The organism is Actinomycetota bacterium, from assembly GCA_030682655.1.
GTDB lineage: Bacteria > Actinomycetota > Coriobacteriia > Anaerosomatales > JAUXNU01 > JAUXNU01.
The window spans coordinates 1-52,011 of sequence record JAUXNU010000011.1; the positions used below are offsets into that span (position 1 = coordinate 1).

General features: G+C 64.9%; 51 protein-coding genes, 1 tRNA gene and 1 riboswitch. Of the genes, 10 read left to right on the plus strand and 42 right to left on the minus strand.

The features are described from left to right. Positions 1–396: 396 nt before the first annotated feature. The 5 genes from Q8K99_00455 to Q8K99_00475 all read right to left on the minus strand — a co-directional run bounded on the left by Q8K99_00455 (position 397) and on the right by Q8K99_00475 (position 4,277). On the minus strand, positions 397–1,014 hold the full coding sequence (locus tag Q8K99_00455) for a phosphoribosyltransferase family protein (protein ID MDP2181026.1): 618 nt from the start codon (positions 1,012–1,014) through the stop codon (positions 397–399). Positions 1,015–1,091: 77 nt separating this feature from the next. After that, on the minus strand, positions 1,092–1,850 hold the full coding sequence (locus Q8K99_00460; GenBank protein MDP2181027.1) for an ABC transporter permease: 759 nt from the start codon (positions 1,848–1,850) through the stop codon (positions 1,092–1,094). Further along, on the minus strand, positions 1,847–2,644 hold the full coding sequence (locus tag Q8K99_00465) for an ABC transporter ATP-binding protein (GenBank protein ID MDP2181028.1): 798 nt from the start codon (positions 2,642–2,644) through the stop codon (positions 1,847–1,849). Before Q8K99_00465 ends, Q8K99_00460 begins: the two co-directional genes overlap by 4 nt. A 9-nt stretch (positions 2,645–2,653) precedes the next feature. After that, a complete protein-coding gene (locus Q8K99_00470; GenBank protein MDP2181029.1) occupies positions 2,654–3,643 on the minus strand; it encodes a MetQ/NlpA family ABC transporter substrate-binding protein in 990 nt (329 codons plus the stop codon). 31 nt (positions 3,644–3,674) lie between these two features. Next, complete coding sequence (locus tag Q8K99_00475; protein MDP2181030.1) at positions 3,675–4,277, minus strand: GNAT family N-acetyltransferase; 603 nt, start codon at positions 4,275–4,277, stop codon at positions 3,675–3,677. Positions 4,278–4,452: 175 nt separating this feature from the next. On the opposite strand from Q8K99_00475, the gene Q8K99_00480 reads away from it, so the two are divergent. The 4 genes from Q8K99_00480 to Q8K99_00495 all read left to right on the plus strand — a co-directional run bounded on the left by Q8K99_00480 (position 4,453) and on the right by Q8K99_00495 (position 9,609). After that, positions 4,453–5,334, plus strand: coding sequence for an HAD hydrolase family protein (locus tag Q8K99_00480; GenBank protein ID MDP2181031.1), 882 nt, complete (start codon positions 4,453–4,455; stop codon positions 5,332–5,334). A 142-nt stretch (positions 5,335–5,476) separates the two neighbouring features. Further along, positions 5,477–5,681, plus strand: a riboswitch (M-box (ykoK) riboswitch). 245 nt (positions 5,682–5,926) lie between these two features. Next, complete coding sequence (locus tag Q8K99_00485) at positions 5,927–7,783, plus strand: CBS domain-containing protein (protein MDP2181032.1); 1,857 nt, start codon at positions 5,927–5,929, stop codon at positions 7,781–7,783. A 12-nt stretch (positions 7,784–7,795) separates the two neighbouring features. Further along, positions 7,796–9,037, plus strand: a complete 1,242-nt coding sequence (locus Q8K99_00490) for an Nramp family divalent metal transporter (protein ID MDP2181033.1) — start codon at positions 7,796–7,798, stop codon at positions 9,035–9,037. Continuing rightward, complete coding sequence (locus tag Q8K99_00495; protein ID MDP2181034.1) at positions 9,034–9,609, plus strand: 5-formyltetrahydrofolate cyclo-ligase; 576 nt, start codon at positions 9,034–9,036, stop codon at positions 9,607–9,609. Before Q8K99_00490 ends, Q8K99_00495 begins: the two co-directional genes overlap by 4 nt. Here Q8K99_00495 and Q8K99_00500 read toward each other — a convergent pair. From Q8K99_00500 to Q8K99_00570, 15 genes are all read right to left on the minus strand, one after another. Continuing rightward, positions 9,606–10,736: a polysaccharide deacetylase family protein gene (locus Q8K99_00500; GenBank protein ID MDP2181035.1), complete on the minus strand. Its 1,131-nt coding sequence runs from the start codon at positions 10,734–10,736 to the stop codon at positions 9,606–9,608. The two genes, Q8K99_00495 and Q8K99_00500, sit on opposite strands and share 4 nt — an antisense overlap. 10 nt (positions 10,737–10,746) lie before the next feature. After that, positions 10,747–11,244: a YbaK/EbsC family protein gene (locus Q8K99_00505; GenBank protein MDP2181036.1), complete on the minus strand. Its 498-nt coding sequence runs from the start codon at positions 11,242–11,244 to the stop codon at positions 10,747–10,749. A gap of 18 nt (positions 11,245–11,262) precedes the next feature. Beyond that, on the minus strand, positions 11,263–11,895 hold the full coding sequence (locus tag Q8K99_00510; GenBank protein ID MDP2181037.1) for a GNAT family N-acetyltransferase: 633 nt from the start codon (positions 11,893–11,895) through the stop codon (positions 11,263–11,265). Positions 11,896–11,902: 7 nt separating this feature from the next. Continuing rightward, a complete protein-coding gene (locus tag Q8K99_00515; GenBank protein ID MDP2181038.1) occupies positions 11,903–12,607 on the minus strand; it encodes a PRC-barrel domain-containing protein in 705 nt (234 codons plus the stop codon). Positions 12,608–12,688: 81 nt separating this feature from the next. Next, positions 12,689–13,201, minus strand: coding sequence for a YtxH domain-containing protein (locus Q8K99_00520; GenBank protein MDP2181039.1), 513 nt, complete (start codon positions 13,199–13,201; stop codon positions 12,689–12,691). A 64-nt stretch (positions 13,202–13,265) separates the two neighbouring features. Continuing rightward, on the minus strand, positions 13,266–14,237 hold the full coding sequence (locus Q8K99_00525) for a D-alanine--D-alanine ligase (protein MDP2181040.1): 972 nt from the start codon (positions 14,235–14,237) through the stop codon (positions 13,266–13,268). After that, positions 14,234–15,505, minus strand: coding sequence for a PLP-dependent aminotransferase family protein (locus Q8K99_00530; GenBank protein ID MDP2181041.1), 1,272 nt, complete (start codon positions 15,503–15,505; stop codon positions 14,234–14,236). The genes Q8K99_00525 and Q8K99_00530 overlap by 4 nt, the downstream gene beginning before the upstream one ends. Before the next feature lie 398 nt (positions 15,506–15,903). Continuing rightward, entirely contained in the window at positions 15,904–16,353 is a 450-nt protein-coding gene (locus Q8K99_00535; GenBank protein MDP2181042.1) for a PIN domain-containing protein, read from the minus strand. A 343-nt stretch (positions 16,354–16,696) separates the two neighbouring features. Next, positions 16,697–17,131 carry a hypothetical protein gene (locus Q8K99_00540; GenBank protein ID MDP2181043.1) on the minus strand — a complete coding sequence of 145 codons (435 nt, stop codon included), beginning with the start codon at positions 17,129–17,131 and terminating at the stop codon, positions 16,697–16,699. Continuing rightward, positions 17,106–17,306: a hypothetical protein gene (locus tag Q8K99_00545; GenBank protein ID MDP2181044.1), complete on the minus strand. Its 201-nt coding sequence runs from the start codon at positions 17,304–17,306 to the stop codon at positions 17,106–17,108. The genes Q8K99_00540 and Q8K99_00545 overlap by 26 nt, the downstream gene beginning before the upstream one ends. Then, positions 17,303–17,644 carry a hypothetical protein gene (locus Q8K99_00550; GenBank protein ID MDP2181045.1) on the minus strand — a complete coding sequence of 114 codons (342 nt, stop codon included), beginning with the start codon at positions 17,642–17,644 and terminating at the stop codon, positions 17,303–17,305. Before Q8K99_00550 ends, Q8K99_00545 begins: the two co-directional genes overlap by 4 nt. 124 nt (positions 17,645–17,768) lie before the next feature. Next, positions 17,769–18,413, minus strand: coding sequence for a septal ring lytic transglycosylase RlpA family protein (locus tag Q8K99_00555; GenBank protein MDP2181046.1), 645 nt, complete (start codon positions 18,411–18,413; stop codon positions 17,769–17,771). A 443-nt stretch (positions 18,414–18,856) separates the two neighbouring features. Continuing rightward, positions 18,857–21,583 carry a UPF0182 family protein gene (locus Q8K99_00560; GenBank protein MDP2181047.1) on the minus strand — a complete coding sequence of 909 codons (2,727 nt, stop codon included), beginning with the start codon at positions 21,581–21,583 and terminating at the stop codon, positions 18,857–18,859. A gap of 58 nt (positions 21,584–21,641) precedes the next feature. Next, positions 21,642–23,174 carry an HD domain-containing protein gene (locus tag Q8K99_00565; protein ID MDP2181048.1) on the minus strand — a complete coding sequence of 511 codons (1,533 nt, stop codon included), beginning with the start codon at positions 23,172–23,174 and terminating at the stop codon, positions 21,642–21,644. Continuing rightward, positions 23,171–25,327, minus strand: a complete 2,157-nt coding sequence (locus Q8K99_00570; GenBank protein MDP2181049.1) for a HEAT repeat domain-containing protein — start codon at positions 25,325–25,327, stop codon at positions 23,171–23,173. Before Q8K99_00570 ends, Q8K99_00565 begins: the two co-directional genes overlap by 4 nt. A gap of 79 nt (positions 25,328–25,406) precedes the next feature. Here Q8K99_00570 and Q8K99_00575 point away from each other — a divergent pair, with 79 nt between their 5' ends. Next, the gene (locus Q8K99_00575) at positions 25,407–26,093 is read left to right on the plus strand and encodes a Maf family protein (GenBank protein ID MDP2181050.1); all 687 of its coding nucleotides are present in this window, start codon (positions 25,407–25,409) and stop codon (positions 26,091–26,093) included. A gap of 11 nt (positions 26,094–26,104) precedes the next feature. Here Q8K99_00575 and Q8K99_00580 read toward each other — a convergent pair whose 3' ends face one another. The 5 genes from Q8K99_00580 to Q8K99_00600 are packed head-to-tail and all read right to left on the minus strand — an operon-like array spanning position 26,105 to position 31,087. Continuing rightward, positions 26,105–26,899: a class I SAM-dependent methyltransferase gene (locus tag Q8K99_00580; GenBank protein ID MDP2181051.1), complete on the minus strand. Its 795-nt coding sequence runs from the start codon at positions 26,897–26,899 to the stop codon at positions 26,105–26,107. Between the two features lie 11 nt (positions 26,900–26,910). Beyond that, complete coding sequence (locus Q8K99_00585) at positions 26,911–27,828, minus strand: amidohydrolase family protein (protein MDP2181052.1); 918 nt, start codon at positions 27,826–27,828, stop codon at positions 26,911–26,913. 12 nt (positions 27,829–27,840) lie between these two features. Next, entirely contained in the window at positions 27,841–28,347 is a 507-nt protein-coding gene (locus tag Q8K99_00590) for a PspC domain-containing protein (GenBank protein ID MDP2181053.1), read from the minus strand. An 18-nt stretch (positions 28,348–28,365) separates the two neighbouring features. Further along, positions 28,366–29,772, minus strand: a complete 1,407-nt coding sequence (locus Q8K99_00595) for a PspC domain-containing protein (GenBank protein MDP2181054.1) — start codon at positions 29,770–29,772, stop codon at positions 28,366–28,368. Continuing rightward, positions 29,756–31,087, minus strand: coding sequence for a hemolysin family protein (locus Q8K99_00600; protein MDP2181055.1), 1,332 nt, complete (start codon positions 31,085–31,087; stop codon positions 29,756–29,758). The genes Q8K99_00595 and Q8K99_00600 overlap by 17 nt, the downstream gene beginning before the upstream one ends. A 172-nt stretch (positions 31,088–31,259) precedes the next feature. Here Q8K99_00600 and Q8K99_00605 point away from each other — a divergent pair, with 172 nt between their 5' ends. Both Q8K99_00605 and Q8K99_00610 read left to right on the plus strand, forming a co-directional pair. Further along, a complete protein-coding gene (locus Q8K99_00605) occupies positions 31,260–33,239 on the plus strand; it encodes a HEAT repeat domain-containing protein (GenBank protein MDP2181056.1) in 1,980 nt (659 codons plus the stop codon). Continuing rightward, positions 33,236–34,552 (plus strand): HD domain-containing protein, encoded by a 1,317-nt coding sequence (locus Q8K99_00610; protein ID MDP2181057.1) that lies wholly within the window; start codon positions 33,236–33,238, stop codon positions 34,550–34,552. Before Q8K99_00605 ends, Q8K99_00610 begins: the two co-directional genes overlap by 4 nt. 17 nt (positions 34,553–34,569) lie before the next feature. Here the strand turns inward: Q8K99_00610 and Q8K99_00615 are convergent, their stop codons facing one another. Then, a complete protein-coding gene (locus tag Q8K99_00615; protein MDP2181058.1) occupies positions 34,570–34,929 on the minus strand; it encodes a hypothetical protein in 360 nt (119 codons plus the stop codon). A 317-nt stretch (positions 34,930–35,246) separates the two neighbouring features. Here Q8K99_00615 and Q8K99_00620 point away from each other — a divergent pair, with 317 nt between their 5' ends. Further along, positions 35,247–35,675: a peptidylprolyl isomerase gene (locus Q8K99_00620; protein ID MDP2181059.1), complete on the plus strand. Its 429-nt coding sequence runs from the start codon at positions 35,247–35,249 to the stop codon at positions 35,673–35,675. A gap of 29 nt (positions 35,676–35,704) precedes the next feature. Here Q8K99_00620 and Q8K99_00625 read toward each other — a convergent pair whose 3' ends face one another. Next, positions 35,705–36,412 carry an FAD-dependent oxidoreductase gene (locus Q8K99_00625; protein ID MDP2181060.1) on the minus strand — a complete coding sequence of 236 codons (708 nt, stop codon included), beginning with the start codon at positions 36,410–36,412 and terminating at the stop codon, positions 35,705–35,707. Positions 36,413–36,482: 70 nt separating this feature from the next. Here Q8K99_00625 and Q8K99_00630 point away from each other — a divergent pair, with 70 nt between their 5' ends. Then, positions 36,483–37,085 (plus strand): molybdopterin-dependent oxidoreductase, encoded by a 603-nt coding sequence (locus tag Q8K99_00630; protein MDP2181061.1) that lies wholly within the window; start codon positions 36,483–36,485, stop codon positions 37,083–37,085. A 7-nt stretch (positions 37,086–37,092) separates the two neighbouring features. Here Q8K99_00630 and Q8K99_00635 read toward each other — a convergent pair whose 3' ends face one another. The 5 genes from Q8K99_00635 to Q8K99_00655 all read right to left on the minus strand — a co-directional run bounded on the left by Q8K99_00635 (position 37,093) and on the right by Q8K99_00655 (position 41,606). After that, positions 37,093–38,373: an ABC transporter permease gene (locus Q8K99_00635; protein MDP2181062.1), complete on the minus strand. Its 1,281-nt coding sequence runs from the start codon at positions 38,371–38,373 to the stop codon at positions 37,093–37,095. Then, the gene (locus Q8K99_00640; GenBank protein MDP2181063.1) at positions 38,370–39,095 is read right to left on the minus strand and encodes an ABC transporter ATP-binding protein; all 726 of its coding nucleotides are present in this window, start codon (positions 39,093–39,095) and stop codon (positions 38,370–38,372) included. Before Q8K99_00640 ends, Q8K99_00635 begins: the two co-directional genes overlap by 4 nt. A gap of 76 nt (positions 39,096–39,171) precedes the next feature. Continuing rightward, positions 39,172–40,590, minus strand: a complete 1,419-nt coding sequence (locus Q8K99_00645) for a cell wall-binding repeat-containing protein (protein ID MDP2181064.1) — start codon at positions 40,588–40,590, stop codon at positions 39,172–39,174. A 170-nt stretch (positions 40,591–40,760) separates the two neighbouring features. Then, entirely contained in the window at positions 40,761–40,928 is a 168-nt protein-coding gene (locus Q8K99_00650; protein ID MDP2181065.1) for a hypothetical protein, read from the minus strand. Positions 40,929–40,934: 6 nt separating this feature from the next. Beyond that, a complete protein-coding gene (locus Q8K99_00655) occupies positions 40,935–41,606 on the minus strand; it encodes a hemolysin III family protein (protein MDP2181066.1) in 672 nt (223 codons plus the stop codon). 142 nt (positions 41,607–41,748) lie between these two features. Here Q8K99_00655 and Q8K99_00660 point away from each other — a divergent pair, with 142 nt between their 5' ends. Further along, positions 41,749–42,024, plus strand: coding sequence for an acylphosphatase (locus Q8K99_00660; GenBank protein MDP2181067.1), 276 nt, complete (start codon positions 41,749–41,751; stop codon positions 42,022–42,024). A gap of 27 nt (positions 42,025–42,051) precedes the next feature. Here the strand turns inward: Q8K99_00660 and Q8K99_00665 are convergent, their stop codons facing one another. The 10 genes from Q8K99_00665 to Q8K99_00710 all read right to left on the minus strand — a co-directional run bounded on the left by Q8K99_00665 (position 42,052) and on the right by Q8K99_00710 (position 51,357). Then, a complete protein-coding gene (locus Q8K99_00665) occupies positions 42,052–42,942 on the minus strand; it encodes a DMT family transporter (GenBank protein MDP2181068.1) in 891 nt (296 codons plus the stop codon). Positions 42,943–43,074: 132 nt separating this feature from the next. After that, positions 43,075–44,331, minus strand: a complete 1,257-nt coding sequence (locus tag Q8K99_00670) for an ABC transporter permease (GenBank protein MDP2181069.1) — start codon at positions 44,329–44,331, stop codon at positions 43,075–43,077. Further along, the gene (locus tag Q8K99_00675) at positions 44,328–45,581 is read right to left on the minus strand and encodes an ABC-2 transporter permease (GenBank protein ID MDP2181070.1); all 1,254 of its coding nucleotides are present in this window, start codon (positions 45,579–45,581) and stop codon (positions 44,328–44,330) included. The genes Q8K99_00670 and Q8K99_00675 overlap by 4 nt, the downstream gene beginning before the upstream one ends. An 8-nt stretch (positions 45,582–45,589) precedes the next feature. Continuing rightward, positions 45,590–46,531, minus strand: a complete 942-nt coding sequence (locus Q8K99_00680; GenBank protein MDP2181071.1) for an ABC transporter ATP-binding protein — start codon at positions 46,529–46,531, stop codon at positions 45,590–45,592. An 84-nt stretch (positions 46,532–46,615) separates the two neighbouring features. Continuing rightward, positions 46,616–47,308 carry a type 1 glutamine amidotransferase gene (locus tag Q8K99_00685; GenBank protein ID MDP2181072.1) on the minus strand — a complete coding sequence of 231 codons (693 nt, stop codon included), beginning with the start codon at positions 47,306–47,308 and terminating at the stop codon, positions 46,616–46,618. Positions 47,309–47,426: 118 nt separating this feature from the next. Next, positions 47,427–48,095 carry a hypothetical protein gene (locus Q8K99_00690; protein ID MDP2181073.1) on the minus strand — a complete coding sequence of 223 codons (669 nt, stop codon included), beginning with the start codon at positions 48,093–48,095 and terminating at the stop codon, positions 47,427–47,429. 24 nt (positions 48,096–48,119) lie between these two features. Further along, complete coding sequence (locus Q8K99_00695; GenBank protein ID MDP2181074.1) at positions 48,120–49,160, minus strand: carboxypeptidase regulatory-like domain-containing protein; 1,041 nt, start codon at positions 49,158–49,160, stop codon at positions 48,120–48,122. Positions 49,161–49,198: 38 nt separating this feature from the next. Then, the gene (locus Q8K99_00700; GenBank protein MDP2181075.1) at positions 49,199–49,531 is read right to left on the minus strand and encodes a hypothetical protein; all 333 of its coding nucleotides are present in this window, start codon (positions 49,529–49,531) and stop codon (positions 49,199–49,201) included. Positions 49,532–49,744: 213 nt separating this feature from the next. After that, positions 49,745–51,112: a cell wall-binding repeat-containing protein gene (locus Q8K99_00705; protein ID MDP2181076.1), complete on the minus strand. Its 1,368-nt coding sequence runs from the start codon at positions 51,110–51,112 to the stop codon at positions 49,745–49,747. 169 nt (positions 51,113–51,281) lie between these two features. Then, positions 51,282–51,357, minus strand: a tRNA-Ala gene (locus tag Q8K99_00710). Positions 51,358–52,011: the final 654 nt, after the last annotated feature.

Here is a 52,011-nt window from a genome sequence, read left to right on the forward strand (position 1 = left end):
GGCCAGACACAACCGGAACGACCGCTCGTCCAGTCGTTGGGAAAGGGCCTCATACTTGGTCCGTAGTGCATCGGAATCCATGGTGCGCAGAGCATGGCAGATGCCTGTCAGATGTGCAAGTTATTCTGCATAGACTCCTAACCGACAGCCCGCTAAGTGAAATCCCATGCCTACTCCATCACCCGAACGACCACGCATGTGGGGTCTGGGGGAACGGACATAGCACCATCGGGGCTCACTCCAGACGGAGCGATACGGTTCCCCCAACGGGGGAGTTCCTAAACCTGGTGTCGCACGTTCGAATCGTGCCGGAGATTCGGGTGCGTCAAGGATGACCGTGGCGGAACCGAGGGGACGGCACGACGGGTAGTGCGATGCCATGCGTGGGTTCCGGGTCTACCGCCCCGCGAGCGCCGAGAGGACCTCGTCGTCGCTCGTCTGCTCGAACGAGCGATAGAACTGCCCCACCGCGTAGAAGATGTCCGGCTCCTCGACGGTGATGAGCTCGTCGACCATCTCTTCGAGGCGGTCGGCGGTGTCCGAAGCGATCACGGGCACTGCGAGCACGATCTCCTTGGCGCCATGCCGGTAGATGTACTCGACCGCAGCCATTGCGGTCAGTCCCGTCGCGATGCCGTCGTCGACGAGGATCACGGTCTTGCCCTCGAGATCGAGATCATCGCGACCGCTCCGGTACATCTGTACACGTCGCTCGATGGTCTCTCGCACCGAGCGGCCCAGATGCTCCAGCTCGGCCGTGGAATATCCCGCGTAGGGATTCGCGATCACGGCACCGTCCGGATCGACCGCTCCCACGGCGTACTCCGGGTTCCCGGGAGCACCGATCTTGCTCGTGACGATGATGTCGAGCGGAAGCTCGAGTCGCCTGGCGATCTCCTCGCCAACGACCACGCCGCCCCGCGGAATGCCAAGAACGACAACGTCCGACGCGCCCACGAAACGCGCGAGCTCCTCGGCCAGCTGGCGTCCTGCATCGTGCCTGTCTCGGAACATCCGTACCCCCCACGCCCGTCCTTGGCTGCGCCTGGTATATTCCCCCAAACCGCCAGTCGCGACACCGCGAAGGGCCGCTAGCGCCCGACGCGTGTCCACCGGCATAGCCGGGTCTCGAGCAGGTCGAGGACCTCGTAGAGCACTACGCCAAGGAGCGCCATCCCGATGATCCCTGCGAACATCGCGTCGTAGTCGATGCGGCCCCAAGCATCCACGATGTAGTAGCCCAGACCGCTGGTTCCCACGACGGACTCGGCGAGGAACAGCACCGCCACCGCCGTACCCGTCCCGATGCGCAGCGCGGTGAAGATCTCGGGGAGTGCCGCGGGAACCACGACTTGCCGGAACACCTGAACCCGGTTCGCTCCGAGGGATCGTACAGATAGCACCGATGCTGGCGGGATGGAGCGAGCGGCGTCGCGCGCTGTCACGAGTATCTGGAAGAACACGATGATCGTGATGAGTGTGATCTTGGAGAGGTCGCCGATGCCGAGGAGCACGAGAAGCACCGGAAGAAAGACGACCTTCGGAATCGGGTAGGTCAGGAACACGATTGGCGCGACGACCGCATCGGTCCGGGGCGAACGGCCGAGAAGCAGACCGAGCGGCACCGCGAACAGCGTGCCGAGCGTCATGGCCGCGAGGACTCGCCACGTGCTCGTGAGCAGGTGCGGGGCGAGATCGCTTCGAAACGTCCTCACGAGCTCCCCGATTGCGTCGACCGGGCCGGGCAAGGCGTTCGTCGCGAGCGCCCACGACGTCAGCTCCCACCCGAGAAGCAGCACGGCAATAGCGCCGATGTACCCAGCGACTTTGCGAAGCGGCGACGGGTTCATCGCGCCACACCCGGCACGCTGACTTCGGCCGAACCGCCGACCGCACCCTCCTCGGCCAGGATGCGTCGCACCTCGGCGCACCGCTCGTAGAACCCGACGCTCTCGCGGTGCCCGGATTCGCCCACGCCGGGGTTGTCCACGATTCGCGCGACACTCCCCGGACGCGGCGTGAGTACCACCACGCGCTGACCAAGGAACACCGCCTCCTCGATAGAGTGCGTTACCAGCACGGACGTGTGGCCGCGGTCCTGCCAGAGACACAGCAGCAGCCCCTGGAGGTCTTCGCGCGTGAGGGCGTCGAGCGCGGAGAGCGGTTCGTCCATGAGGAGCAGGTCGGCGTCGAGCGCAAGGGCACGGGCGACAGCGAGCCGCTGGCGCATGCCTCCGGAAAGTTCACCGGGGTAGGCGTTCTCGAATTCGGCCAGCCCCACGCTGTCCAGTGAGCTGTGAACACGCTTCGCGATCTCCGGGCGCGCTACCCCCCGGATCTCGAGCCCGAGAGCCGCATTGTGGCGAACGGTCTTCCAGGGCAGGAGGCCGAAGTCCTGGAGGATGAGCGCGGTAGTCCGCCGGGTACCCGAGACGGGCGATCCAGCGACACGCATTTCGCCGACTGTCGGAGCGAGCAGCCCCGACGCGAGCAGAAGCATCGAGGACTTGCCGCATCCCGACGGGCCGATGATGGCCACCGATTCGCCGTCAGCGACCGACAACTCAACGTCGTCAAGTGCGCGGACGGTGCTCCCGACGCCTACGTAGGTGAGCCCGGCGCTATCGAAGTCGAGTGTAGCCACGCGGCGTCGCTAGGGCATGACCAGGACGAGGTTCTCGTAGGTCACAGTCTCCTTGAGGAGCTGCTTGTCCCCCATCCAACCGAGAACGGCGTCGATCTGTTCCTTCGACGGAACGTCGTGTGTCGGGTACGTGCTGATCTTGTAGCTGTCTTTGATGGGCTCCGGGAGTCTCGCCTTGTCGACGAGCATGGTGCGCCATGAGTCCGGCTTGGCGTTCACCAGACGGGCACCATCGTCCCAGACCTCCAGCAGCGCCGTCATCGTCTCGATTCCTCCGGTGGCGGCGAGATACTCATCGGTGAACACAAGGACGGTCTGCGAGAGGTTCTCGCCCGCAGAGTCGTCGGCAAGGAGCTTCGCGCCCTGCGCCTCCGCCAGAGTGAGCAGCGGCTCCGGCAGAGCTGCCGCCTTGAGCTGGCCCTTCATCAGCAGTTCGAACCGCACGGGGACCTTCTTGACCTCCTCGACAACCACCTTGTCGTCGGACACGCCGGCCTGTCGCATGAGCCCGTCAAGCACGTACTCCTGGATCGTGCTGGACGATGTACCGACCGGAACGCCCGCCAAAGCGCTCAACTCGTTGAAGCCGCTCTCAGGAGCAGCGACTATGCCGAAGCGGCCTTCGGCAGGTGTGGCGCCAAGCATCACGGTCGCGATCGTCACCGGCGTCCCGCCCGCTTCAAGCTGAGCTGCGGCGATGATGTCGCCCATGAAGGCGTCGATCTCGCCCGCCAGGAGCGCGGCGTCGCGCTCCTGGGCGGACTGGAAAGTCACGATGCTGACCGAGAGGAGTCCCGCCTCGGTGAAAAGACCCTGGTCTTCGGCGACCCAGAGCGGCAAGGCGTCCTCTGTCGGCAGCGTGCCGATTCTGACCGGCTGGAACTCGACTTCGCCGCTACCGGCGCCACTGCTGTCTGCGGCCTTGTTCGTACACCCGGTCGCCATCCCGGCGAGCAGCATGGCAACCAGCACGGCAAGCAGTAGTCGTCGAATCCTCATCTGTAGGCCCTCCTTGGCGGTGGGGTGACTCTCAGTCGTCGCATATGGGTCGGCGCAGCCGGATCTCGTCGCGCGAGGGGATACCGGAGAAGCCCGCCACCGATGCCCCTGCAGTGTCGACGAGCAGGCCCACGGTGATGTCGTCGATCACGAACCCGTGACGTTGGTAGAAGTAGAGTAGGGGGATGTCGTCGTTGGAAACTGCTACGCGAATGAACGGCAGACCGTGGTCGCGGCAGTAGCCGTATGCAGCGCGCAAGAGAGCGCCGCCCACGCCTTTGCCCTGGTACTCGGGATAGACGGAGAGCAGGACGATCACCAGCTCACCGCGATCGACGGCGAGCGATAGGAGTCCCGATAGCTCATCGTGTGCCTCGGCGATCATGTTCACGCCCCGTGCCACGTCGAACGTGCGCCCGAACACGTCCACCTCGGTCTCACCGAGGGCACGATCGCATATCTCCTCGATCGCGTGCAGATCGACGCTCTTGGCCTCACGCACGACGAATGCCAGATCGTCCTCGGGCTGGTGCGAAGCGCACGTCACGGTCATGCGCGCCTCGTTCAGCGGAAGATCTCGCTCGCACGATGGGCATCGATACTGCGGGAACGGCAGCTCGACATCCTCAGCCATCTCGTCTCTCAGTCCTTCCGGTCGGTGGAATCTTGGACGCGTGCATGCATTCGCGCCTACTAGTTATACCTCGTACACCGCTCTCGCGCACGCCCGTGAGCGCGCGCGAGCGACGCTGCGTGGGGTAGAATGACGTGCGCACGGCCCTGTTCTCACACCCATTGCCGAGGAGACCATGCACGCTCAGATCCCCCTTCTGATTGATACGCCGTCCGCGCTCAAAGCCCTGTCTGGCACCCGCGCGCTGTACACCGATCTCGATGGCACGCTTCTGGGAATCGGCGGGTCGCTGCTCCTTGGCGCGGACGGAGCGGCTTCGGCCCATACCGCGGAAGCCATCGCTCAAGTGAATGCCGCCGGGCTCGAAGTGATCATCTGCTCCGGGCGCAACCGGATACAGACCTCCGAGATCGCGCGGCTCCTTGGCTGGCGCGGGTTCATCGCGGAACTCGGCTGCGTGATCGTGCCTGATCGCGGTGCGGAACCCACCTACTACCTCGGCGCGTGGGAAGAGACGATGCTTCGACCGGATGAGACGCCGTTCGAGGCCATTGAACGCGTCGGCGCGCTCGCGGCACTGCGGCGCGAGTTTCCGGGGCTCATCGAGAACCACGACCCATACCACCTCAACCGCGAAGCCACCCATGTGCTGCGCGGACACCTCGACCGGGAGCATGCGCAGCGCGTGCTTGACGGACTCGACCTCCCCGTCGAGATCCTCGACAACGGCATCATCCACCCGTCGCGCACGACTCTCTCCGGCGTTGACGAGGTGCACGCGTACCACCTCATCCCCGCAGGTGTGACCAAGCGCGATGCGGTCGCGGCCGACCGAGCCCGGCGCGGGCTCGCGCAAGCAGATGCCTGGTCGATCGGTGACTCGGCCAGCGACGTGCTCATGGCCAAGGAGACCGCGATCGGCGTCCTTGTCGCCAACGCGCTCGACGACGTACGCGTACTTGAGGCGGCACGGTCTCTCGACAACGTGTTTGCGACGCGGGGCCACCGTGGCGATGGTTGGGCCGAGGCCGCTGACGCCTGGCTCGCGGCGCGGTAGAAGGGCTGCCGGGCAGCCGCATTTGCCCACGTCGCAGGAGCGGAACCGCTCCTTGGCCAGCGTGATAGGACCTTGCGGAACCGAAATCGTGAGCCTACAATCAAGCGTGCTCGCCTCGCGAGCATTGACAACCCGGAACCGTGACTCCGTCCGTTAAGGTGCGGCTCCTGTTCGAACACAGGCCACTGCCCGGAAATGTCGAGAGACGCCAATGGGTATAACAGCCTTCCCCGGCTTAAGGGGACGGCTAAGGTGGCTGGGCAGCTCGGGTCTTCGGCGTGAAACGAATGCGCGAGAAGATGGCCCTACGTCGGACAGTGCCAAATCCTCAGACGAGGGAGGGAGTGCAGTCAGTGGGCGACGCGCAATGGCGCGGCGCTTTCCGATGCACGGGCGCATGCGCCTCCCGCCCCTCGTCCACACGGACGCAGGGGCGTTTTCGTGTCGTCTGACTTGCCGCCGACCTAAGAGGGACTACGTGACACCTTCAAGTCCGTAGGCTCCGACTCCCGTCTCCGGGGGCCCGGGGCCCTTTGGAAGACCCGCCGAGGACGGACCGCTCGCGGCCCGTGCAACGGAGGGAGGGAGTACCATGATCTACCTTTCCCAGATGTTGGGCAAGCCGGTCGTTGATTCGACGGGCGCCGACATCGGTTCGATCAGCGACGTTGCGATCGCAACGGGCGAGATCTTCCCCCGCGTCACCTCGCTTGCGTTCCAGGGTCCGGACAAGACGCCGTTCATGCTCTCGTGGCGCAAGTTCGTCGCAGACTTCGACGGCGAGTCCATCACACTCAACGTCGCACGTCCGGACATGCGCTTCTCCTATCTCCAGCCCGATGAGGTCCTGCTCCATCGCGATCTCCTGAACCAGCAGATCGTCGACACCCAGGGAATGAAGGTCGTGCGCGTCAACGACCTGAAGCTCTCCGAGTCCCGCAACCAGCTCCGACTGCTCGGCGCCGAGGTCGGCATGCGCGGCATCCTCCGCGGGATCCACCCTCTCCTGGAGCGTGCCGTCGCCGGAGTCCTCAGGCTGGTCGGCGGGGAGCTCCAGGAGAACCTCATCGCGTGGAACTACATGGATCTCCTCGACCGCGACCTCTCACACGTGCAGCTCTCGGTCACGCACAAACGCCTGCACGAGCTGCACCCGGCCGACGTCGCCGACATCCTCGAGAAGCTCTCCGCGACCCAGCGCGCACGGGTCTTCGAGCACCTCGACAACCCGCAGGCGGCCGAAGCGATCTCCGAGCTCGAAGACGACCTGCAGGCCGACGTCATCGACGACCTCGGCAACCAGCGTGCGTCAGCCATCCTTGGCATGATGGATCCGGATGACGCCGCCGACGTCATCGGCGACCTGCCCTACGACAAGGCCGAGACCCTGCTGCGGCTGATGGGAGTGCGGGAGGCCCGGGCAATCCGCTCGCTCCTTGGATACAAGGAGAAGACCGCCGGCGGCATCATGACGCCCGAGGTCACGACGGTGGCCGAGGAGATGACCGTTCAACAGGTCATCGAGTTCCTTCGCGGCGAGGCCGCGGAGCACGAGTCCATCTACTACATCTACGTCGTCGAAGGCGACCGCCACCTCGCCGGCGTCATCTCGCTGCGCGACCTCATCATGTCCTCGCCTGAGACTCGGGTCGAAGACATCCTGAGCCGCGACGTCATCACCGTCGACGCCGACGACGACCAGGAGCTGGTCGCCGAGACGATGAGCAAGTACGACCTGCTCGCACTGCCCGTCCTCGACGAGACCGGCAAGCTCCTCGGCATCGTGACCGTCGACGACGCCCTCGAAGTCCTCGAGGAGGAGTCTGCCGAGGACCTCGAGCTCGCCACAGGTCGCCGCCGCAGCGTGACCGAGCACGGCGCATGGCAGTGGGTCTCACGGAACGGATGGCTCGTCGCGTGGTCGGCACTCTTCGTCATCATCGCGGTCGCGATCGGCACGCAAGGTGCCGAGGATCTGGCCGTCTTCCTTGTCGCGGCTGCCATTCCTGCAGTCGTCATGATGCGTCTTGCCGAGGACATCGCATCGCACACGATGTCCCGTGTGATCGAGCCCGAGGACGAAGACGACCGCACGCCACTCGCGCGTCGCGTCGTGACAGATGGCCTGTCCGGACTCGCGGTCGGCCTCGTGCTGGGGCTCGTCGCCGCGACCGTCGTAGCCCTCGTGCTGCGAAACTCCGGCGGGGAACTCGCCGTCACGCTCGAGATCGCAGGGCTGTTCGGAGGCCTGTTCGGGCTCGCCACGCTCGTGCTCGCGCTCGCCGGGACGCTCGTAGGTGAGATGGCCGAGCGGCGCTACCATGCGGGCAAGCGGGTGTCGAACACCGCCGTTTCCATGGCACTGATGGCGATCGGAGCAGCTGCGTTCATCGGAGTCTTCCTGGCTCTGTTCCCGATCTTTGGCCAGCTCATCGGCCAGGCAGGCTAGGCGAGTCTCCTCATGACCGCGCCCAAGACCCGCACAAGGATACTCTTGCTCCTGTCCGTGGTCGGGCCGGGACTCATCGCCGCATCCGCAGGCAACGATTCAGGCGGAATCTCGACGTACTCGGTCGCAGGCGCCCAGTTCGGCTACGCCACGCTGTGGATGATCTTCGTGATGACGTTCTCGCTCGCAGTGGTCCAGGAGACGGCCGCGCGGATGGGAGCGGTGACCGGCAAGGGGTTCGCAGCACTCATCCGCGAGCGCTTCGGAGTGCGCCTGACGCTCTTCGCGATGGCCTGCCTGCTCGCGTCGAACGCAGCCACGAGCGTTGCCGAGTTTGCCGGCATCGCGGCCTCGATGGAGCTCTTCGGCGTGACCAAGTACATCTCGGTGCCGATCGGCGCGGTCGTGGTCTGGCTGCTGGTGGTGCGGGGATCGTACCGCAACGTCGAGAAGGTCTTCCTCGCGATGTCAGCGGTCTTTGTCGCCTACGTGTTCGCCGCGTTCATGGCCAAGCCCGACTGGGGCGAAGTCCTGCAAGCCACCTTCATCCCGCGCTTCATAGGAACGCGCGCGTTCGTCATGCTCGTCATCGCGACAGTAGGCACCACGATCGCTCCGTGGATGCAGTTCTTCGTGCAGTCCAACATGGTCGACAAGGGCGTGAGCGCCAAGGAGCTCACCTACCAGCGCATCGACGTGGTGACCGGCGCGGTGTTGGCCAACGTCATCGCGTGGTTCATCATCGTCACGACCGGAACCGTGCTTCACCCGGCGGGTATCCAGATCGAGGACGCGGCCTCGGCAGCGGCCGCACTCGCCCCGGTAGCCGGCGCATACGCGCAGGGGCTCTTCGCGATAGGCCTGCTATCGGCGTCACTGCTGGCTGCCTGCGTACTCCCTCTCACGGCGTCCTACGCCATCTGCGAGGCGTTCGGCTGGGAAGCCGGCCTCGACCGGTCCTGGTCCGAGGCTCCGATGTTCAACGGCATCTACACGTTCGTCATCGCGTTCGGCGCGGCGGTGATCCTGCTGCCCGACCTCCCGCTTATCTCCATCATGGTGTTCTCCCAGGCGGTGAACGGTGTGTTGCTGCCGTTCCTCCTCCTCTTCATGATCCGCATCGTCAACGACCGCCGGGTTATGGGACGATACGTCAACGGGCCTATCTACAACATCCTCACATGGACGACGGTGCTTGTGGTGCTAGGCCTTACGGGGGCGCTCGTCGTCATGACGGTCATGGGGTGGACGTGACAACGAAGTCCGAGATTCGCGAGCTGGCATGCGCTGCGCGCCGGTCGATACCTGCCGAGGAGCGTGCTCTGCGCGCTGCCGCGGCGTGCGGGCGGCTCGTTGGCCTGCCCGAAGTCCACGACGCACGCGTCGTCCTTGGCTACCTGGCCACGACCGACGAGATCGACCCCGCGCGCTGTCTGAAGTCGCTGGGCGATCGCGGCGTTCTTGTGAGCTACCCCCGCATCGCCGGGGCTGGCGCGCTCACGATCCATGTCCCGTTGGCCTCTGATGACCTCGAATCCGGACCCCACGGCATCCGGCAACCCTACATCGATGCCCCGAAGGTCGATCCCGACAACGTCGACATCATCATCGTGCCGGGCGTCGCATTCGATGTGACCGGAGAGCGCGTGGGTTACGGCGGCGGCTACTACGACCGGCTCCTCCCGCACACCTCGCGTGCGCTCAGGATAGCGCTCGCGTTCGACGAGCAGATCGTCGCCGAGATCCCTCACGAACCTCACGACGAGCACGTCGACATCGTCGTGACCCCCACCAGGGTGATCAGGGCCGATGGGTCGCAGGGCTAGTCGTACAGCTCGTCGAGGGTCACGAACGTGTAGCCCTGCTTCTTGAGATTGTGGATGATCCAAGGCAGCGCCCGAATCGTGTCCTCCCGGTCGCCTCCGCCATCATGCAGAAGGATAACGGCACCGGGCTTGACGGTCTTGCGCACCGATCGCGCGATCGGCCCCGGCTTGGATGCCCGCCAGTCCTGCGGGTCCACCGACCACGTGATGACCCTGAGCTTCACCTTGCGCGCCTCCGACGCCACGTACGGTCCGACGCTACCCGCGGGGGGTCGGAACCACTTCGGCGTGACGTCCACGACCTCCCGGATCGTCCTTTGTGCCCTGCGGATCTCGTTGCGCACCATCTGCTCGCTCGCACGTCCGAGCAGCTTGTGGGTATCGGAATGATTGCCGATCTCGTGACCCTCTTTGGCTACGCGACGCGCGATCGAAGGATACTTGCGAACGCGCGACCCTAGCATGAAGAACGTCGCCTTCACTTCCTCGGCCTTCAGGATGTCGAGGATCTTCCCGGTCTGGCCCTTCCAAGGACCGTCGTCGAAGGTGAGTGCGACGACTTTGCGGCCGTTCGATGGACTGCTGCGCTGGATGATGAGCGGCAGCGGCTCCTGCTCGACCGTGCTCGTGACGACGTTCCCCGATATCTCGCCGACAACCAGGCGCCGAATACCCACCGCGCCAGGCTGCTTGACCTCACAAAGCGCACCCGTCCCGGTGAACTCGACCGGGATGGGAATCGGCGAGCTCGTGGTGACGACGGTCTCGGTCGTGTTGGCTCCGTCGACGCTGCCGATGCGATCGCCGGCGAAGACGGGAGCGTCGGGATCGAGCCAAGCGCCGTCGCGCACAAGCGCGACCAGCTCGCCCTGGCCAGCACGCAGAAGGGCCCCGTTGACGCTCACAAGGTCCCCAGGACTCGCTTCGCAGAGAGCGTCTGTGGCGATCGCCGCAGCCGTGATGCCCGCAGGTACCTGCCGAACCCGACCGTCAACGACGATTCCGATGGAACCGAACGCAGGGAGTGCAACCGCTGCTGCAGAGGCGAGCACGAGCGCGCCAAGGAGCACGACCGGCCACGACAGAACCGGCAGTATGCGAGATGCCTTGTCGGAAGAGTTGCTCATCACGTTCCGCTCAGTGCGAGATGCGTGCCATTCGGCCACCCGTCATCCGGGCAAGGTCATCGCGAGGAATGCGGACCATGGAAGACGGCGTGCCGGCTGCGGGATAGACGACATCGAACCGCTTGAGAGAATCGTCGATAAGCACCGTGAGATCCGTGGGAAGATCGAAGGGCGACACGCCACCGATAGCGTAGCCGGTGGCTTCGCGCACGGTGTCGGCGTCCGCGAAGCCAGCCTTCTCGCCCCCGGTCTCGGACGCGATCGCACCGCTGTCGCCGCGCCGGTCTCCCGCCACGAGCGCGAGCACGGGCGTCGCATCCACCACAAACACAAGGGACTTCACGATCTGCCCCAGTTCGCAGCTCATGGCATCGGCCGCCATCTGCGCAGTCTTCGTGGACTGCTCAAAGTGCACGATCTCCTCGGCGAGTCCGTGTGATGCCAGGAAGTCACGCACACGATCGGCAGAGCCTCGCTTCTTTGGCTCCGATAAAGGATTGTCGGTCACGGGTTCCTCCTACCAGGGTCAGGCTTGATCGACGGGCGACGGCACGCGACGCGGGTGGCCGAGCGGGATCCTGAGCGTCTGCAGGACCGCCTCGAGATTCTCCGTCCACGTCGCCAAGGAGCGCAAGTCTAGCTGGAGCAACGGGTACTCGGGATGCGGCCGGGCGACGGTGAACCCGTGTCTCAGCAGGAACTCCATACCCATGACCGGAGAGCGGATCATGTCGTCGCGACGCGTGGTCGCGTACGCCTGCACCGACTTCTCGCCCCGGAGCGAGAGATCGCGAAGCGCAGCTTGCAGCAGCACCCGTCCAAGACCATGCTGACGGGCGTCATCGCGGATGTGGATGCACGCAAGCAGAGGCACATCCGGCGCCGCGGGCCCCGCCGGCATCCGGGTGGCCTGTGGAAACGCGCACGCCGGTGCATACTTGATGAAGCCAAGGACCTGGTCGTCTTCGCAAGCGATTCGGCCGACCTCGCCCCACTCCATGGTCGTGTCCAAGTACCACTGACGCAGCATGTCCACGTCACACGCCGCTCCGCAGCGAATCTCGAGTCGCCGGGGCGTCTCCCAGAAGACGCAGCCCGTACACTCGCAGGGCAGATCGCCGATATGCTCGAGCCCCAGCGGCCTCAGTCTGCGCGCCATCGCCGCATCAGTCCTCTTCGTCTGCGGACATGGCGTCTCTTGCCGCCCGCCCGAACGCCTTCAGCCTGCCGACCGCTCGCTTCCCGAGCTTGCTGCTGCTCGCGACTTTGACAGCCGCTCTGCCGGCGGCGACGGTCTTCTTCGCAACCTCCTCGGCGGTCACCTTGGCAACGGCCGCCGAAGTCCCCGCTCGGCGGGCCATGCCGCCACTGTACTCGGCCTTGTGCACCGCATCATCGACCACAACGTGCTCGCCGTCGAACCGCTGTACCTGGTCGCCACCGATCTCCTGACGCCCGATCGCCACATCCGCGCCCATGCCCCCGGTGAGGGCCAGGCGCTTCACGCGGCCGTCCATCTTGGAGAAGCGCACATCACGCACGCAGCCGGCCGCCTCACCCGACTCGCTGCGAACGGGCATACCTGCCCAGATGACGGTATTCTCCCAGTTCGCTCCGATCTTCTTGGCCGCCGCCGCATTGGACGCCGGACGCGCCGAGAACAGACGCAGCGACTTCTTGGCGACCTCGACATCCGCGAGAGCGACGAAGCACGGACGACGGGGGATGACATAGAGGTACGGCTCGGGCTGGATCTCGAACCCGACGACCCGCGGCTCCGACGGATGAAAGAGCACATGCGTCACGGAGCCGAATCTCTTGCCTTTGGGGTTGCGAACGGGCTCGCCGGTCACGCTCTGCACGTCGGGCACTGGATCACCTCCTTCACGTAGCATAGACGACGGGCCGACCCCCGGTGGGATCGACCCGTCAGTCGATGCTCGTACTTATGGCTAGGCTTCGGGCGCTACGTCGGCAACGTCGGGCTTGCCACCGGCCTTGTCGCCCACGAAGTTGAGGGCCTCTTGCGCCTTCTTCTCCGCCGCATCGATGCCGGTCCTCGCGACTTCAGCGGCCTTGCCTGCGGCCTCCTTGACAGCCGGAACGGTCTCGCTGACCTTGGTCTTTGCCGTCTCGGACGCGCTGTCGACCTGCTCCTTCAACCGGTCGCGCGCGTGATCGATCTTCTCGCGCAGCTCCTCGGTCTTCTCGGTCGCCACATCGCGACCGGTCTCGTAGAGGTCCTTGCTCTTGGTCACGCCGGTCTCGTACAGGTCCTTGCTCTTGGTCACGCCGGTGTCGTAGAGCTCCTTGCCCTCGGACCAGTACTTGTTCGCGGCCTCGGCAAGCATCTCGCGATTCTCTTTGCCGGAACGCGGCGCGAACAGCAGTCCCAGAGCAGCTCCGATGACTCCGCCAAGCAGGAATGCGCCAAGCACGCCCCCGCCACGCCTGTAGTCGTGCATAGTCGTGCACCTCCATCTCGAGGCCATCAGTTCATCACATGTTGCGTAAGAGATATGTACCCAATCACGCGCTCTCACTGGAACGTTCGAGCGCGGCGCGTATCAACCGTTCTACCACATCTTGGAATGACATGCCCGCCGCTTCGGCCGCCATCGGCAGAAGCGAGGTCTCGGTCATGCCCGGCGAAGTGTTGCACTCAAGGACGTACGGGACTCCGTCTCCGCCCACGACCATGTCCACACGCGAGACGTCACGACATCCAAGCAGCGCGTGTACCCGTCGGGCAATGCGCTCGACCTCCTCGGCCACACCGGGCTCCAGCCGCGCGGGAACGAAATAGTCGGTCTCGCCGGCCGTATACATCGCCGAGAAGTCAAAGAGTCCCGACTTCGCTTCGATCTCGACGGGCGGCAGAACGACATGCCCGTCGGTGCCCTCGGGCCCGTCCAGAACCGACACGGCCAGCACGCAACCGTCGACCCACTTCTCCACGAGCGCCGCGTCGCCGTACGAGAGTGCGGAGAGCAGCGCTTCGGGCAGTGCTTCGGCGTCGTCGACCTTCGCGAGCCCAAGCGCCGAGCCTTGCTTCGACGGCTTCACCGCCAGCGGGAACCCCCCGACCTCGCCGGGCACGAGATCGAGCGCTGTCGCCGCCCCCATCTCCTTGAAGGCGTCGGTCGTGAGCGTCACCCACGCCGGCGTCGGGATGTTGTCCTGCACGAACAGGCGTTTCGCCACCGACTTGTCCCACGCGAGCGCAGACGACGTCACTCCCGGCCCCGTGTACGGTATGCCAAGGAATTCCAGCAGTTCCTGGATCGTGCCGTCTTCGCCGTTCTTGCCGTGCAGCGCGATGTAGCACGCGTCGGGCCGCTCGGCGCGGAGCGTGTCGGTGAGTTCGGGGGTCACATCGAGGGGAAGCACCTTGTAGCCGAGGGCGGTCAGCGCATCACACACTCGCTGTCCGCTCTTCAGCGACACTTCGCGCTCCAGCGAGCGCCCTCCCATCAGCACCGCGATCTTCTCGCGACTCATGCCGCTCCCTCCTCGGCAGGCTGGATCGCACCTGCTGCGATGAACGCACGATAGAGTTCGAGCCGGTCCTCCAACACCTCGGCCAACCTGCGGATTCCCTCCCAGATGGCCTCCGGTTCAGCGTAGCAGAAGGCCAGCCGCATCGAGTTGCGTCCGCGCCCGTCGGGGTAGAACGCCTCGCCGGGCACGAAGGTGACCCCATGCTCGACAGCCTCGGCCAGCATCGCCTTCGTGTCCAGGAACTCCGGCAGCGTGACCCAGACGAAGAACCCGCCCTCGGGGCGCGTCCAGTGCGCCTCGGCTGGGAAGTACTCGTCGAGGGCGCCGAGCATCGCGTCGCGTCTCTCGGCGTAGGCGCGCGTGAGGCCCTGCAGGACCTTGCGCCACCGCGTACCCGCGAAGTAGCGCTCTGCGGTGACCTGGGCGAACGCCGAGCCACAGAGATCGGCGGCCTGTTTCACGAGCAGCACCTTCGCCAGTATCGGCCGAGGAGCCGCCATCCAGCCGAGCCGCAACCCCGGCGCAAAGATCTTGGAGAACGTGCCCAGGTAGATGACCTCATCGTCGAGCGCACGCAGCGGCATGTTGTGGCCGCCCTCGAATCGCAAGCGGCCGTAGGGATCGTCCTCCACGACCGGGATGTCGTACTCCTGCGCGAGTTCGAGCAGCCGACGGCGACGCTCAGCGGTGAGCGTGACGCCGCCGGGATTCTGGAAGTTCGGGATCGTGTAGATGAACTTCGCGCCGCGCGGTCCGAGCAGCCGCAGTTCGGCCTCAAGCAGATCCATGCGCATGCCGTGTTCGTCCATCTCGATGCAACGCACGTCGGGCTGGTAGGCCGAGAACGCCTGGAGCGCGCCAACGTACGTCGGACCCTCGGCGATGATGACGTCGCCTGGATCGATGAAAGTCTTCGCGAGCAGGTCGAGCCCCTGCTGAGCACCGGCCGTGACGATAAGGTCGTCGACCTGAAGCCGCACGCCGATCTCGGCCATGAGCTCGACGATAGTCTGGCGCAACTCCACGCGGCCCTCGCTGCTACCGTACTGCAGCGCCTGGGCGCCGGCATGGATGACCGCACCGTGGGCGGCGTCGGCCGCCGCGTGCGCGGGCACGCGGCCCACGTCCGGCATGCCGCCGGAGAAGCTGATCATGTCAGGACGGCTCGCTGCTGCGAACAGATCGCGCACTGCGCTGCTGCGCACGGCGCCTATCCGCTCCGCGTAGCGGCCCTCCCACCGGTCGAACACGACTCTTGCGGTACCCATCGACCTCACCCCTGCCTGCCAAGGACCGCCACTTGCGGCCCTCTCGCCTGCCACCGTGGGCGGCAGGCTCCCGGAGAAACAAAACGACCCCTTCGCTGATAGGGCGAGGGGCCGGTCGCGGTACCACCTATCTTCGTCCGCCTGCGCCCTTGCAGCGCTTGGCGAACCTCAATTGCCGGGATACCGGTCCGGCTCCGACCCGCTTCCGGTGGCACTACTGCGTGCCGCCCTGGCGAGGGACCTCTGGAGGGGTGGCCGGGCTGATGGTGCCCTCTTCCCTCACGTCCGTGGTGTTGCCTATTCGCCTTCGCGTGCTGCGAAGGTTAGGCGTGAGAATAGCACCGGGGCCGCAAGCAGGTCAAACGTGGCGTTCGCGACGCAAGCGCGTCACGGTCATGTCACGGTCGCAGCGCTTCCATGTCGAAGGTGTCAAAGAACGGGTTGAGTACGACGACGCCCTCCGCATCGAAGCCGTCCTGCAGGTCCTCGGTCAGGATGATCGGTATGTGATTCAGGCGCGCGGTCGCCCAGATCTGCGCGTCGAAGTAGTGCAGCTGGTAGCGACGGGCACCGCGCATCGCTTCGAGTACCGTATCCGTATCCACCGGCACGGCGCTCCACGCCTGTGCGACACCTTCGACCTGCGCGACTGCATCGTCGGGCTCAAGCGGCGCGACGATTCGTTGCAGCGCGACGTAGAGCTCCGCGAGGACCTGGGTCGACACGACCCCCGCACCGGAGCGTGACAGGTGCTCGAAGACCTCGATCGCCCGCCGTTGCTTCTCCGGCTCGCTCCTGTCGTAGCCATAGACGAGGACGTTCGTGTCAACGAGAAACATCGTGCTCATGCAAGCTCTCTCGTGTCCAGGCTCGCCCCCCCGCGAGAGGGCCTGCATCGGCGCGCTCCCTCATTGCATCCAACACCCTGAGCTGCGAGCTAGTCGCAACCGACGCATCGGCATGCACAAGCCTGTCGAGAGCCTCGCGGACTATCCGGCTCTGAGAGACGCCCTGGGATCTCGCGAGACGTTCTAGGTCCTTGTCCAGCCGCTCGTCGATGCATATCTGCTTGCGTACCATGCGGGCCATGATGCCGCACCTCTCTCAACAGACTCTATCCAGTACCTCTCCTCGGACAGAAGTATTACACATCATATTACACACTCTCGACCTGAGGCGGTGCCTCTCCGCTCACCGACCTGCGCTGAGCAGCTCGTTCACGAGTTCCGCAGCGCGATCAAACGCATCGCGCACCCGATGCTCGTCGTCGTACTCCAGCGTCACGCGAAAGACACCTCGTCCGTCGGCCCGGAAGTCCCAGCGTGTCTCGCCCCGAAGCGTCCTTGGCGAGCCGCCGAGCGCCATGAGTTCAAGCGCGACGTGCTCGAGCAGGTGGGCCGTCTCGGTGTCGGCGAGTTCCGCAGCGATCCCGTGCGCGGAGCCGCATTCGCACCGGTGCCGCAGGATTCCCGGAAGCAACTCGAGAGAGCGCTCAGCGATCCCCGGAAATGCGGTCGTACGGAGGTAGCGCGAATCGGTGACGCGAACGACGGCCTCGATGCGAGAGCCCGCGACCGTCGCATCCTCGATGACGACCGGACTAGGCGTCGTAGGGTCCGCAAACACAGGCGCGGCGTCCCATGTAGTAGGCGAGCGACATGAGTCCCACGACGACCACTACACCTACGATGGCAGCCTGAGTCGCCTTCGTGTCGGTGATCTTGCGGACCTCCGCCTGCGCGAGGTCGCGTACCTCCTCGGCATGGTGTCGAACGTCATCGACGGTGAGGCGCGGTGTCATTTCTGCATCATCCTCGACTTGAAGTAGGTGAAGATCGCGGCTCCCAGCACGAGCATGCCGCCGATGAGGAACAGCGCGCCGGGCCAGGTCAGCCACCGGGCCGTCAGGATCAAGCCGCCCACGGAGATGTACGCCAACCCCAGTGCGAGTAGGAGCGCCGCTGCGATGCCGGACGCAAGTGTCAGGCCGAGTCGCTGCAGGGGAAGGACGATCTTCTCCTTCACAAGCGCCTTCGCCTCCTGGCGCAGCCAGTCAACGATCGTCTGAAGCAGGTCGGCGACCGCGTCGATCACGGTGCGCTCGTCCGGACGCGGCGTCCCTTCGCCCGGCTCGGCCATGCTCCCACCTCCAAAGTCGCGACCCTGATGTGCGAAAACGCTTCCACACGAAGATACCCCAAAACACGGACCCCGGTCCCTGGTGGGGCCGACGTCCGGGGTAGTCCATGTGCGTCCGCGCGCTCTACCTGCCGAGGACGCGATACCTGACGGTCCCGACACCCGAGAAGCCGAGTGCCCGGGCGGTACCAGGTCCCAGATCGAAGGTGCGGCCACCAACGTACGGGCCGCGATCCATGACGACTGCCGTGCAAGAGCGGCCGTTGTACTCGAACTGGATGCGCGTGCCGAAGGCCATCGAACGATGGGCGACAACCATGCTGTCGCGCCTCAGGGCACCTCCGCCGGCCATGGTGTTGCCGTAGAAACCGGGGCCGTACCACGAGACCCTCGCGCTATTCCACCCGCTCGATGTGCCGCGACTGGACTTCGCCGAGAACCTGCGCGATGCGCTTGACCGTGTGCCTGGTGACGTCGAGCGCTTCTTGGCCACAGGTGCTGCCTTGAGCTTCGCGGGCTTCGCGAGAGCGGCGACCGTGACGGTTCCTGCAGGCACATCCAACTTCTCTTCAGCGGCCATAAGACCAATGACCGGTGGCGCGGTGCGCTCTCCGACGCCGATCGTGCCGGCCGGCGCCAGCCGGGGCGCCGCATTGGCGACAGGAAGCGAACCGAGGCCGAGTCCGAGCATCACGGAAGAGACCGCTGCCAGCGCGCCGATGGCGCCTAGCCCGAGCAGAGCGGCGTTGAGCCTATTGCGTATGGACACACGTACCTCCACGTCCGGGAACATGACAGACGACGACCGACGAGGCGCAGGGGTATCCCTGAATCGGGTTGACGCGTGAAGATGAGTAGCTGCCTCGTACCGGGCGAGACCGGCAACATGCCGTCGTCTCGAGCCTTGAATCGCACGAGTATGCTTTTGGCTCCGGACCTTGCTCTTGATTGCGTGCTCTCGGTCGTTCGCGCCCCCGTAGGAACGTCCTGGCCGATCCGATCGAACTCTCTTCACACCAGCGGTGCCGGTCCGCGCGGCTGCTCCGATCGTCTTGCAGCCACAGCTCCACTGGTGCCTTTCAGACACCGAGGGGGGAGTATAGCAGAGGTCAGGCGGGTATGGAAGTGCAGGACCGAACGCACGTTCGTATGACCGAACAACCGGGAACTCCCCCGCGGCAGCCCGGCACCCGGTAGCGAGTGGCCCGCCCTCTAGGGCTGGACGGTCGGTGTGACAACCCCGGACGGCTTCGCTAGCCGCTCGAGAACTGCACCGAGTTGCTCGATGAGCCGCCCGTACTCCGCCCAGTCACCGCTCTTCTGCGCTTCGATCGCCTGCTCGTAGAGATTTCGCGCGGTGGCCGCGTCCACGGTCTCCTCGGCTCCCCCGCCGGTGTCCTGGGGGGCCTCCTTGCCGAAGACCTGAAGCAGTGCCTGCTTGAGGTCGGGGGCCATCTCGATCTTGTCCGCATACACGACGAGCACGCGCGTCAGCTCGGGGATCGCGGTCTGCTCGGCCTGCAGGTACAGGGGCTGGATGTAGACAATCGAGTCATTGAGCGGAATCACGAGCATGTTGCCGAAGATGACCTGACTCCCCCGCTGGCTCCACAGCGTGAGCTGCGGGGAGATCGTCTCGTCCTGGTTGATTCGCGCACTTATCTGCTCGGGCCCGAGGATGACGCGCTGCTTGGGGAACTGGTAGACGATGCGTTTGCCATATTCGGCCGGGTCGGACTTGGCGGCCATCCACCCGATCATGTTGTCGCGGTTTCGCGGGGTGAACGGCATGATCATCTGGAAGTCCTCGGTCTTCTCGCCCGGAAGGCGCATCAGGACGTAGAACGGCTGCATGGCGCCACCCTCGGCCTTCACGCCAGGCAGCTCCCAGGAGTCCTCTTTGTTGTAGAAGACCTGCGGGTTGGTCATGTGGTAGTTCTTGTAGACCTCCGCCTGGACGCTGAAGAGGCCCTCCGGGTAGCGGAAGTGTTCGCGAATCTCCTCGGGGATCTTGTCTCCATCCACCAGCAGGTCGGGGAACACCTTGCGCCAGGCCTGCAGGACTGGATCCGTGTCGTCGAACGCGTACAGGGTCGTCGTGCCGTCGTACGCATCGATCGTCACCTTCACCGAGTTGCGCATGTAGTTCAGACCCGAGATCGGCTGCGAGTACGGGTATCTGTTCGACCACGTGTACCCGTCGAGCACCCACACGATGCGCCCGTTGGCGAGCACCGGATAGGGATCGTCATCGAGCCACAGCCACGGCGCAAGCTTGGCTATGCGCGTCGTGATGTCCCGGTCGAAGAGCACCCGGCTCTCAGGCGTGATATAGCGGCTGAACAGTATCTGCGAGGCGCCGAAACGCAGGGCGAAAGCAACTCGCCTTGGCAGGGAGCCGACCTTGACGCCTGCGGCACCCTCGTAGGTGGCTTCCGCGTTCTCGTCGCCAACCGGGTAGTCGAACTCCTTGATGTCGGTGTTGACCACGACGTAGTCGGTCGTGTGCTCGCCGAAGTAGATCGAGGGCTGAGAGACGTCGAGCCCACCATCGCTGACGGGCGGGATGTCGCGGACGATGAACTTGGGAAGCCCGCGGGTGTCCGCCTCGTTCACGCGACTCATGACCAGGCCGTAGCCGTGCGTATAGACAAGGTGTTGGTTGACCCAGGTCCGCGCCTGATCGGCAAGCTGATTGACGTCCATTTCCCGGGCGGAAACAAGCACTTGTTGCTGCTTGCCATCGATCATGTATCGGTCGATGTCGACGTCCTTGAAGTCGTAGTACGGCCGTATGACCTGCAGTTGACGATAGGACTGCGTCACGATACTGGGGTCCCACAGGCGCACGTTGTCGAGCGTGTCGGCATTGCTGACGACGTCCTCGGCGGTAAGGTCCTCACTCGCCGGGAACGCGCGCGTCTCGATCTCGTCGAGACCGAAGGCCTTGCGCGTGAACTGGATGTTGCGCTCGATGTAGGGCGCTTCGGCGGCGACTTCGTTCGGAGCTACGCGGAACTGCTGGATGAGTGCAGGGTAGATGGAGCCCACGATGACCGAAGCGCCGATCCACAGCCCGAGCGCCGCCAGGGGAAGGCGCCACCCCTTGAAACGAACGTTGATCATCAACGCGAGCGCGGAGGCCCCGGCGATCACCATAAGGATGCGCAGCGCGGGGAGTTGCGCGTGCACATCCGTGTATGACGCTCCAGCGACCTGCCCGCGCGGCGAGAAGTTGAGCTCGTAGATCTTGAGGTAGTAGTCGAAAGCCTTGCTCGCCACGATCAGACCAAGGAGTACTGATAGGTGCACCTTCACGTGCGGCGCGAAACCCTTCAGGCGCGCCCAGGGCTGGATGGAGCCGTCGAGCACGTGCACGACGGCCGTCGCGAGCGTGGTAACTACGAGCATGGCCGGGAGCCAGTCGGCGACGATACGCAGTGCCGGAAGCGAGAACACGTAGTACCCGACGTCCTTGCCGTACTGGGGATCTGTCAAGCCGAAGGTGGTCGAGGCCAGGGCCAGACGCATCGTGTCCCAGTAGCCCGCCATGGCCAGTCCGACCAGGAATGCCGCGCCGGCCGAGCCCCAGAGGATGATCCTGTCGGCGAACGGACCGGCCTTTGCGCGCATGTTGATGATTGCTTCCTCGAACTGCGGGGGCAGATCGCCAACCGAGGTAAGCACCGCTCGCGGAGCCATTGCCCGCGCAACGCGGAGATTCACGAAAAGTAGCGCGAAGGCGACGATGCCGAACGCGACACCCGTGGCGATCTCGCTGACCAGCATGGTGACGAACACTCCGCGCTGGCCCAGGTCCACGAACCAAAGATAGTCGGTCGCGAAACTCGCGAGCCACGTGACGAACGGCAGCGCAACGAAAGCCAGAATCACAATCACGATCGTAGATGTTCGAACCGCTCGATTCTGCTCAGGCATGGTGGCGCGCCCCTTCGTCGGTCATGTCCTCTGATGTGTGATTGTTCCCGATATGGGTCTAGAGATAGTCGTCGATGTCGATATTGACGTCGGCGGCCGACAGCGTGTGCATGACTCCCAGGCCATCCTCGGCAGACAGATCGACGTCAGCCACATCGACTATCGCGCCCGTCGGGTCGGCGATGAGACGCACCACCGGACGAAGCATGTCGAGGCCACTCGGCCGCAGCACGATCCCAACCGATCCATCGGTAAGACGCACGACAGACCGAGGAGGATATACCCCCATCAGGCTCACGAACATGCGAACCAGGTCGGGGTCGTGCGACGTTCCCGATCCCCTGAACAGCACCTCCATGGCCTCGTCCTGCACGCGCGCTGCACTGTAGGCGCGCCGGGAGGTCATCGCGTCGTATGCGTCAGCTACCGCGACGATCCTGGACGCCAGGTGTTGGCGGCGAGGGCGCACCCTCCCCGGGTAGCCGCTCCCGTCGTGCCGCATGTGATGCTCGAGGATGACCACGATCGCCGACTTGTCGAGAGCCGGAATAAGGGCGGCTTGCTGCGCCCCGCGCACGGGGTGTTGCCTGACCAGAGCCCACTCCCCCGGGGACAGCGCGCCCGGCTTGTTGAGGATATCGGGGTCCACGGTCATCTTGCCTATGTCGTGCAGCAATGCACCCGTCGCGAGGGAAGACAGGAACCGGTAGTCATTGGTGATAGCCGATCCCAAAGCCAGGGACAGAAGCGCGACATTGGCGCTGTGGTAGAAGGTGTATTCGTCATGGTTGCGCAGCCCCGTCAACTCCACCATCGCATAGCGATTGGCCAAGACATTGTCCACGAGTGAGCGCACCACGCCCGTGATCTTCGCGGCGCTCACAACCTGGTTGCGCCGGATCAATGTGTCTATCTCCCGCACCAGCTCGAGCGCTCCGGAATAGGCTTCCTTGGCCTCCTTGTCACCGATCGACTGAGGGCCGCTCTTGTCGAAAGCCTTCAGCGCGCCGAACTCGACGTGGACTAGTCCGGCCTCGTTGGCCGCGCGCTGGATTCCTCCGACAGCCTCGACCTCCGACGGCTCCATGGCCAAGATGGCCGCAGCACGCCGCAGTTCAGCGATGCTCAGCCCGCGACGGAAGACAAGCGTTCCTACACCGAGCGCAGTCAACTCGCGGATGAGCTGGTCGAACATGATGCTGTCCTCGGTCAGTAGCTGTTCGCCGAAGACGAGCTCGCCCTCGAAGAACGCCAGCGCCACGTCGACGCCCTCCTTGTGATACCGCTCGATCGCCTCGGCGAGCGAGCGAACGCCATCAACGATTGCGGGATGGTCTATCGGGTAGAAGCGCGCTGCTCTGCGCACAGCGTACAGGCGGGTAAGGAGGTCCCGGACGCGTCGGGTCTGGTTGGCCGAGTAGGTTGTCGACGTCGCATCCGCACGACCGGCCGTCGCGTCCGACGGCCCGGGTTCTGCGATGCCCATCTCCGAGGCGGGCGACTGCGCGGCCTGCGGCGAGCGCACGTCCTTGTCAGCGTTGCCGCTGTCGACGGCGGGATCGGTGCCCGGACGAATGTCGTCGTCGTTCACTGCGCACCTCCCCCGGACATCGCTCGCAGCGCGGCTTCCGCGGCCACCCTGAGCTCACGCGTTCGCGACGAGCCAAGGAACGACCGCTTGCCGGCCAGAGCCTCCAGTGTGGCGACAGCGACCGGGCCTCCAAGCTTGCCGAGGCTCTCGATCGCCTCCGTTCGCGCGGAGATCTCGCGGCTGCCGCATCCCTCGCCCAGAGCGACCTGCGCGATCGCCTGCGCGGAACCACGGGCGCCGATCGATCCGAGAAACCGGGCCGCCAGCTGCACGTTTTGGGCATCGCCGTCGTCCAACGCAGCGATCAGCATCTCCTCGGCGAGGCGGTCCTTCACTCCGGAGAGCGCACGGATCGTCTCCCTCCGAACGCGCGCATCGCTGTGCCTCAGAGTGCGACCGAGCGCCGATAGGATCTCCGGCCGACGAGTCTTGCCAAGGATCGCCACGACGTTCCTCACCACGTACCACCGCTCGTCGGAGACACGTCGGCTGAGGTCGTCGATGAAGTCAGCGGCGATGTCGGAGATCAGATCAACGAGCGCCTTGCGCGCTGCCATGTCCGGTTCATCGGCCAGAACTTCGAGGAGCGGGTCGATAGCCTCGCTGCCGAGAACCGTGAGGAGAGAGCGACATGCGTCGTACTCGGGCGTTCCGCGCTCGTACATGCGCATCGCCTTCGTAACGTTCCGCATGTCCTTGGGTTGCGCGAACCGCACTATCGCCGAATGAACCCGCTCGACGCGCGCTGGGTCGAGACCCTCGACTGTGGCACCCAGACGTAGCTCAGCAGCAACATCTGCGGCAACGTCGTACTCTCCGCGCCGCACCAACAGATCTATGGAGTCCTCGATGAGCGCCATCATCGAGGAGAACTGCGGTCCGTGAGGATCCGCCGTGACGAGAGTGACCATTGCGCGCACGATGTCTCCGTCGACGAGTCCCGCACGCGCCTCGTCCGCCAAACGCGCAAAGTCCGGCGAGTCCTCGAAGCGCTCGCCGGTGGCCCGTGGGGCCATTTCCACGATCTTCAAGACGGAGTCGAGCGCCCTCCGTTCCGCGCTCTGGTCCCCGCGATCTCGTACCGTGAGCTGGCTCGGCATGACGTTGTCAATGACGGCGTTCACCGTCTCCTCGGCAAGACCCGCCCCGCGCATCGCCGCTCCCGCTGCGTTGAAGACTTCGTCCCGTTGTGCCATGGATACCTGCGCGAGATACCTCACGGCCCGGGCCAGGCCCTCGGCCGAAGCGTCATCGTCCGCGAGTCCCGCCACAAGGAGCTCGCAAACCTCGTCGATGTCCATCTGGCGGACGATCGCGGCGAGCGCCTCGTTCGAGCGAGCGTCGGGCAAGAGGTGCTCCGTCAACAGTTGCCGCCGGTCGCCGGGATCGAGTCCTGCGACCGCGTCGGCGAGCGCACTCGCCAGAGCCGCCCGCACCTCGGCCGGTTGCCGGGCGACCATCGCCGCGAGCTCCTTGAAGCGAGTCGCTGCCGTCACGCCACCGGGCGCCCCACCCCGAGCACTGAGTGTCTCCCTGAGATACGAGGTGACAACCTCTGGAGACTCGATGATGCGAACAAGCACCCGCTCGTCACGAGGACGACCGCCAAGGGCAGCCGCGAGAATCTCGTCGATCCGCATCGAGTCAGGAGGCCATGGCTCGTCGTCTCCCGTCTTCGCAACGGGCTTCTGCGATTCGTCGAGGATCTTGACCGAGGCTTCCTTCACGGTGATCGAGTCGACGCCCGCATCCCACAGACGAGACTCGAATCCGCCAGCCGCCTCGATCTCCTCGGCACTGCTCTTGAGTACGCCAAGGAACCCGGCTACGTCCTTCTCGCGCACGCCGACGTGGAAGCGGACCTCGGCCAGGCCGCGGTTGTAGAACTCCTGGGTGAAGGCCTCGTAGGCGGGTTGCCCCTCGAAGACGGGGACGCCCTCGAAGACCAGGCCTTCTTTGCTCACCCCGAGTCTCAGATCAGAAGCGTCGCGCAAGATGCTGTGCAGCAGCTCGATCACAACCAAGGCGTTCTCGTGGGGGATGCTGCTCGAGAAGGGATACAGCTGCACGGCCTTGTGCGTGACAACCAGTTGCTTCACGAACCGCTCGATTGCGGTCGGCACGGCAGGTCCTTCCGTCGAACGCAGCGCCACTGTGCCTCCTCGGATCACCGCCGTACGATCGCTCAACGTTCCCATTATACGTTCACAACTCAACCTCGGTGCTATCATCATGCGCATGAACCCGGACGGACCAGCCGCGCTCCTTCTCGCCTCCGCGTCCCCGCGGCGACGTCGGCTGCTCGCGTGGTTGGGGCTGCCCTTCGACGTCGCGGCATTCGAAACGCCGGAGCGGCTGGACTCCCCCCTCGCGTCCAATCCCCCCGCACTCGCCGAGCACCTGGCCAAGGAGAAAGTGTTCGCCGCACGAGACGCGCTCCCGGGCGACCCCCGGCTCGTCTTGTGCTTCGACACGATCGTCGTGCTGGACGGGGCGGTCCTTGGCAAGCCGGACGACCTGGAGGACGCTTGGCGTATGCTGCAGGCCCTCTCGGGACGCACGCATCAGGTCGTGACCGGAGTAGCACTGGACTGCCCTGGAGAGGACGCCGCCGCCTTCTCCGTCGTGACCGACGTCCGCATGAAGGAGCTTCGGGACGAGAGTATCGAGCGCTGGATGGCGCGCGGCGAGTTCATGGGTTGCGCGGGGGCCTACAACATCGAGGGACAGGTCGCCGAGGTCGACGCGACCGGATGCTACCAGAACGTGGCCGGCCTGCCGCTGTGCCACCTGTACGCTGCGCTCAAGGCAATGAGGCCTCCTTGCTCCGCAGGTTCCCCGACCTCTCCGATCGCGACGTGCGACGCCGCGCTCGGACGCACATGCGCGCTGGGACCACAAGCGGCCGTGGGCACCTGAGCCGCGTGGCGCTACGCTCGGCGGCGGGCCGTCACGATCATGCTCTCATCGGCAAGCGGGTCGAGCGGACGGCGCGAGTGATCGCCGAAGGTCTCCACGTCCGTGAAGCCAGCGGTACCCAGCGCGTCGGTCAGCACATCGCGAGGCAACGCTGTGTGCTGGGACCTCCGGCTCGTAAGGCTCCAGTCGCCGTCCGCATCGCGCAGGAGCGTCACGAAATCGAAGTCCAAGTACTCCTCGCCCTCTGGATAGTCGATCAGACGCAGGAACACCTTGGTTCCCTGGGCGGTCTCGCGCACCTTGGGCGCGATCGCCCGGATGCGCGCCGCGAGAAGACGCTGGTGGTTGAGCAGGTGCAGTACCAGCAAGCCACCCGGCTTCAAGACCGCGGCGAAGTCCAGAAGGGTCGCCGCCAACGCGGCACGACCCCCCACGTGGGGCAGCGCGTTGCCGGTGCATGTGAGGGCGTCCGCAGCGTCGAGTCCGAGCGGCTGCAGCTCCCCGAACCCGCCCCTCGTGACCGTGACCGACCCGCCTCCGGCGCGCACGTCAGGGGCGAACCGTTCGACGTTCTCGCGAGCCTGCTCGAGCATCGAGTCATCCGGATCGACAGCGATCACGTCGATGCCCCATGTCGCAAACATGATCGCGTGTCGGGCGCTACCCGCGCCCACATCGATCACGTACGAGACGCCCGCGGGTCGGAATAGCGCCTCGAAGAACGACCGCTCCCGGTCGAACCGCGCATCCCAGTCGACGAACTCGTCGTAGCTGCCGCCAGCGATGGCCGGAAGGTCCTTGGCCATGTACGTGCCTCCTAGTCGTCGAGGCGGAAGATGCGCACGGCATTCCCGCGCAGCACGAGATCGCGGTCTGCGTCGGAGAGGCCGAGTTCTTCCAGAACGCGGGCCTGTTGATAGCGGATCCATGCGCGATATGGCGCGGTCGTGCCGGAATCGGTCCCGAACAGCACCCGCTCAGGACCAAGCGCGGTCAGTGCGCGCTCGAAGACGTCCGACAGTGTCATCCTTGGCACGTGGTTGTCCATCCAGTTGTTCGTGCCGCTCGTATCCACGCAGACGTTGGAGCACTGATACCCAAGGCGCAGGACGCTCTCGAGCCACCCGGCGCCGAAGTGCGCGATCACGAACGTGATCTCGGGGAAGTCGCGCGCGACCGGCGACAGGTCGATGGGGTCGGCGTAGCGCAGGTCGCCGCTGGGATCCACAGTCACCCCGTAATGGATGATCATGTGCGCGCCAAGTTCAGCGGCCTTCTCGAACATCGGCCGACATGCCGGATCCGACAGCCGGTAGCAGCGGTTCACCGGGAGAAGCTTCACGCCCTTGAAACCGGCAGCCATCTCCCGCTCGAGCAGACCCGGCGTGCCCGGGTCGAAGGGATCGACGTTGCACAGCGCGTGCACATGGCCTTGAGCTGCAACGATGAATTCTCGCGTGTATTGGTTGTCTGGCATCACCGAGACGACCAGGGCCTTCGTGACGTCCGCGGCGTGCAAGCGTCCCACGTAGAACTCGGCAGCCTCCTGCGGCGTCAGGTCGGGCAGCTGGTCGCCACGTCTACCGAACTTGCGCTCCGCCACGGCCTTGCGAAAACGCTGCATGGCTTCTGGTGGCTGCTTCGACAACACCTCTTCGAGCAGCCCGACTGTGAACAGGTGGGCATGTGCGTCGATCACATCACCGGGACGCGTCGGTTGTGCGTGTTCAAGCACCGTCGCGTCCCCTTATGGCGCCGGAGGCGCGGGTGGGGCCGGAGGCGCGGGTGGGGCGGGCGACTCCTCGGCCCGTCCTTTGGGCTCCTCCGGCACGACGACCGCCGCGATCACGTACACCACCACGAACGACCACACGCCGAAGATGAATGCCAGCGTGACGTAGGCAAGCCGAACGAGCGTCGGATCCATCCCGAAGTAGTCGGACAGACCGCCGAGTACCCCGGCAACCATCTTCTTCGTGCGCGATCGGTGCAGACGGCGCTCCTTGGTAGGCATCGAGGCGCTCACCCGGCCGTTGTACACGATGAAGAGCACGCCAGCCACGACCAGGGCGATGCCGGTGCCCCACTGGCGAATCCCGCTGGCTAACATTCTGAGCGGCCCGAAGATCGCCCCGAACTGCTCCCATGCTGCGCCTCCGAGGAACCACAGTCCTCCCAGGACGAGCACCGCCCCCATGATGATCGCAGCGGTCTTGCCCTCCGGCGATGCGTTCGGATTCCCCTGATCGCTCACGGTCCGCACCTTTCGTCCCTAGTACCGGTCGACATTGACCGAACCGATTCCCATTTCAACTTCGATCACGTACCGCCGGGTAGCATTGTCGAAACCAGCGGTCTTGTAGAGACGCTGCCCCGCACCTTCCGCCCGCTCGATCCCCCGGTCCACGTCGACCGCGGCGAGCCCGGTCTTGGCCAGGACCGAGACCTCGGCGCTCTCCGGTATCCGGATGTCCACCGAGGAGATCCCGCTCTTCACAGTCACGAGCACGTCGCCGCTCCCCATCGGCACGTCCCCGAGCTTCAGATCTGCCGAGGACACGCCCGAGTTCAAGATCAACCCCGTCACGTCCACATCCGAAAGGTCAGCCCTCAACTGTGCCACCGCAATATCGATCGTGAGATCCCAGGCCACTCCCCGCGCCAGAGCGATCTCAGCGTGATTGCTCCGCGTGTTCGGGGCTATTGCGACACCCCTGTGCCCCAGGTCGAACATGATCTCAGCGGAAGTGCTCGTGACCTCGGAACGGTAGTCGGGGGTGCCGAAACTGGTGTCTCCCTCGGCCGAGAACAGCGACGATCCGCCCTCGATACTCATCTCGCCGACTCCGCCCTTCAGGTCGAGTGAGCCCTCCTTCACTCCCATGTCGGCGGGCTCGCTCACCGTGAAAGCGTCTCCGGCCATAGTGCCGTACCACATCACGGGCGAGCCGCTTACCGAAACAGCGGCGGCCCACGCGATCGCCCCGATCACCGCGAGCGAACCGATCGCGCGCATCCACTGCTGCTCCAGCCCGCGGGCCAGCACCGAGAATCCGATCGCGATCAGCAGCACCGGCCACATCGTCACGATTCGCCACCATACGCTCCAACTCAGGAAACCCGTCGTATTGCCAAGGAGAACGAGACCGAAGGCGACGCCGGTAAGCCCGTCGAAGAGCCGACCGATGCCCCAGCCCTCCTTCCCGGGTGTCACCGCCTGGATGAGTCCCGCGATCACGATCACCAGTGGCCACATCGCCCACCAGGCGAATCCCTCCATGAACCGGCCGGAGATCAGAAGCGCGCCAACAATGACCAGGACTACCCCGAACCAGACTCCTCCGCCTCCTCGCCGACGGCGCCAACCATCACCGGCTGGGGAGTACCCGGGCTGGGTGGGGGGCGGTGGGGGTGGCGGCGCGACCACGGTTGCCACGCCAGAGGAACCACCGGCGGACGCCGGGTATCCGGTAGCGCGCGGGGGCTCCGGCGCGTCGGGAACGACGACCCACATGATGATGTACGCAAGGACCGGCATCCCGCTTCCTACGACCGCCAGCAGCACAGCGAGCATGCGGACTACCGTCGGGTCGAGTCCGAAGTAATCGGCCAGCCCGGCACACACGCCCCCGAGCATCTGGTCATCGCGGCTGCGATACAGCCTACGTCCCGTTTCCATGTGTCTCCTCGGCCAGGTCGGCGGTGCTGTGACGCGCGTCGACAAGCAGTCTCACGATACGGCGCCGACGAACCGCCTGGACCGTGAATGTCGCCCCGTCGTGCACCACCGACTCGCCTGATACAGGTATGTGCCCCAACCTGGCAAGCATCCAGCCGGCCATCGTGTCGTACTCGTCGGACTCCTCGACCGGAAGGCCCATCTCCCCCGCTTCTTCGGGAGACAGACGGCCGTCGATGACCCACTCTCCCGGGCGTAGCAGTGTCGCGAAGCGGTGATCACGGTCGAATTCGTCTACAACCTCGCCGATGATCTCCTCGACGATATCCTCGATCGTGACAAGTCCCGCTGTTCCCCCGTACTCATCGACGATTATCGCCATGTGATTGCGCATCATCTGCATGTCGGAAAGCAGGGGAAGAATGTGCTTGGTCTCGGGCACGAACACCGGCGGTCTGACGTAGCCGGCGATATTGTCCATGACGCGTCCCGCCGCCGCCGGACCGACCAGATCCTTCAGCAGGAGGACCCCGACGATAGTGTCGGGGTCCTCGGAATACACCGGGAGGCGCGAGAACCCGGAGGACTGGGAGAGGCGCAGGGCCTCGTCCACCGTTGCCGTGTTCTCGACGAGCACCAGGTCGACACGCGGCACCATGATCTCCCGGACAACCGTGTCCCCGAGTTCGAATATCTCGTGGATCATGCGCTTCTCTTCGTCGAGCAGGCTACCCTGCTCGGTCACGAGCAGCTTGATCTCCTCTTCCGAGACGCCCGGTCTGCCTTGGCCAGGCTTCAAGCCAAGGAGCCGCGCGACGACGTCGGTCGAGCGCGCAAGCAGCCACACGAGCGGGGAAACGGCCGTCGCGAGGACGGAGATCGGGCGGGCGACCGCTCGGGCCACTCCCTCGGCGCGCACAAGCCCGAGCCGCTTCGGCGCCAGTTCGCCCACCACAAGCGTCACGTAGGAGACCACTATCGTCACCAGGAAGATCGAGAGCCCGCCGGCGATCCCCGCGAGCCAAGAGCTCCCGAAGGACTTCAGCCACTCAGCGAGGGGTTGCGCGAGACTGACAGCCGCAGCGGCAGAGGCCATGAAGCTGACGAGCGTGATACCGATTTGGATCGTGGCCAGCAGCCGCGATGGGTCCTCGGTCAAGCGCAAAGCAGCACGCGCGCCAGCGGAACCCTCCTCGGCAGATTTCTTGAGGGCTGCACGACGCACGCTGATGAGCGCGATCTCGGCTGCGGCGAAATAGCCGTTCAGGAGTATGAGCGCGAGGATGACCAGCAGCTCGATGGCGTACCCTTTCATGAAAATCAGGTTACCAGGAACTGCAGTTCGTCACAGACATTCCGATAACGTTGTTGCAGGGTCGGTTCATTGGACGGCACCTCTCCGATGTTGGAGAATACTGCCAACGCGCGCTACATCGCGGCAAATGCGGATATCAGAGTGCAAGCGCCAACCCCTGAGGAGCGGGGACGTGACCGATACCGGCACGACACGCAAGCTCGAGGCGGTCGTTCGCGGCCTGACAAGCGCCGCGAAGGCTCTGCGCCTCTATCCGTCCTCAAGTCCGATTCCCCGGGAGTCCGCCGAGGCTGCTGCCACAGCTCTGGAGGCATACCTGACCGAGTACCCCGTGCTTTCGCTGTCGATAGCACGCGAGGGATTCGAGTGGATGGGCACATCTGTCGCCGCCGGCGCTGCAGGAGTCGCAGACCTCGCCAATGAGCTACGCGAACGCGGTGTCGCCGAGATCGACTTCACCTCCGGCTGCTCGGTTGGCGACATCATCACCTTCCTGTCGATCGCGGGCAGCGATCCGGCGTCGATCGGTGCACAGGGAGGCATGGGCGCTGCGCTCGCGGGCAGTGGAGTCGAGTGCGTTCGTGTGGCGGACGTCCATCTGACCGTCATCGAGGAGATAGCCCCCGAGGCGGAAGGCGACATCGACGAGTTCCTGCGCCAGCTGGCCGCGGATCCGGACAAGCTGTCGATGTGGATGGCCGCGTCATCAGCAGGCGACCCTGCGGCTTTCGCCGAGGGCCTCGAAGGACTTGTGGGCGCTGCGGGAGCCGGAGGAATGGCGCGGCTGCTCGAGTCGCTCGCTCAGGCATTCACGCAGCAAGGCGCCGACGGCAAGGATGCGCTTCTCGGACTGGCGCTGGAACAGGGAGCCGTTCGTGACCTCGCCGGAGGGATGTTCGGATTCCTTGATTCCAAGGACCTCGCGTCCTCGCTGTGCGACGGCCTCTTCGGCAAGAACATGCTCTCACTGTCGAACGTGATGACTCACCTGCCATTGCAGGAGCGCATGAACCAGGTCTACGCCGAGGTTCAGCGCGAGCTCGCCGCTGGGGGGCACGCCGACAAGGAGTTGGACTTCCTGCGCCACATGATGGACGTGCGCGCCAAGACCGAGGCCGAGGAACCGCTCGTGGATGCGGACCCGACCTACCATCAGGTCGCACAAGCCCTCACGCTCAGCGAGGCCGACATAGAGCACGTCCGTGAGACCACGCGCACGCAGTCCGCGCGCGCAGGTTTCTCCGGAGTCTCAACCATGCTCGCACTCCTGGATCAGCAGCGCGATTTCGACCTCTACTGCCAGGGCCTCGACAACCTCGCCTCGATGGTGCCTCGCCTACTCGACTCGGGAGACTTCGATCTGGCCGTCCGCATCTTCCGCGAATTGGCCGGGCGCGAATCTCGATCGAATCAGCCGTGGCCGGAGCTGTCAGCGCGTCTCCGCCAGGCAATCTCCACCGCCCTTGGGCACCGCTCGATCGCCTCGCTCATGAAGGCCCTCATCGAAGACCCCGCCCGTCTTGCCGACGCGCGCGAGATCGTGCTCGTCGCCGGCGACGCGGCCACGGCCCCTCTCGTTCAGGAGGCCATTGCCCAGAAAGCCCCCGGAATCAGGCTCGCCGAGGAGATCTTGGGAAGACGCCTCATCGACGTGCTGGTCGCAGCGGCGCCGCAAGCGCAATGGTTCCAGCTCGGGCCCATCGTCGAGCGACTCGCCCATGAGGGCGACGCTCGCTCGCTCCAGGCCATCAGATCGCTCCTCGCTCGCCAGGATGAGCAGTCCCGCAGAGAGGTCGCGCAGGGGCTTGCAGGCACGGGAAGCCCTGCGGCACTTCAGATGATGGAGACTCTCATCCGTGACACGTCGCCCGAGGTCGCGATCATCGCAGTGCGCGCCATCGCGAGACACCAGATGCCCGGGGGGGCCGGCTTGCTCGTAGCGCGTATCGGAGAGCTCGACATCGACGGCAAGGACTTCGCCGTCGGCCGCGAGATCATAGGCGCGCTCGCGCGGTTGCGTGACCCGGAGTCGGCGTCAGCACTTCGCTCCTTGGCCGCCCGCAGAGCACTTATCAAGCGCGGCCACTTCCTGGAGATCCAGGACCTTGTCCGCCAGGCCCTGCTCCTCCAGCAGGAAGGAGGGGCGTCGTGAGCGCAACCGCCGTAGCAACGACGCTGGCAGCCGGCCGCAAGGCCGCACAGCTGTACCCGCAACAGCATCCCGCGTTCGTTGAGGCCATCGACGGCCTCGTTGGCGCAGCTTCCGAGACCACCGGCGCCGGCCCGCTCCAACTCAACCTCCACCAGGGTCACCTCTATCACCAAAGCGCCGTCCTTCCCGACGACGCGCCGGGAGTCGTCGCCATCGCCGAAGCTTTCGAGGTGCGCAAGATCGAGAGCATGACATTCCACCCGGGATTCTCCCGCGAAGAGGCGATCGGCCTCGTCGAGGTTCTTGGCCTGCGCCCGTCTGCAACTCTCGACATCGAGGCCGAGCTCAGCGCCCGAGGCGTCACAAGCGTCTCCCTCGCCTTCCTCGCCGAGGAAGACGCCGAGGAGAAGAAGGAACGCGACCGCATCCGTGAGCAGGACAGGGCGCTGTACAACCGGCTTGTGTCCGTCTTGAGAACGCTTTCCACACAGGTGGCCCAGGGTGGCGCGAACGACCTTGGAACAGCAGGCACCGTGGTCGGCAACGTCATGCGTCGGCTGCTTGAGGATCAGTCTGCGGTACTTGGCCTGGCTACCATACGGGGCCAGACCGAGTCGAATCTCTTCCACTCGATAAACGTCATGATCTACTCGCTCGCGCTGGGCCATACCCTCGGATTGCCCGAGCAGGGCCTCGCTTCGCTCGGCTTGTCGGCGTTGATGCATGACATCGGCAAGGCGGCCTTCAAGGCCGATGATCCCACCCAGGCCGAACCGATGGCCCGCATGCACCCGTCCATCGGCGCCGACATACTCTCGCGTCTACCCGACGAAGACCGCGCTCCCATGCTCGTCGCGTACGAACACCACATGTACGTCGATGGTTCGGGGGTGCCTGAGCGCCCGAATGACTACGTCCCACACCCCTACAGCCGCATGGTGTCCATCGCCAACCGGTATGCGAACCTGACGAACCCCGGCTCGCCGGATATCCCCGCCCTTACTCCGGACAAGGCGATCGTGACGCTGCTGCGCGAGGCACGCACCCGATTCGATCCGATGTTCGTCCGGCTCTTCGCCAAAGCGATGGGCGTCTTTCCCATAGGATGCATCGTGCGCCTCTCCGACCAGTCTGTCGGAGTAGTGTGCCGGGCGGGCACCAAGGAACTCGCACCCGTTGTGCGCGTGGTCTACGATGCTGGAGGCCTTGGGCTGGACGAGCCGATCGAGCTCGATCTTGACGGCTCTGAACTTGCGATAGTGGAAGTCGTGGGCGCCGAGAGCCTCAACGTCGAGGTGTCAGATCACCTCTAGGCCGGGCGTCGGCTATCCTACGAAGAGCTCGGCTGAGGATTGATCTTGTGCAAGACAAGCGCGATGAGCGCAAGGCGCCTGCCCCGATCCTGGCAGGCCTCCACGAACTCAGTGATCGTGTCGCGCATCTCCGGAGATGGCTTGTAGCGAACCAGTCCTCCCGCGCACTGGAGTATCCGGCCGTCGCAGAGGGACTCTATCTCGGGCTCCAGCTCCTCGACTCGGCGACCCAACCGCGCTGCAAGACCACTGGAGTCGAGCACCGCATCAGGGTTTCTGTGGTAGAACACGAGGATATCCCAGGTCAGAAGGGACCTGACATGGCGCTCCACGAACCGCATGACCGAGGGCCCCAAGACCCCCTCGAGATCGTACACTCCTACCGTCCCCTGTCGGCGCGGACACGGCATCTTGCGTCGGCGGATCTACTGAAACGCCGGCTCGACGTTGTCGACTTCGTCGGCACATGCACCGACCAAAGTCTAGCGCATTGGCCTGGCTGTTCGTTAACCGCGCAGCTCAACGGCGGATGATTGTGTCTAAACGGTTCCTGCATCTGACAAGCGGCCCGATGAACGGCACTCCTTTCCTTGGCGTGGGCGTGACGTGTGCGAACCCGTCCGCCCTGCGGTAGGGTGTATTGGCGCGTCCTTCGCGGTTCGCGCACGCCAGGGACTTTCGAAAGGACTGTGCGATGAGCATTCCTGAGGGCATGACTGTGCGCGTACACTACCGTGGCACGCTCGACGACGGAACCGAGTTCGACTCCAGCATCGGCAGGGACCCGCTTGAGTTCACGGTCGGAGCGGGACAGGTCATCGCCGGATTCGAGGCGGCCATTGTCGACCTGCAGGTCGGAGACAGCACAACCGTCACCATTCCCGCACAAGACGCCTACGGCGAGCTCGTTCCCGAAGCCATCCAGACCGTCCCGATGGAGGCATTCGCCGAGGAGCCCCCGGTCGGCGCCATGGTCGAGCTGGCGGCGCCCGACGGACGTCGTCTCGCCGCATCGGTAGCCGAGGTGTCGGAGGAAGCGGTAACGCTCGACTTCAACCACCCCTTGGCGGGGCAGGCGCTGACGTTCGAGCTCGAACTCGTGGGCACTTCTCAGGCAGACTGAGGCGCCCCTGCCCTGTGGGACCGTCCGCGTCATGCGGATCTGCCCGGAGGACCGAACCGTTCGATCACCCGCGCGTTCTCGGGCACCCCGAGCTCGTCCAGCACATCCTGCATCGCTGCGACCATCAAGGGTGGACCTGTAGCGAAGAACATCTGCCCCTCCGGGTCCAGGTAGCGCCGAACTGTCTCGGCCGTGATGAGGCCCCTCTCGCCCGTCCATTGGTCCGAAGGCTCCTCAAGGACGTGCACCACGCGTACTCCGAGTGAGTCCATCCGGTCGAGCTCGTCGCGGTATGGGACACACCGCTCGTCGCGGTTGCCGAAGAACACCGTTGCCCCCACACCAAGGTCACGCCTGAGCGCATCGCGCAACATGCTGCGAACGGGCGTTATCCCGACCCCGCCCGCAAGAAACACGAGTTTCCGGGGGTCCTCGGGAAGCGCGAGGCTGCCGAGTGGACCCATCATCGTGACTGTCGAGCCCCGGGAGAGCATGGCCAGCGCTCGCTTGAACGTCGAATCGCTGAGCCGCGTCGTGATCTCGACGTACGGATCGTGCGGTGCGGACGATATCGTGAACGGCTTGGTCTCCTCGCCGGCCCGGGAGATCAGGCGCAGGGAAATGTACTGTCCCGCGTGGAAGCCGAAGCTCGATGGCCGTTCGAACCGCATGATCGCGATATCGGGGCCGCACATCCCACGTGCCACGTGCGCGATCTCGTAGCGCTCTATGGCCACACGCACCTCCTCGGCATCGTCGATGGGAAGATACCCCTCATAGCATCCAAACCTCTGCGCGCACCCAAAGGTGTGTGCGAAGAAGACAGGATCCGCCCTTCAGCGCATCGAAGTGCGCGAGTACGAGGGCAAGGACCTCTCATCGGTGGAGGACTTCCGTGAGAACTCGATCAAGGGACCGCAGCAGGTGGACCGCGACGCATACCGGCTCAGGGTGCACGGTCTCGTGAAGACACCGCTCGAGCTCACCTATGGCGACGTCATTGGCGGCAACCAGCTCTACAAGAAGGTCGTCACCCTGAACTGCGTGGAGGGCTGGAGCGTCGACGTCCTGTGGGAAGGCGTGCTCGTCGCTGACCTTCTCGACGAGGCGGACGTCGACAGCAGGGCCACGACGGTGATCGTCCGCTCGTACGACGGCTACTCCACCTCGCTGCCGCTCGACTTCGTTCGCGACCGAAGCGTTCTTCTCGCCTACAAGATGAACGCGGTCGAACTGCCTCCGGAGCGTGGCTTCCCCTTCCAGGTCGTCGCCGAGGAGAAGTGGGGCTACAAGTGGGCCAAGTGGGTGACCGAGATCGAGCTGTCCTCGGACAGTGATTTCGAAGGGTACTGGGAGAGCCGCGGCTACTCTACCGACGGTTCGCTCGACAGGCCTTCGCACGGTCGCTAGACGCGCGTCACCTGGTGCGTTTCCTCCGCAGGTCGAGCTTCATCGTCAGGATTCGGTCCGACGCGAAGATGCGTCCCGCCACGAGAATCAGCCCGACGCACCACACGATCTCATACGCAATGCCAAGGCCGACCTTCCCGTATTCGCCAAGGAACAGGCTCGGAGCCGCCTGGAACGCCGCCGTGAACGGAATCGCGTTCACCAACCACCTGACCAAGGGGGTTGCCCGGTCCAGATCGATGAGCAGGCTTGTCAAGTACGGGATCATCAGAAAGATCATGAGTGGCGTGAGCAGCGACTGCGCCGCCTTCACGTTCTCCGCGAACGCGCCGAGGATGACCGCCGCCGCAAGCGCGATCATGATCGCGAAGAAGAGCGTCACGCCGAGCAGGACGTAGTCGACGGGCGTCAGGGAAAGGCCCAGCGCTGCTGCTGCACCGGATCCCGCCGATCCTCCGCCGGTAGGCGCCAGGCTGTTCATGTAGTAGCGCATGCCGAGCATGTACACTGCCGCGGACACAAGCGCGATTAGCCCGGCGGCGGTGATCTTCGCCCCGATGAGTGCGGTCCGGTCGATCGGCGACGACAAGAGCGTCTCAAGCGTCTTGTTCTCCTTCTCAGACGCGATGGTCGTCGCAATCATCTGAGCCGCGAACATGATCACCAGGAACAGCACGATCGGGATGAGGGTCGTCTGCCCGATGATGAAGCCGAAGACTTCGGACATCGACGCCTTGGCACTGCGGTCGCCAACGATGACGGTCTCGACGCGCTCGATGGGATGCTTGATCTCCTCGGGATTCGAACCCGGCATGCCGGCCGCGATCAGCTGGTCGCTCACTCCGTTCTCGAGCGCCTCCAAGACCGCGTCCACAACCTCCGGACCCTGCGCCGAGGCATACGAGAACCCCGATATCTGGGCGTAAGTCTCGACTTTCTGTCTCATGCCGCTCGCAAGGCCGGTCTCGAACCCTTGCGGCACGACGATGCCGACCCCGATCTCACGATCCCGAAGCTCCTGCGCCATGGAGTCGCCAGCGCTTGGATCGAGCTCCACCGGGTCGTAGCCCGCTGCCTTGAGGGCTTCCGAGATCTGTGTCGATGTGGAGCTGGCGTCCAGGTCGACGATCGCTACCGGCTCCGGCCTTTCCGCGTCAGCCTCACGCTGTTGCCCGATCACATTGCCCAGCAACACGAACATCAGGATCGTCAACACGAAGGGCAATAGCACCTGGGCCGTGGCGAGTTCGCGGATCTCCTTCTTGAGCAGCACGATGAACTTCCTCATCGGGCTACCTCCGCGAAGACCTCTTCGAGGTTGTCTGCGCTGTAGCGCTCCTTGAGCTCCGCGGGTGTTCCGAGTGCCTGGATCACGCCTCCGTGCAGAAGTCCGACTCGGTCCGAGAGATACTCGATCTCAAGCATGTTGTGACTCGATAGAAGTACCGCCGCCCCGCCGTCTCGCGCGTAGCTCTTGACGGTATCGCGGACCTCGAGCGCGTTGAGCACATCAAGTCCGGAGGTGGGTTCGTCCAGTATCGCCAGTCGGGGCTGTGTCATGAGCGTCCTGCCAAGAAGAAGCTTGCGCGTCATGCCCTTCGAGTAGGAGCCGAGCTTGTCGGCAAGCCGGTCGCCCAAACCGGTGATCTCGCGAGCGCGAGCAATGGCCGCCTTCTGCCCGCCTGGGTCTGCGAAGAACAGCTCGGCGACGAAGCGCAGGTAGCCCTCGCCGGTCATGTTCTTGTACGCGCCGGCCTCTTCGGGCAGGTAAGAGATGATTTCCCGGATTCGGCCAGGGTCCTTCGTCACATCGATGCCCGCAACGCTGACATGTCCCGCCGAAGGCCGCAGAATCGTCGCCGCGATGCGCAAGGTCGTGGTCTTCCCGGCTCCGTTGGGGCCGATCAGCGCGAATACCTCGCCGGCTTGGACCTGGAAGCTGATGCCTCCAACGGCTTCCAGCGCCCCGTACGACTTCTTCAGGTCCCTGACTTCGAGAACAGCCCCCACGCTCGTCCTCCTCGCCGCTCGCACGCCGGGTCAACCACCCGCAATCCTAGCATGCGAGAGCGGTGTCAAAGGCGTCTCACCTGAGGATATTGCCGATCTTGTCGTAGACGGGCTGCGTCACTGAGGCCGGCCCTCCGTATATCTGCGCGTAGTGCACGCTGCTCACGATTCCCTCGAGCGCCCGCTGTGTCGCTAGCGGCAGCTCATCGGGTTTCGTGAGGAGGATGATGCCGCCAAGGCGGCCCTGCGCCACGCCGCCGCAAAGCGCGTCTGGATGCTTCACGCCCGTCGCAATCCCGATCGACGCGTACGAGCACAGACCGCTTGAGACTCCCTTGGCAGCGACCGCAACCGCGGTCTCGTAGCGAGTTGGGCCCGCGAGTCGCACGGTCGTCCCGCACACTGCGTCGATCTGCCGGAATACCGTGGGAGTCACAGACATGTTCCCGCCAGCGACCGTAGCCCTCGAGAATCTGTGTCTGGCCATGACCGCCAGCGTCTCCGCGGGAAGCACCCCGGGCCGCGTAAGAAGCAAGGGGGCTTTGGCGCGGTACGCGAGCGGGCTGAGAGCTAGCGCGTCGGGATAGAGATCCCCGCGTGCGACGAACACACGCCCGCCGTGCTTCCCAAACTTGAGGACTTCCTCGGCGATGAGGGCGGCGGTGACGTAGCGATCGCGACCGCCGAGGCGCTTCACCGAGAGACCCAGGTATACGAGTTGCCATTCGACGCTGTTGTTCACGGAGGTGGTTCCGCCGACAACGATCGCCTTCTTGGCGCCAAGTCGCCTGATCTCGCTCACGATCTCAGAAGGCAGAGCCGAGGCGCGCGTCAGGAGAATCGGCCCATCGGTGCACCCCGCCAGGGCAGAGGCGGCCAGCGCATCGGCGAACGCCGTGCCTGAGGCGATGATCACTGTGTCGGCCGACTCAAAGTTCTCGCGGCTGGTACCGGCCGAAACCACATAGCGGTCCCGGCCGCCCACCCTCATCATCTCCAGTCCCAACAGGGGCTCGATCGTCACGGACACGCGAATGGTGCCGGCCACAGTCGAGCTCCCCACATATGAGGCTGAGAATGCTGCGATCGACCTGGGCGCAGCGGAGTCATAGTCGGCTTTGAACCGCTCCGAGAACATGGGGCGGTCGGACACCCCGCCTTCGTCGTCGACCAGACTCACGTAAAGGATATGGCTCCCTTCGGGAACCGCGACGACTCCGTCGACCTGCGTCCACCCTCCGATCAGGCTGTCCCAGGAGTAGTAGAGGGTACCGGGGGCCTGGGGCACCAGAGAGAGGAACGTCGGCGTTCTGCGCCAACCATAGTAGCCGTCTGAGAAGGGGGGCGAGGCAAGGACGCGCACGTCGGAATCACCGGCTGCGTGCGCCGGCGTCGGCGTCAGTGCGGCAAGCACTGCTATGAGCGCGAGCGAAACCGCGAAGACGGCGATGGGCCACCGTCCGATCGCGGCCCGTTCAGGCCGACCTATCGACATGTCGATGCTCCTGGCTTCTCCTTGGGAGGATTGCCTAGTGTAAGCATCGTCACAGTGCCGGAGTGGCCGTAGGAAGTGTCGATGCGAGGCCGCAAGCGACGCACGGGCGGGAGGAGATGCCGACGAACGGTACCTCTGCGGTCGCTATTCGAAGTCGAACGGCTAGGGTACTACTCGACTATCTTGGCCGAGGAACTCGCGAAATGGCACGCCCAGCAGGTGGTTTGGATGTGCCCTTCGGGAGCTTCCTGTCGCGGAGATACCGGCGTGATGAGTACGTGCATCACGAGCACGAGCATGAGAGCGACGGCGATTCCCGTCAGTATCTTGCGTCCCATACGGCCTCACATCATGACGAACAGAACCACGGCCAGGAAGTGGCAGATGCTGCCGCCCAGCACGAACACGTGCCACACGGCATGCATGTAGGGCACCCGCTTGAGGACGTAGAAGATGGTCCCAAGCGTGTACGCCAGTCCGCCCGAGACGAGAAGCCACAGTCCCCCGGGCTCGAGGTTGGCGACAAGCGGTCGCATCGCGACGACGATGAGCCAGCCCATGCCGAGATAGACGGCAGCGGACAACCAGCGGGGCCGGTACGTCCACGCCGCCTCGACCGAGATGCCGGCAATCGCCAGCGTCCACACGATGGCAAACAGCAACCAACCACCGTCGTCGCGCATCGTCACGAGCAGGAAGGGCGTGTAGGTACCCGCGATCAGTAGGTATATCCCCGCGTGGTCGAGCACCTTGAAGACGTGCTTCGTCCTTGGCCAGGGAAAGCTGTGGTAGAGAGTCGATGCCGTGTACTCGAGGACGAGCGCGAGGCCGTAGACTGTGGCGGCCGCGATTCGCCATCCGTCGCCCGACTGCGCGGCGAACACGATGAGCATCGTGAGCGCCGAGATGCTCAGTACCGTACCGAGGCCGTGGATGATGCTGTTGGCGATCTCCTCGCCCACACTGTAGGCTCGGACTTTCCGCGCCTTCGCACTGGAGGCAGCTGCGCTCCCCATTCTTCTCCGATCGTTCCCGCGCTCTCTCGTCTTTGGCGCGCATTGTAGATGCTACCACCACATGACTGCGCGGAAGGACAGCGCGCATGTGGTTCCGACCCCGTGACGACGGCGTGGTAGAGTCGGCGCTGGAGGTGGTGCTGTGGCCGACATTGTTCGCAAGCGAGTGGTCGTGAGAGGGGTCGTACAGGGCGTGTGGTTCCGCGCTGCCACCCGCGACGCAGCCCTGAAGCGCGGGATTTCCGGGTGGGTCCGCAATCTGCCCGACCGCTCGGTCGAAGCCGTCTTCGAAGGTGCGTCGGACGCCGTCGACAGCATGGTCGCGTGGTGCAGGACCGGCCCGGAGCGGGCTATCGTCGAGCGCGTCGAGGTGGCCGAGGAGACGCCCGAGGGACTCCTTGGCTTCTCGGTGCGCTAGGGCCGGGCGGGCAGTCGGAGTCTCCACTCAGTCACGGCTCGTACCTTTCGTATTGACGATCGCCACACCCACCAGCGAGATCGCGCCACCTACGAAGGCGAGCATGGCTGGCATCTCGCCCAGCCACACCCACGCGATCCAGGTCGCGTTGATCGGCTGGAAGTAGAGGAAGGTCGAGAGCACGCTTGCGGGCATGCGCGAGAGCGCGTGGCTCCACAGAACGTAGGAGATCGCCCCCGGGAAGATGCCAAGGAACACCACCGCGAGCGTCGACTCGGGGCTCGCCGAAGGGAACTGCTGCACGAGCCCGGGTGCGAACACGAGCATCGGCAGCGTGCCCGCCCAAATCGCGTACGTGGTGTATTCGAGGGCGTTGTAGCGCTTCAGCGTGCGCTTCGAGACGATGAAGAACGCGGAGGTCGCGACCGCCGCAACCAGGATGAGCAGCGCACCGGGCTCGAACGCGAGACTGCCACCCTCGCCGAAGGTGATGAGCATGACGCCTGCGAACGAAACCACGACCCCGGTCCACCCCCACACCGTCAGCCGTTCCTTCAGCCACGCCGAGGACATAAGCGCGGTGAAGATGGGACTCGCCGAGATGAGCAGCGCCGCGGCGCCCGCGGTGACCGTCTGCTCGCCGAAGTTCAGCGACACATGGTAGATCGTTATGCCAAGGAAACCGCCCAGGGCGATCGTCGGCAGATCGCGGATGTCCGGCAAGTGCATCCTCGTGACGACTGCGTAGCCCAGCAGAACGAGCGACGCCGTCCCGAAGCGCAAGAGCGCGACCTGGCCGGGGCCGTACGATTCGAGACCCGCGCGGATCCCTGCGAAAGCCGCCGCCCACAACAACAGGGCGACGATAATCGCCGCCCAGGTCCGGGGTTCGCCTTTCCACGCATGCGAATCGCTCATGCGGTCCCTTCGTCGCCCTCACGTGCAGTGCCAGGTGCCAGCGTACGCCCGACCATCGGGCGCCACAACCCGAAAACGGACACGCCCGACGACGGATGCGAGCGGCGCAACCGTCGGCGACGAGCCGCCGGGCTAGTCCATCTTGAGGACGGCCACCCCGGCCGAGAACGCGACAACCGCGATGCCTCCGAGCACCGCTGCAGGCAGCCACGCCGCCTCGAGGCCCTGGCCGCGCGCTACGACATCGAGAAGCCCGATCATTCCCCAGCCTGTCGGCGTGAACTTCGCGATCGTCTGCATGAACGGCGGCGTGATCTCGATGGGCCAGTAGCATCCACCGAGCATCGCCAGCGCCGTCGACGCGATGGGCCCGATAGCCGAGAGCTGGCTACGCGTGCGCACGACGGCCGTCACGAACACAGCGAGCCCGGCCGACGCCAGGATGTATGCGCTCAGCACGAGAATCAGCGCCAATGGATCTCGGCCCCAGGGAACCGAGAACGCTACAGCCCCGAGACCGACCAAGATCAGCGCCTCGATCGTGGACGTGCCGATGACCCCCAAGATCTTCCCCCCAAGGATCTGCGCGCGCGACGAAGGCGTCACCAGAAGGCGTCGCAACGTGCCCTGTTCGCGCTCCTCGAGGATGCCGCCGGCGCTGCCGAACGCCATGAACAGCACGAACATGAGAGTGAAACCGACGGAGTACTGGATGTTGCTTGTGGCAAGCACGCTGTCGCCGCGGACTTCCGAAGAGGTGACCTGCACGCCGGCGACTCCGATGGGCGGGTCGGGTTCCCAGAAACCGTCGGCAATGTCGTATGCAGTCGCGAAGGACGGGGGAACCGCGGCTGGCGTGGGCGTGGCTTCCATGCCGGGTGGGCCGCCGCGGCGCCTCGCCAGCTGGACCTCGGCCAGGTCCCGGAGCACACCCGCCGCTACGGTCGCCGCCTGCGCGCCCGCGCCCACGCGCGCTGCGGCGCCCTGGACCACTTCGCGCGCGCCGGTCGCCCGCTGCGACGACGGATCCTGGGTGACCTCGACGGTTCCCTTCCTTCCCGTCTCAAGCGCCGTGCCGAACCCGCCCGGGATCCTCACGATCAAGGCGGCCTCACCCTTGTCGAGCTTCTCCTCGGCCAACTCGGGTGTTGAGCGCTCGACATCGATCGATGGGTCTTCGGCGACGAGGTTCTCGATCTGCTGTGCGTAGCGACTCGTGTCCCCGTCGAGCCACATCACGAGCACAGGGCGCTCAGCACCCTGCGAACCGAACGCCACGCCGAACACGTACGTGAGCAGAAGGGGCAGCACGACGATGCTCACCAGCTCGCCACGGTCTCGCAGCACCTGGATCACCGACACGCGCAGCATCGCGAACATGCGTCTCATCGCGCATCCCTCAATCGCCATACGCCGACGCCGAAGAACACGACCGCGAAGGCAAAGAGCGCACCGACCTCGCCAAGCAGGTCAGCCGGTCCCGCGCCGCCGGTCTGCACCTTCTGGAACCCTTCGAGCGCCCATCCGATCACTGACGCGTACCTGATCGGCTGAAGCCACTCGGGCAAGACCGAGATCTGGAAGAACGCGCCGCCGATGAGCGCCATCACCTGGATCACGAGCGGCCCGATTCCGCCCGCGCCGCGCTCGGTCTTCGCGATGGACGCGATCAACACGGCAAGCCCCGTCGTCGCGGCCATCTCGGCAGCGGCGATCATCCACGTGCCCGCAACGCTCGCCCCCCAGTTCACCTTCATCATCCCGCTCGTGTAGGCGAAGAGCACACCGAACTGCAGCATGCCAAGGAGGAATATCCCGAGCATCTTGCCGCCAACGACACTAGAGCGCGTGGTGGGTGTGGTCAGGAGCCGCGACATCGTCTGTTCGCGACGCTCGGTGATGAAGGAGAAAGCGCCGAACATGGCGCCGAACATGAGGAACATCGACGTCATGGACAGGGAGAAGAAGTCGAGCGGGCTGATCTCCCCTTCTTCTCTCACGGCGTCGGCCGCCTTCACCTCCACGGGGCTTGCCACGTCCTCGGCAGAAGCCGCCTGCACGGCCAGGCCGATTGCACCCTGGAGCGCCTCTGGCGGCAGGCCCGCGTCCGCCGAAACCTGACCTGACGTCTGCGCGATCACGGATATCCGCGAGAACTCCGTGGCGATCGAGCGGATCACGCTCTCCCATATGCCGGACGAAAGCTCCGAGCCGGGGTCGCGCAGAACCTCGAGGTCGACCGCCTCCCCGGCGTTGATCCTCTCGGTGAAGTCAGCGGGCACGATGAGCGCGGCGATCAGGTCCCCGCGCTCGACCTCGGTGCGCACCGCTTCCGCGTCATCGCGCTGCTCGATCTCGAAGAGCCCCGCGAGGTCTTCGTTGTCGGTCAGCGCGCTGACTATCTCGTCCCCAATCCGGGTACTTCCGCCGGGCGGTGTCGCCGAGGCGGCAGATGCGCCTTCGTCGAGATTCACTATCGCCACGTGAGCCGAGAAGTCGCCCCCGCCGCCCAGACCGCCGAACGCAGCACCGAGGATGAGTATCAGGATGATCGGCATGCCGAGGAGAACGCCGAGTGCGGCGGGGTCTCGCAGCCATACCGTGATGTCCTTCAGCGATATCGACAGAAGCCGTGACATGATCTCGCCTAGTCCCGCAGCGACTTGCCGGTGAGGTGCAGGAACACGCTCTCCAGGTTAGGCTCGATTACCTCTGCGGAATGAATCTTCTCGCCAGCGGCATTGAGCGCCGAGACGACGCCCGCGAGCGCCGCGCCCCCGTCGGCGGCAAGTACCTCGAGCTGGGAGTCGGCGCAATCAGCCTTCGACACCCCGGGCACCGCGCGCACGGCGTCGAGTGCGGCGTCAGATAGTGTCTCGTCGACACCTATGCGTACGATGTCGGCATCTCCCACGAGCTTGCGCAGCTCATCGATCGTGCCCATGGCGATGATCTTGCCGTGGTCGACAATGGCGACCCGGTCGCAGAGGAACTCGACTTCTTCCATGTAGTGACTCGTGTATAGCACCGTCATCCCGGCGTTGTTGAGCGCTTTGACCTGCTCGAGGATGTGGTTGCGGCTCTGGGGGTCGATGCCGACGGTCGGCTCGTCCATTAGCAGTACCTTTGGCTTGTGCAGGATGCCCGCGGCGATATTGATGCGGCGCTTCATGCCACCGGAGTACTTCTCGATGCGCTCCCGGGCGCGGTCCGCAAGTCCGGCGATCTCCAGCGCTTCGTCTACCGCTGCGGACAGGGCCTTGCCCCGAAGACCGTACATCCGCCCCCAGAAGCTCAGGTTCTCGCGGGCGGTCAGCGTCGGATAGAGTGCGACCTCTTGCGGCACCACACCCAAGACGCGCTTCACGGCGATCTGGTCCTTGCGGACCGAATGGCCATCGACCTCGACGTCTCCGGCGCTCGGCTCAAGCAGACACGATATGACCGAGATCGCCGTTGTCTTGCCTGCTCCGTTGGGACCGAGCAGCCCGAAGATCTCGCCCTCCCCAATCGAGAAGCTGACGCCGTCGACAGCCGCGAGATCCCCGAAACGCTTCACGAGATCGCTCACGCGAATGATGTCACTCATGATCCTCCACCCCGGAACATGTCTCCGCATCGAGGCGGGACGTCGCACAGCGCTGTAATGGTACCCAATAGGAGCGTCGTAGCGTTACCCTTCGCCGAAGCGCGCACTCGCCATGCTGTCAAGAACGGTGAACAGCAGCTCCCGGGACGCCGCGAAGGGGGCGTCCGGAGCGAGCAGCTTCTTGGCGGATGCGATCCACTCGCCTTCGACCAGTTCAGTGCGCGCGTTGTCGACCAACGTGCTCAGGCCCTCTCGCGTAGTCTCGAGATGGAACTGCAGCCCGATGACCCTGCCTCCGTCGTACTCGAACGCCTGGTTCTCGCAGGCAGCGCTCGACGCAAGCCGGATCGCCCCGGGCGGGATCGCGAACGCGTCGCCGTGCCAATGTAGCGCCGCGAACTCCTTCGGCAATCTGCCAAGGACCGCACTGGCCTCTCCCTCCTCAGTGAGCTTGACGGGATACCAGCCGATCTCCGGCTGCGCGCCACGTGTGACCGGCCCGCCCAGTACGTCCGCCACAAGCTGTGCGCCAAGGCACACCCCCAGCACACGCTTGCCGTCCTCGATTGCCGAGGATACCAGCTGCTTCTCCTCGGCGAGGAACGGGTGTTCCTGCTCCTGATAGATGTTAATCGATCCACCCATGATGACAAGGAGATCGAATTCGCCCGGGTGTGGTGCTGCCGTGTCGAAGGGTCGTGCCACCTCGAAGGAATGGCCGCGCGCGGACGCCCAATCGGCGATGGTGCCAGGGCCTTCGAACCAGACGTTCTGCATGCAAAGAACTCGCACGGCCACCTCCATCACGGGTACATACTGCGCGAGCATAACCCAGACGTGGGAGGGAGGCTCGCGCGAGCGGGCCTCCCTGTTGCGGGCGTGTCTGCTATCCGGGCTAGCCGTGCAGGCGGAAATCGCTCAGTTGGAGGACGCGTCCGTGCCCACGGGCGTAGGCTGCAGCGGTCTGCGGCACTCGCACCGTAAGGGCCGCCACGGCTCCGAACATGGCGAACACCGCCGCCCATAGGGCAACCGAGGTGTCGGTCGGCCACCACAGCGCAATCCAATCGAATGACGGGAGCCGCATCGAGCCCAGGCTCATCGCCGGGCTGGCGCCCATCACGGGCGAGACGAGCAAGCCGGGAGTCGGCGTCGAGGAGAACGCGTACGTCCCTGAGCTGCCGGATTCGACCTGATCATCTATGGGAGTGATTGGGCGGCTCTCGCCGGTGCTTCCCGATTGGCTGTCACTTCCCACGATGGGAGCGGCCACCGGATCGTCGTCCTGCGGGACACCGGCGACGCCGGCAACGTCGAGCACCGCACTCTGGATTCTCTCGATGTTCCCGACGAGATCTACTGAGTAGTACTCAACTACTGCGGCCCCGGCGTTGTCGATCCGAATCGTATTGCCGCTCGTCCAGCGTCCCGAGCCGACCTTCCAGTACGTGGCGGCAACGCCCGCGCCCTCGTCGGCGGCCTTCGTCTCGATGGTGGCTGGCGCGAGCAGCCGCTCTCCGTTGTAGAGCAGTTCCGTAGTTGGAGACTCGCCATCGCTGGACACGCGTACGTCGGCCGTGACGGGGGCCTACGAGGTCACGCTGAACCAGGTCGCATCGTGAACGCTTCTGACATCACCCAGATACCAGTCAACATCGCTATCCGGAACCGTCGCCCGCACTGTATACGAACCAGCGGGCAGACTCTTGATCTCGAAGGCGCCGTCGGAATCGGTCGCCGCCGTCATGCCCTCCGGGTGCAGCGTCGCCCCTGGCGACTGAATGAGCTCGACCTCGGATCGCACTACCGGAGCGCCCGTGAGCTTGTCCGAGATCGTGCCCCGCAGCATCGCTACCGGTACCACCACGAAGTCGAGGGATGCACCCTCCGGGCCCACGATGACCGTACCCGCACCAACCGCCACCACGGTCATTCCGGAGACGAACGCGAATCCGCCATCGGGGCAGGCCGCTTCGTACCTATACGAACCGGGACTCACGTCCTCCGAGAAGAAACCATGCTCATCGGTGGTCGTCGAGATATCCGCCCCGCCTTCAACTGGCGAGAGGTCGATACGGATTCCCTGGACGCCTGTGCCGTTGTCCCGTATTGTCACGGACCCAGAGAGCGGCGCCTCTGGCGAGAGGAGCCGTGCCGACAGCCATACTCCGGCGCGCGTCACGACGATGTCTCGGGCAGAATCGATGGTGTCTGCCGCAGGGTGATACACGACGGACGCGTCGGACGGAGACTCGTAGCCGATCCGATAGACACCCTCAGGAAGGCGAATGGACCACCCGCCGTTGTCGGCGGTCCTGGTCGACGCTACAACGTCCCACCCTTCACCGGCCTGGGCGTACGCCCGGACTGTGGCTCCAAATACGGGCTCACTGCCGGTCCAGTCGTACAGGTCGCCGTTCACGTAGCACCAGGCAGCAATATCGACTGTTCCGACGTTCGTAGTTCCGCCGACGGCAACAACCACGTCACTCGCGCTCTCGAATGTGCTCCCTCCCAGGTAGCCGCTAACGTACCGCCACGTCACATCCAGCATGGCCAGTTTGTACACGCCCGCCGGCACGTCACTCAACACGAACGCCCCGTCACTTGAGGTCATCATCTCTGCCATGACCAGCCGATCGGCACCGATGTCCTGGATCTGTACGACTATCCCCCGACACCCAAACCTGCCGAATCCACCACCCGGCCGGACACCGCACCCGAAACGAAGACCGCGACCCCTGACGTCACGGAAGGGTCAGCTGGTGCACCGGCACCGGGCTCGCCTTTCCGCGGAGAGGCAGGTTCCGGCTGGACAACCGTCGCCTCTTCAGGGGGAGTGACGGGCGTTTCTGCCGGAACATCCACGGCGACCGGCTCCTCGGCCTGTACCGAGATTTCGACCGACGAGGAGACATCTTGGCTCTCGTCCGCAGCAAGGGCGACTGAGCTCCAGGGCATCAGGGACAGCGTCATCGCGGCGATCAGCGCCGTATGCACCAGCCTTCGGCTCCTTCGAGACACCCGGGCTAGTCTAGAACGTCCACTCATCATGCCATTCACCCCGTTCGACGGTAATCCGCAAGCGATATGCGGTTACTATCGGCGGCTGAACGGTGATGCTTAACGCTGGCGCCCGCCTAACGGTTGTTTGGGGGTGCTAGCGCACAGAACGCGGGGATGAACGGTACCTGGGTGAGCCTTGCGGCCAGACTACGGCGCCATCAGCCTCGCGAGAATCGCGAGTCGCACCGACTCCTTGACACTGTCAGGCCCGCCGAAGACATAGCACGGGTCACTGCCGCTCAGCTTGTCGGCGCAGGCTGCGGTCTCCGCAGGGAGAGAGCCCTTCTTCACGAGCAGCAACGGGTAGCGGAGTCGGCCAAGTGCCGCACCGCCCGTGAGAGCATCCGGCAGTTTGGCAGCAACGCCCATTCCGTCCCAGTCGAGCCATCCCTTGTTGACGGAGTTCGTGGCGATCACGGCCGCCGTGGAATAGCGGTTCGCCCCCCACCAGCGCTCGGTGTTCGCGGCGGCGGACGCCTTGACACCGTCGAACACGCCACTTGCCACTGTGTTCACTCCGCCCGCGACAACGACGAAGTGCGGATCCACGTCGGCGAGCACGGACTTCGTCGCAGAGGGTAGCGAGGTACCGGACACGAGCAGTATCGGCCTTCCGGCCGCGCGAGCCGCCGGAGAGAGTGCCAGGGCATCGAAGAACTTGTCCGGGTCGGCCCCATTTGCAACGAGGACGTCCTTGGACCACGCCGGGCTTCCGCACACGCGCCTGGCAATCGAAGCTGCGAGATCGTATCGGTTGCCGTCAGACCTGACACGCTCCGCAGTCGCCGTGAACGCCGTGTGTGCCTGGACGTAGTTCACGAGGTCGTTCACGCGGGCCGATGGCACCGACGTGGGGCCGCCCACGACGTGAAGCGTGACGCTGCCGTTGGCATTAGCGATCTCGGCGACCGCTTGCTTCACTTCCTGGGGTGTGGAAGAGGCGCTCACTAGAAACAGCGGAGCCCGGTACAGCCAACACAACCCGGAGGCAGCAAGCGGGTCGGCCGCTGCCCGATCATCACCGGACGCGATGACGACGTGAGTGACCCCGACCCAGGATGGGCCCATGGGTTGCTGTTCATCTGGAACACGCGCGATCTCCACAGCCGTCGAGTAGCGAGTCGGCCCCCAGGCGCGGTGCGCAAGCGACCATGCTTTGTGGTCGACACGGTGCTGCTGGATTCCGGTGTGAACGAACAGGCCCTCGTTCTGGAACGCATAGCCAGCCTTGCCGAAGGCGATTCGATACGTGTCGTCCGGGTAGCCGGCCGTGAACTCATAGTATCCGGAGGCATTGGTCTGCTTCACGGGTTCCAGCGTGATGCCGGTGCTATCGTCCACAAGGTAGACGAACATCCCGCTTAGCGGTGCGCCGGTCTCGGCATCGGTGACGTAGCCGTAGAATCCTTCGAAGACCGCGGCCCTCGATGGCGTGGGCCGAAGAAGAGCGTTCGACATGCTAAGAACAAGCGCAAGGGCGATCGTGCCTACAAGTCGAGATACTCGAGCAGCCATGGTAGCCCCTCTCCTGTGCGACCGTCCCCGTCGCTAGTTCACAGTACCTACTCCCGATTCTACCCAGGGCTCGGATGATTGACCACGCGGGGAGCCGGCACACCCGCGACGATCCCACGAAGCACAGGTGGCCGATCCTCATTCGGACCGGCCTACCTGGTAAGACTCTTGGTGGAGACGAAGGGGCTCGAACCCTCGACCTCAGGCTTGCAAAGCCCGCGCTCTCCCAGCTGAGCTACGTCCCCGCTGTGCGAAAACGGAGTATATCACGGCGTTCCCTCGTCCCGCAGCCCCGTCCGAGCACGAAACGAAGCCCGCGCCTCTCGCGCGGGCTTCGTCGTGATTCAGATGGCCGGGATGCCCTTCGCACCGCCCGAGGCTCCCCTCGAAGGGGATATCCTCGAGAGTTCTTGGCCAAGTGAGTGGTCCCTCTTGGCCGCACCCTCGCCAGGTCCAGAGGCTTATGCCCGACTCTCCGCAGGTCCGACTCGCCGACATTCACATGTCGCGCCTTCCCTGCGGCGCAACAGACGGAACCGACAAATTAGTTCACGTACCGACTCTTCCAAACGGCCACCCGGAGGTCTTCATCTGCCATCCCGGCCTAATCTGTATTTCCGTTATCACCGAGATAGACTCACCTCGCTTCCTCCATTGGCCTGCGGGCATGTATCCCGCAGTCACGTACTTTCATTATACCCCGCACTTCGCCCCATCTACACGCACGAAGGGGCACCCGCAAACCGGGCGCCCCTTCACCCTGCGTTCCGCAGCTAATCCGGTCTTTGGGCCATGTCTGACACTGAAACCGCAGGTCAAAGGCTTGCAGCCTAGCAGGAAACGCGAAATGTCATAGATACACGTTTCTCAGATTACGGGTTGTGCCGCCTGTGCATATG

Coding starts and splice junctions, on each gene's coding strand:
- Q8K99_00455 (MDP2181026.1), bottom strand. CDS start 1,014: ATGTTCCGAGACAGGCACGATGCAGGACGCCAGCTGGCCGAGGAGCTC.
- Q8K99_00460 (MDP2181027.1), bottom strand. CDS start 1,850: ATGAACCCGTCGCCGCTTCGCAAAGTCGCTGGGTACATCGGCGCTATT.
- Q8K99_00470 (MDP2181029.1), bottom strand. CDS start 3,643: ATGAGGATTCGACGACTACTGCTTGCCGTGCTGGTTGCCATGCTGCTC.
- Q8K99_00475 (MDP2181030.1), bottom strand. CDS start 4,277: ATGGCTGAGGATGTCGAGCTGCCGTTCCCGCAGTATCGATGCCCATCG.
- Q8K99_00480 (MDP2181031.1), top strand. CDS start 4,453: ATGCACGCTCAGATCCCCCTTCTGATTGATACGCCGTCCGCGCTCAAA.
- Q8K99_00485 (MDP2181032.1), top strand. CDS start 5,927: ATGATCTACCTTTCCCAGATGTTGGGCAAGCCGGTCGTTGATTCGACG.
- Q8K99_00490 (MDP2181033.1), top strand. CDS start 7,796: ATGACCGCGCCCAAGACCCGCACAAGGATACTCTTGCTCCTGTCCGTG.
- Q8K99_00500 (MDP2181035.1), bottom strand. CDS start 10,736: ATGAGCAACTCTTCCGACAAGGCATCTCGCATACTGCCGGTTCTGTCG.
- Q8K99_00510 (MDP2181037.1), bottom strand. CDS start 11,895: ATGGCGCGCAGACTGAGGCCGCTGGGGCTCGAGCATATCGGCGATCTG.
- Q8K99_00520 (MDP2181039.1), bottom strand. CDS start 13,201: ATGCACGACTACAGGCGTGGCGGGGGCGTGCTTGGCGCATTCCTGCTT.
- Q8K99_00525 (MDP2181040.1), bottom strand. CDS start 14,237: ATGAGTCGCGAGAAGATCGCGGTGCTGATGGGAGGGCGCTCGCTGGAG.
- Q8K99_00530 (MDP2181041.1), bottom strand. CDS start 15,505: ATGGGTACCGCAAGAGTCGTGTTCGACCGGTGGGAGGGCCGCTACGCG.
- Q8K99_00535 (MDP2181042.1), bottom strand. CDS start 16,353: ATGAGCACGATGTTTCTCGTTGACACGAACGTCCTCGTCTATGGCTAC.
- Q8K99_00545 (MDP2181044.1), bottom strand. CDS start 17,306: ATGACACCGCGCCTCACCGTCGATGACGTTCGACACCATGCCGAGGAG.
- Q8K99_00550 (MDP2181045.1), bottom strand. CDS start 17,644: ATGGCCGAGCCGGGCGAAGGGACGCCGCGTCCGGACGAGCGCACCGTG.
- Q8K99_00560 (MDP2181047.1), bottom strand. CDS start 21,583: ATGCCTGAGCAGAATCGAGCGGTTCGAACATCTACGATCGTGATTGTG.
- Q8K99_00575 (MDP2181050.1), top strand. CDS start 25,407: ATGCGCATGAACCCGGACGGACCAGCCGCGCTCCTTCTCGCCTCCGCG.
- Q8K99_00580 (MDP2181051.1), bottom strand. CDS start 26,899: ATGGCCAAGGACCTTCCGGCCATCGCTGGCGGCAGCTACGACGAGTTC.
- Q8K99_00595 (MDP2181054.1), bottom strand. CDS start 29,772: ATGGAAACGGGACGTAGGCTGTATCGCAGCCGCGATGACCAGATGCTC.
- Q8K99_00600 (MDP2181055.1), bottom strand. CDS start 31,087: ATGAAAGGGTACGCCATCGAGCTGCTGGTCATCCTCGCGCTCATACTC.
- Q8K99_00620 (MDP2181059.1), top strand. CDS start 35,247: ATGAGCATTCCTGAGGGCATGACTGTGCGCGTACACTACCGTGGCACG.
- Q8K99_00635 (MDP2181062.1), bottom strand. CDS start 38,373: ATGAGGAAGTTCATCGTGCTGCTCAAGAAGGAGATCCGCGAACTCGCC.
- Q8K99_00645 (MDP2181064.1), bottom strand. CDS start 40,590: ATGTCGATAGGTCGGCCTGAACGGGCCGCGATCGGACGGTGGCCCATC.
- Q8K99_00650 (MDP2181065.1), bottom strand. CDS start 40,928: ATGGGACGCAAGATACTGACGGGAATCGCCGTCGCTCTCATGCTCGTG.
- Q8K99_00655 (MDP2181066.1), bottom strand. CDS start 41,606: ATGGGGAGCGCAGCTGCCTCCAGTGCGAAGGCGCGGAAAGTCCGAGCC.
- Q8K99_00665 (MDP2181068.1), bottom strand. CDS start 42,942: ATGAGCGATTCGCATGCGTGGAAAGGCGAACCCCGGACCTGGGCGGCG.
- Q8K99_00670 (MDP2181069.1), bottom strand. CDS start 44,331: ATGAGACGCATGTTCGCGATGCTGCGCGTGTCGGTGATCCAGGTGCTG.
- Q8K99_00675 (MDP2181070.1), bottom strand. CDS start 45,581: ATGTCACGGCTTCTGTCGATATCGCTGAAGGACATCACGGTATGGCTG.
- Q8K99_00680 (MDP2181071.1), bottom strand. CDS start 46,531: ATGAGTGACATCATTCGCGTGAGCGATCTCGTGAAGCGTTTCGGGGAT.
- Q8K99_00685 (MDP2181072.1), bottom strand. CDS start 47,308: ATGCAGAACGTCTGGTTCGAAGGCCCTGGCACCATCGCCGATTGGGCG.
- Q8K99_00695 (MDP2181074.1), bottom strand. CDS start 49,160: ATGGCAGAGATGATGACCTCAAGTGACGGGGCGTTCGTGTTGAGTGAC.
- Q8K99_00705 (MDP2181076.1), bottom strand. CDS start 51,112: ATGGCTGCTCGAGTATCTCGACTTGTAGGCACGATCGCCCTTGCGCTT.